The 55811-nt window shown below is 69.7% G+C and carries 57 protein-coding genes and 5 pseudogenes; 33 read left to right on the top strand and 29 right to left on the bottom strand.

What is annotated here, in order from left to right; genetic code table 11:
- Nucleotides 1–334: 334 nt before the first annotated feature.
- Together ACP4J0_RS32625 and ACP4J0_RS32620 are read right to left on the bottom strand one after the other, a co-directional pair.
- Nucleotides 335–873, bottom strand: a pseudogene (locus ACP4J0_RS32625) (PP2C family protein-serine/threonine phosphatase); the annotation flags it as partial.
- A gap of 477 nt (nt 874–1350) precedes the next feature.
- A complete protein-coding gene (locus ACP4J0_RS32620; RefSeq protein ID WP_426602329.1) occupies nt 1351–1536 on the bottom strand; it encodes a hypothetical protein in 186 nt (61 codons plus the stop codon).
- A gap of 613 nt (nt 1537–2149) precedes the next feature.
- Between ACP4J0_RS32620 and ACP4J0_RS32615 the strand changes: the two are divergent.
- A pseudogene (locus ACP4J0_RS32615) lies at nt 2150–2577 on the top strand (lamin tail domain-containing protein).
- Nucleotides 2578–2855: 278 nt separating this feature from the next.
- Here the strand turns inward: ACP4J0_RS32615 and ACP4J0_RS32610 are convergent.
- From ACP4J0_RS32610 to ACP4J0_RS32600, 3 genes are all read right to left on the bottom strand, one after another.
- Complete coding sequence (locus ACP4J0_RS32610; RefSeq protein ID WP_426602328.1) at nt 2856–3227, bottom strand: hypothetical protein; 372 nt, start codon at nt 3225–3227, stop codon at nt 2856–2858.
- Between the two features lie 28 nt (nt 3228–3255).
- Nucleotides 3256–3927 carry an HNH endonuclease family protein gene (locus ACP4J0_RS32605; protein ID WP_426602327.1) on the bottom strand — a complete coding sequence of 224 codons (672 nt, stop codon included), beginning with the start codon at nt 3925–3927 and terminating at the stop codon, nt 3256–3258.
- A gap of 278 nt (nt 3928–4205) precedes the next feature.
- The gene (locus ACP4J0_RS32600; protein ID WP_426602326.1) at nt 4206–4901 is read right to left on the bottom strand and encodes a transferase; all 696 of its coding nucleotides are present in this window, start codon (nt 4899–4901) and stop codon (nt 4206–4208) included.
- Nucleotides 4902–4986: 85 nt separating this feature from the next.
- Here ACP4J0_RS32600 and ACP4J0_RS32595 point away from each other — a divergent pair, with 85 nt between their 5' ends.
- Nucleotides 4987–5862, top strand: a complete 876-nt coding sequence (locus ACP4J0_RS32595; RefSeq protein ID WP_426602325.1) for a glycosyltransferase family 2 protein — start codon at nt 4987–4989, stop codon at nt 5860–5862.
- Here the strand turns inward: ACP4J0_RS32595 and ACP4J0_RS32590 are convergent.
- Nucleotides 5859–6977: an NAD-dependent epimerase/dehydratase family protein gene (locus ACP4J0_RS32590; protein WP_426602324.1), complete on the bottom strand. Its 1119-nt coding sequence runs from the start codon at nt 6975–6977 to the stop codon at nt 5859–5861. The two genes, ACP4J0_RS32595 and ACP4J0_RS32590, sit on opposite strands and share 4 nt — an antisense overlap.
- Before the next feature lie 157 nt (nt 6978–7134).
- Here ACP4J0_RS32590 and ACP4J0_RS32585 point away from each other — a divergent pair, with 157 nt between their 5' ends.
- Complete coding sequence (locus tag ACP4J0_RS32585) at nt 7135–8457, top strand: helix-turn-helix domain-containing protein (protein WP_426602323.1); 1323 nt, start codon at nt 7135–7137, stop codon at nt 8455–8457.
- A 131-nt stretch (nt 8458–8588) separates the two neighbouring features.
- On the opposite strand, the gene ACP4J0_RS32580 is transcribed toward ACP4J0_RS32585, so the two are convergent.
- On the bottom strand, nt 8589–8978 hold the full coding sequence (locus tag ACP4J0_RS32580) for a DUF6009 family protein (protein WP_426602322.1): 390 nt from the start codon (nt 8976–8978) through the stop codon (nt 8589–8591).
- Between the two features lie 148 nt (nt 8979–9126).
- Nucleotides 9127–9951, bottom strand: a pseudogene (locus ACP4J0_RS32575) (DNA primase family protein); the annotation flags it as partial.
- Between ACP4J0_RS32575 and ACP4J0_RS32570 the strand changes: the two are divergent.
- Nucleotides 9947–10198, top strand: a complete 252-nt coding sequence (locus ACP4J0_RS32570; protein WP_426602321.1) for a DUF7660 family protein — start codon at nt 9947–9949, stop codon at nt 10196–10198. The pseudogene ACP4J0_RS32575 and the gene ACP4J0_RS32570 overlap by 5 nt on opposite strands.
- A 54-nt stretch (nt 10199–10252) precedes the next feature.
- Here the strand turns inward: ACP4J0_RS32570 and ACP4J0_RS32565 are convergent, their stop codons facing one another.
- From ACP4J0_RS32565 to tpg (ACP4J0_RS32545), 5 genes are all read right to left on the bottom strand, one after another.
- Nucleotides 10253–10552 (bottom strand): hypothetical protein, encoded by a 300-nt coding sequence (locus ACP4J0_RS32565; protein ID WP_426602320.1) that lies wholly within the window; start codon nt 10550–10552, stop codon nt 10253–10255.
- Nucleotides 10552–10785 (bottom strand): hypothetical protein, encoded by a 234-nt coding sequence (locus ACP4J0_RS32560; RefSeq protein WP_426602319.1) that lies wholly within the window; start codon nt 10783–10785, stop codon nt 10552–10554. The genes ACP4J0_RS32565 and ACP4J0_RS32560 overlap by 1 nt, the downstream gene beginning before the upstream one ends.
- A 280-nt stretch (nt 10786–11065) precedes the next feature.
- The gene (locus tag ACP4J0_RS32555) at nt 11066–11623 is read right to left on the bottom strand and encodes a hypothetical protein (RefSeq protein WP_426602318.1); all 558 of its coding nucleotides are present in this window, start codon (nt 11621–11623) and stop codon (nt 11066–11068) included.
- A gap of 86 nt (nt 11624–11709) precedes the next feature.
- A complete protein-coding gene (locus ACP4J0_RS32550) occupies nt 11710–12471 on the bottom strand; it encodes a hypothetical protein (RefSeq protein WP_426602317.1) in 762 nt (253 codons plus the stop codon).
- Between the two features lie 94 nt (nt 12472–12565).
- On the bottom strand, nt 12566–13165 hold the full coding sequence (gene tpg / locus ACP4J0_RS32545; protein ID WP_426602316.1) for a telomere-protecting terminal protein Tpg: 600 nt from the start codon (nt 13163–13165) through the stop codon (nt 12566–12568).
- Between the two features lie 109 nt (nt 13166–13274).
- Between tpg (ACP4J0_RS32545) and ACP4J0_RS32540 the strand changes: the two are divergent.
- Nucleotides 13275–13428, top strand: a pseudogene (locus ACP4J0_RS32540) (IS5 family transposase); the annotation flags it as partial.
- On the opposite strand, the gene ACP4J0_RS32535 reads toward ACP4J0_RS32540, so the two are convergent.
- From ACP4J0_RS32535 to ectA, 3 genes are all read right to left on the bottom strand, one after another.
- Nucleotides 13403–13873, bottom strand: a complete 471-nt coding sequence (locus ACP4J0_RS32535; RefSeq protein WP_426602315.1) for a hypothetical protein — start codon at nt 13871–13873, stop codon at nt 13403–13405. The pseudogene ACP4J0_RS32540 and the gene ACP4J0_RS32535 sit on opposite strands and share 26 nt — an antisense overlap.
- Nucleotides 13874–13957: 84 nt before the next feature.
- Entirely contained in the window at nt 13958–14788 is an 831-nt protein-coding gene (locus ACP4J0_RS32530) for an enoyl-CoA hydratase-related protein (protein WP_426602314.1), read from the bottom strand.
- The gene (gene ectA / locus ACP4J0_RS32525; RefSeq protein ID WP_426602313.1) at nt 14785–15345 is read right to left on the bottom strand and encodes a diaminobutyrate acetyltransferase; all 561 of its coding nucleotides are present in this window, start codon (nt 15343–15345) and stop codon (nt 14785–14787) included. The genes ACP4J0_RS32530 and ectA overlap by 4 nt, the downstream gene beginning before the upstream one ends.
- A 928-nt stretch (nt 15346–16273) precedes the next feature.
- Here ectA and ACP4J0_RS32520 point away from each other — a divergent pair.
- The 13 genes from ACP4J0_RS32520 (at nt 16274) to ACP4J0_RS32460 (ending at nt 28817) form a co-directional block, all read left to right on the top strand.
- Nucleotides 16274–16543, top strand: a complete 270-nt coding sequence (locus tag ACP4J0_RS32520) for an acyl carrier protein (RefSeq protein ID WP_426602312.1) — start codon at nt 16274–16276, stop codon at nt 16541–16543.
- Nucleotides 16540–17802, top strand: coding sequence for an acyl carrier protein (locus ACP4J0_RS32515; protein ID WP_426602311.1), 1263 nt, complete (start codon nt 16540–16542; stop codon nt 17800–17802). Before ACP4J0_RS32520 ends, ACP4J0_RS32515 begins: the two co-directional genes overlap by 4 nt.
- The gene (locus ACP4J0_RS32510) at nt 17799–19325 is read left to right on the top strand and encodes a class I adenylate-forming enzyme family protein (protein ID WP_426602310.1); all 1527 of its coding nucleotides are present in this window, start codon (nt 17799–17801) and stop codon (nt 19323–19325) included. The genes ACP4J0_RS32515 and ACP4J0_RS32510 overlap by 4 nt, the downstream gene beginning before the upstream one ends.
- Complete coding sequence (locus tag ACP4J0_RS32505) at nt 19318–20619, top strand: type III PLP-dependent enzyme (protein ID WP_426602309.1); 1302 nt, start codon at nt 19318–19320, stop codon at nt 20617–20619. The genes ACP4J0_RS32510 and ACP4J0_RS32505 overlap by 8 nt, the downstream gene beginning before the upstream one ends.
- 80 nt (nt 20620–20699) lie before the next feature.
- Entirely contained in the window at nt 20700–20957 is a 258-nt protein-coding gene (locus tag ACP4J0_RS32500; protein WP_426602308.1) for an acyl carrier protein, read from the top strand.
- Entirely contained in the window at nt 20954–22123 is a 1170-nt protein-coding gene (locus ACP4J0_RS32495; RefSeq protein ID WP_426602307.1) for an acyl-CoA dehydrogenase family protein, read from the top strand. The genes ACP4J0_RS32500 and ACP4J0_RS32495 overlap by 4 nt, the downstream gene beginning before the upstream one ends.
- A gap of 130 nt (nt 22124–22253) precedes the next feature.
- A complete protein-coding gene (locus ACP4J0_RS32490) occupies nt 22254–22904 on the top strand; it encodes a 4'-phosphopantetheinyl transferase family protein (RefSeq protein ID WP_426602306.1) in 651 nt (216 codons plus the stop codon).
- A 28-nt stretch (nt 22905–22932) separates the two neighbouring features.
- Nucleotides 22933–23946, top strand: a complete 1014-nt coding sequence (locus ACP4J0_RS32485) for a hypothetical protein (protein ID WP_426602305.1) — start codon at nt 22933–22935, stop codon at nt 23944–23946.
- A 5-nt stretch (nt 23947–23951) separates the two neighbouring features.
- The gene (locus tag ACP4J0_RS32480; RefSeq protein WP_426602304.1) at nt 23952–25574 is read left to right on the top strand and encodes an amino acid adenylation domain-containing protein; all 1623 of its coding nucleotides are present in this window, start codon (nt 23952–23954) and stop codon (nt 25572–25574) included.
- A gap of 1 nt (nt 25575) precedes the next feature.
- Nucleotides 25576–26076, top strand: a complete 501-nt coding sequence (locus tag ACP4J0_RS32475; RefSeq protein ID WP_426602303.1) for a flavin reductase family protein — start codon at nt 25576–25578, stop codon at nt 26074–26076.
- A 54-nt stretch (nt 26077–26130) separates the two neighbouring features.
- On the top strand, nt 26131–27384 hold the full coding sequence (gene ectB, locus ACP4J0_RS32470; protein WP_426602302.1) for a diaminobutyrate--2-oxoglutarate transaminase: 1254 nt from the start codon (nt 26131–26133) through the stop codon (nt 27382–27384).
- A gap of 61 nt (nt 27385–27445) precedes the next feature.
- A complete protein-coding gene (gene thpD, locus ACP4J0_RS32465) occupies nt 27446–28366 on the top strand; it encodes an ectoine hydroxylase (RefSeq protein ID WP_426602301.1) in 921 nt (306 codons plus the stop codon).
- Between the two features lie 40 nt (nt 28367–28406).
- Complete coding sequence (locus tag ACP4J0_RS32460) at nt 28407–28817, top strand: ectoine synthase (protein WP_426602300.1); 411 nt, start codon at nt 28407–28409, stop codon at nt 28815–28817.
- A 7-nt stretch (nt 28818–28824) separates the two neighbouring features.
- Here the strand turns inward: ACP4J0_RS32460 and ACP4J0_RS32455 are convergent, their stop codons facing one another.
- A complete protein-coding gene (locus ACP4J0_RS32455) occupies nt 28825–29817 on the bottom strand; it encodes a LysR family transcriptional regulator (protein ID WP_426602299.1) in 993 nt (330 codons plus the stop codon).
- 249 nt (nt 29818–30066) lie between these two features.
- On the opposite strand from ACP4J0_RS32455, the gene ACP4J0_RS32450 reads away from it, so the two are divergent.
- Together ACP4J0_RS32450 and ACP4J0_RS32445 are read left to right on the top strand one after the other, a co-directional pair.
- Nucleotides 30067–31059, top strand: a complete 993-nt coding sequence (locus ACP4J0_RS32450; RefSeq protein ID WP_426602298.1) for an EamA family transporter — start codon at nt 30067–30069, stop codon at nt 31057–31059.
- A gap of 1 nt (nt 31060) precedes the next feature.
- Entirely contained in the window at nt 31061–31297 is a 237-nt protein-coding gene (locus ACP4J0_RS32445; RefSeq protein WP_426602297.1) for a hypothetical protein, read from the top strand.
- Nucleotides 31298–31299: 2 nt separating this feature from the next.
- Here ACP4J0_RS32445 and ACP4J0_RS32440 read toward each other — a convergent pair whose 3' ends face one another.
- A complete protein-coding gene (locus tag ACP4J0_RS32440) occupies nt 31300–31860 on the bottom strand; it encodes a hypothetical protein (protein ID WP_426602296.1) in 561 nt (186 codons plus the stop codon).
- Nucleotides 31861–32049: 189 nt separating this feature from the next.
- Here ACP4J0_RS32440 and ACP4J0_RS32435 point away from each other — a divergent pair, with 189 nt between their 5' ends.
- Both ACP4J0_RS32435 and ACP4J0_RS32430 read left to right on the top strand, forming a co-directional pair.
- On the top strand, nt 32050–32283 hold the full coding sequence (locus tag ACP4J0_RS32435; protein WP_426602295.1) for a DUF5133 domain-containing protein: 234 nt from the start codon (nt 32050–32052) through the stop codon (nt 32281–32283).
- Between the two features lie 51 nt (nt 32284–32334).
- On the top strand, nt 32335–32508 hold the full coding sequence (locus tag ACP4J0_RS32430) for a hypothetical protein (RefSeq protein WP_426602294.1): 174 nt from the start codon (nt 32335–32337) through the stop codon (nt 32506–32508).
- A 19-nt stretch (nt 32509–32527) separates the two neighbouring features.
- On the opposite strand, the gene ACP4J0_RS32425 is transcribed toward ACP4J0_RS32430, so the two are convergent.
- The 6 genes and pseudogenes from ACP4J0_RS32425 to ACP4J0_RS32400 all read right to left on the bottom strand — a co-directional run bounded on the left by ACP4J0_RS32425 (nt 32528) and on the right by ACP4J0_RS32400 (nt 39294).
- Nucleotides 32528–32869, bottom strand: a complete 342-nt coding sequence (locus ACP4J0_RS32425) for an ANTAR domain-containing protein (RefSeq protein WP_426602293.1) — start codon at nt 32867–32869, stop codon at nt 32528–32530.
- 139 nt (nt 32870–33008) lie between these two features.
- Nucleotides 33009–33212 (bottom strand): cold-shock protein, encoded by a 204-nt coding sequence (locus tag ACP4J0_RS32420; RefSeq protein ID WP_426602292.1) that lies wholly within the window; start codon nt 33210–33212, stop codon nt 33009–33011.
- Nucleotides 33213–34318: 1106 nt separating this feature from the next.
- Entirely contained in the window at nt 34319–34876 is a 558-nt protein-coding gene (gene tpg, locus ACP4J0_RS32415; RefSeq protein WP_426602291.1) for a telomere-protecting terminal protein Tpg, read from the bottom strand.
- 12 nt (nt 34877–34888) lie between these two features.
- Nucleotides 34889–37119: pseudogene (tap, locus tag ACP4J0_RS32410) on the bottom strand (telomere-associated protein Tap).
- A 52-nt stretch (nt 37120–37171) separates the two neighbouring features.
- Nucleotides 37172–38686, bottom strand: coding sequence for a hypothetical protein (locus tag ACP4J0_RS32405; RefSeq protein WP_426602290.1), 1515 nt, complete (start codon nt 38684–38686; stop codon nt 37172–37174).
- 197 nt (nt 38687–38883) lie between these two features.
- On the bottom strand, nt 38884–39294 hold the full coding sequence (locus ACP4J0_RS32400) for a TIGR02391 family protein (RefSeq protein ID WP_426602331.1): 411 nt from the start codon (nt 39292–39294) through the stop codon (nt 38884–38886).
- Between the two features lie 526 nt (nt 39295–39820).
- Between ACP4J0_RS32400 and ACP4J0_RS32395 the strand changes: the two genes are divergently transcribed.
- Nucleotides 39821–41413: a hypothetical protein gene (locus ACP4J0_RS32395; RefSeq protein ID WP_426602289.1), complete on the top strand. Its 1593-nt coding sequence runs from the start codon at nt 39821–39823 to the stop codon at nt 41411–41413.
- A 216-nt stretch (nt 41414–41629) separates the two neighbouring features.
- Here the strand turns inward: ACP4J0_RS32395 and ACP4J0_RS32390 are convergent, their stop codons facing one another.
- Genes ACP4J0_RS32390 through ACP4J0_RS32380 form a run of 3 tightly spaced genes read right to left on the bottom strand, consistent with a single transcriptional unit; the run spans nt 41630 to nt 44176 of the window.
- Nucleotides 41630–42241 carry a C39 family peptidase gene (locus tag ACP4J0_RS32390; RefSeq protein ID WP_426602288.1) on the bottom strand — a complete coding sequence of 204 codons (612 nt, stop codon included), beginning with the start codon at nt 42239–42241 and terminating at the stop codon, nt 41630–41632.
- On the bottom strand, nt 42234–43226 hold the full coding sequence (locus tag ACP4J0_RS32385; protein WP_426602287.1) for a threonine/serine dehydratase: 993 nt from the start codon (nt 43224–43226) through the stop codon (nt 42234–42236). The genes ACP4J0_RS32390 and ACP4J0_RS32385 overlap by 8 nt, the downstream gene beginning before the upstream one ends.
- Nucleotides 43223–44176, bottom strand: a complete 954-nt coding sequence (locus ACP4J0_RS32380; protein WP_426602286.1) for a D-alanine--D-alanine ligase family protein — start codon at nt 44174–44176, stop codon at nt 43223–43225. Before ACP4J0_RS32380 ends, ACP4J0_RS32385 begins: the two co-directional genes overlap by 4 nt.
- Before the next feature lie 134 nt (nt 44177–44310).
- Here ACP4J0_RS32380 and ACP4J0_RS32375 point away from each other — a divergent pair, with 134 nt between their 5' ends.
- Complete coding sequence (locus ACP4J0_RS32375; protein WP_426602285.1) at nt 44311–45708, top strand: UDP-N-acetylmuramoyl-tripeptide--D-alanyl-D-alanine ligase; 1398 nt, start codon at nt 44311–44313, stop codon at nt 45706–45708.
- Nucleotides 45709–45851: 143 nt separating this feature from the next.
- Here ACP4J0_RS32375 and ACP4J0_RS32370 read toward each other — a convergent pair whose 3' ends face one another.
- Nucleotides 45852–46265 (bottom strand): hypothetical protein, encoded by a 414-nt coding sequence (locus ACP4J0_RS32370; protein ID WP_426602284.1) that lies wholly within the window; start codon nt 46263–46265, stop codon nt 45852–45854.
- A gap of 199 nt (nt 46266–46464) precedes the next feature.
- On the opposite strand from ACP4J0_RS32370, the gene ACP4J0_RS32365 reads away from it, so the two are divergent.
- From ACP4J0_RS32365 to ACP4J0_RS32325, 9 genes are all read left to right on the top strand, one after another.
- Nucleotides 46465–47751, top strand: a complete 1287-nt coding sequence (locus ACP4J0_RS32365; protein WP_426602283.1) for an XRE family transcriptional regulator — start codon at nt 46465–46467, stop codon at nt 47749–47751.
- Entirely contained in the window at nt 47736–48284 is a 549-nt protein-coding gene (locus ACP4J0_RS32360) for an N-acetyltransferase family protein (protein WP_426602282.1), read from the top strand. The genes ACP4J0_RS32365 and ACP4J0_RS32360 overlap by 16 nt, the downstream gene beginning before the upstream one ends.
- 404 nt (nt 48285–48688) lie before the next feature.
- Nucleotides 48689–49261, top strand: coding sequence for an RNA polymerase sigma factor (locus ACP4J0_RS32355; RefSeq protein WP_426602281.1), 573 nt, complete (start codon nt 48689–48691; stop codon nt 49259–49261).
- The gene (locus ACP4J0_RS32350) at nt 49258–49968 is read left to right on the top strand and encodes a hypothetical protein (RefSeq protein WP_426602280.1); all 711 of its coding nucleotides are present in this window, start codon (nt 49258–49260) and stop codon (nt 49966–49968) included. The genes ACP4J0_RS32355 and ACP4J0_RS32350 overlap by 4 nt, the downstream gene beginning before the upstream one ends.
- A gap of 740 nt (nt 49969–50708) precedes the next feature.
- The gene (locus ACP4J0_RS32345; RefSeq protein ID WP_426602279.1) at nt 50709–50981 is read left to right on the top strand and encodes a hypothetical protein; all 273 of its coding nucleotides are present in this window, start codon (nt 50709–50711) and stop codon (nt 50979–50981) included.
- Nucleotides 50982–51137: 156 nt separating this feature from the next.
- Nucleotides 51138–52019, top strand: coding sequence for a recombinase family protein (locus ACP4J0_RS32340; protein ID WP_426602278.1), 882 nt, complete (start codon nt 51138–51140; stop codon nt 52017–52019).
- Between the two features lie 371 nt (nt 52020–52390).
- A complete protein-coding gene (locus ACP4J0_RS32335; protein WP_426602277.1) occupies nt 52391–53023 on the top strand; it encodes a hypothetical protein in 633 nt (210 codons plus the stop codon).
- Between the two features lie 151 nt (nt 53024–53174).
- Nucleotides 53175–53525 (top strand): hypothetical protein, encoded by a 351-nt coding sequence (locus tag ACP4J0_RS32330; protein WP_426602276.1) that lies wholly within the window; start codon nt 53175–53177, stop codon nt 53523–53525.
- Nucleotides 53526–53787: 262 nt separating this feature from the next.
- Complete coding sequence (locus ACP4J0_RS32325) at nt 53788–54060, top strand: hypothetical protein (RefSeq protein WP_426602275.1); 273 nt, start codon at nt 53788–53790, stop codon at nt 54058–54060.
- A gap of 350 nt (nt 54061–54410) precedes the next feature.
- Here the strand turns inward: ACP4J0_RS32325 and ACP4J0_RS32320 are convergent, their stop codons facing one another.
- Nucleotides 54411–55646, bottom strand: a complete 1236-nt coding sequence (locus ACP4J0_RS32320) for an IS701 family transposase (protein ID WP_426602274.1) — start codon at nt 55644–55646, stop codon at nt 54411–54413.
- Nucleotides 55647–55811 lie beyond the last annotated feature (165 nt).

The raw sequence follows: 55811 nt of genomic DNA, 5'->3' as shown, positions 1-55811 counted from the left end.
CCACTGTTCGGCTCCGCCGTGCGCCGCGAAGTACTCCTTCAAGTGCTCGTTCTTCATTTGGGTCCCCTGCTGAATCTTCGTGGAACACGCGATGGTCTCCACAGTGAGGTCTCCGTCCGTAGTGAACAGCTTGGACGCCGCTGCCGCATCTGCCTCGTACTCCAGTTGCTTCCCGAGACGGGCCCCGTTGGCGGCGTTAGCGGCACCGCCGTACGCGGAGCCGGATGGCATGCTTCCGCCCGCGGCGCCGCCCGTCCCGATCTCTGCCACGACCTCGGCGCAGCCCGCGGGGTTGGCCAGACAGGCCGTGGTGATCTCCGGTCCGACGGCCGCAGTCGCGAGGCTCGAGCATGTCCAGCACCTCGTCGCACAGGGCTTCCAGGGGCGACGTACGGTCCGGGCCGGTGAGCCGCGCGGTCGCGGCCAGACGCTCCCGCAGCTGCTCTACGCCGGCCCACACATCCCGCAGGCGGGACTCGACCAGGCCGTCCATGTAGAGCAGCAGGGTCGCGCCGGCCGGAGCGTCCAGCTCCCCGGCCTCAAAGTCCACGCCGCCCACGCCGATCGGGCCGCCGGCTGGCACCTGCAGCACTTCCGCCCGCCCGCCCAGGTACAGCAGGCCGGACGGCGGGGGCCGGGGCTGCTCGTCCAGGTGTTGTATCACCTCCTGAGGGGCAGGTCGAGCCCGGCCAGGTTGTGCGCGACGGTTCGCAGCAGGCCCATGAGAGCTGCCGACGCCATGGAGTGGCTCATGACCTCCCCGACCGGCAGGCTGCGGGCGCGGGATAACCGGCTCGGCGCGGCTTCGTTAAACACGGCATCGCGTGCATGCACATCTGGCCCGCGGAGCAGCCTCACAGGCGGTCGCAGCCCTGGGGCGTAGAGCAGCACGAAGAGGGTCGTCATGGCGGCCCCGGTGAAGGCGGCAGCGGTCAGGGCGGCAAGGCCCCGACGGCGGCCCTTGGCAGGCGTGCGGAAGGTCTGCCAGGCGCCGTGGGCGAGGAAGCAGCTGAGCAGTCCGGCCCCCGCGAGGGTGAAGCGTGGACTCGCGGACCAGCTCAGGTAGGCGATCAGAACCAGACAGCCCAGCAGTACGCAGGCGAGCAGACTGAGGACCACCTCGGCGACTGCTTCTCCCACCATGTCGATCAGGAAGTCGCCGACGCCTTTCGCTGCCCTGCGTACCCCCACGGCGCTCCTTGGCCCTCGTCTCCGTTGGCCAAGGAGCGGGGCCCCGACAGGGATGACTCCTGCCGAGCCGAAACGATTGCCGAGGCGCCGCTCAGCGAGCCTTTGTCGACTGCGTGGTGGTCTTTGCCGCTGCCGGAGGCGCGGACGCCTGCGCGACGATCACGGGGCGCCGGGAGGGGTCTTGGGCTCGAAGACGTTCCGTGATGCCTTCGGCAGGGAGGTGGATGTCTGGCGCAATACCTGGGCCAGGTCGCGGTGGATCCGGTCGGCTTCACTGCGGACCTGGACAGGGACGTCGCCGCGTTCGGCGACGATGCGGTCGTAGACGGGGGTCTGCTGGAACACCGGGGGGCGGTTCCCCTCAACCCTGTCGTCCGATGTGCGCGGGGGTGCGGGTTGCCCTTATAGTTGATCTTGTGAGGCAGGTCGCTTCGGCGGCCGTCTGCTGTGCGTTGGTCGTCTAAGGAAAGACGCCCCGCTTCCTGCGGGGAAATGCAGGTGCAAGGCCTGCCCGGCGCTCCACCCAGTCCCGCCCCGGCAACGTCCGGGGCGGGACTTCTTCACATCCGCCGCCAGTAGAGGCCCGAGACTCCGTTACTCACGATCGGGTGAACGCTGCCCAGCGACTGGGGTGGCGTGACCTGGCGCTCCGGGCCGCGAGGCCCGTACTGGAGCGGGCTCCGATCGTGAGGACGCATCAATCTGGTGCATTCGGTGCATAGATGGGTGTCACAGGCGAGCGTCACGGCAGGATGGGGAATCGGTAACAGCGCTCACGCCGCCTCCACGTACCGGTCACGGCGTGGGCAGGGTGTGGTTGCGCCGCCGACCGTCAGCGCACACCCCACGCACCACCCGGATCCTGCGGCCTTCGTGCCGCGCCGTCGGTGATGCCCGCACCCAGCAGGGGGAACCTGTGCCGAAGCCCTTCACCACCCGCCGCCTGACCGCCGCCGCCCTGACCGTCGGCGCACTGACCGCGACCCTCGCGGTGCCAGCCACCGCAGCCGACCACCACCGGGCACCCCGCCCGAACGTGGAGATCAGCGACGTCCAGTACAACTCCCCGGGCCGCGACGACCGAACCGCTCCCTCAACCGCGAGTGGGTGGAAATCACCAACAACACCCGCCGCGCCGTCAACCTCGACGGCTGGACCCTCCGGGACTAGGACGGCCACCGCTACACCTTCCACGACTACCGCCTCGCCGGACGCTCCACCGTCCGCGTCCACACCGGCCAGGGCCGCGACACCCGCACCGACGTCTACCAGGACCGCCGCAACTACGTCTGGGACAACCGCTCCGACACCGCCACCCTCCGCAACGACCACGGCCGCTTCATCGACGACACCTCCTGGGGCCACCGCCGCGGCGGCCGCCACTGACACCCCCTGGCCGTGCCGGTGGACCCTACCGACACGGCCACCGCATCGTGCGGCACGCCCTCCCCCGCGGTCGAGGGAAGGCGTGCTGCACGGCTGCGAGTGGCTTCCTTCAAAGGCAGCTCGGGCTATCGCCGGGATGCTGGAGGTGCAGTAGTGCCTGCGAAACGCCGCGCCTCGTGACTTCGTTGGACGGGGGCAACTCCATACAGCGGGCCCCGGGGACGTCATGGCAGATCCCCCAGGGCCCGTGGTGGTGAGACGAGCGGCCCGCAGGGGTTTCAGGGGATCATCACACAGTGGTTCTCGATGACCCGGCCACCGCGATCCAGGCCGCCGCAGACGGCCAGCCTCGGGTAAGCCCTGATGTCCCGGTTGACGACGAACCGCCACCGCGAGACGTTCGCCTTGCTCCCCCGGTAGTCGCCGACGAACGCCCGCAGCGTCCCCGGCAGACCGTCCCGCGTGGTGACGGTGACGTCCTGGACGTAGTCGCGGCCCTGGTAAGCGGTGGCGACACAGATATAGGTGCCGCAGGTCGACTTCACTTCCGCACTCGCAGGCGCCGCGGTCGCCAGCAGCAGCCCGCCGGCGGCCGTGAGCGCGGCCGTGACCGTGGCAATCCGCAGTCGTGTCCGTCGTGCTTCGGCCATGAGCCTCTCCTTGTTCGCGTGCACTGCCTCACCCCACCGATGACGGGACCGGCTCGTACGTCACACTCTGGTCCGGGCAGCCGGCCGCCACCTCATGCAGGGCGGCCACCTCGGCCGCGTCGGCCGTCAGCGTCCAGCGGAGTTTCGTGCCCACCCACTCGGCGACGTACCGGCAGTGCACCTCGGCGGCCGGCGGCAGCCACTGGGCCGGGTCCTGGTCGGCCTTCGACCGGTTCGAACGCGCGGTGACCGCCACCAGGCTGGCCTCGGAGCCCTGGTCGTTGCCGTACGCCTCACGACGCTGCGCCGACCACGCCGACGCCCCGCTGTCCCAACTCTCAGCAAGGGGCACCATGTGATCAATGTCGAGGCCGGAGGCGGACGTCACCCAGACCTGGTCGTAGTACGACCACCACTGCCCGCCCGACAGACGGCAACCGGGTCCGACGGCTGGCGGTTCAACGGCTTCGGAGATCAGGACTTCGGCGCGCGTGTTGCAGCCGTCGGAGGGGTTGGCGCCGGCGTTCCAGTGGCGGAAGGCATCCCGGGTGTAGCCGTCGCGGGACTCTTTCCCCAGCGGCAGGGCGGCGACGGCATCGGCCAGCGGGAGGGTCTCCGCCGCCTGGGCAGGCGGGGAGACGGTGAGGGACAGAACAGCGAGAGAGGCGGCGGCCAGGCCACGCAACGCAGCTTTGAGCATGAGCCGTTGATAGCGGCCCAGGTCGGGGCGCGATCAGCGGTTTCCCGAGTGCGCCGCCCGTGTGGGTGCAATGGTCATACCGGAACCGGCGCGGCGCACCGTTCCTGCACGTGTCGCGGTTGAGTGTGATCCCTGGATGACGGCATGCGGGGTCACGCCTCGTCCAGCCACACGAGCACCGTTGGGTCCCACTGTTCGGCCCGTCTCGAAGCCGTGCATCGCATTCTTCCTCACGGTGGCCGGCTCAACGAGCCTGTCGTCATGCCGTATTCGGCCGGTCAGGTGCGGCGCGGGCGGGCGTGGTGGGTGGGGCGGTCGGTGGGGGTGATGGTGTGGTGGTCGGGAACGACTGTGGTCGGTGCGATCGCGGTGTGGGAGTGGATGTGGCAGTCGCGGCCGATGGCGGTCCCCGGTCCGAGGGTGATGCGGCTGCCGGTCTGGACGCGGTCGCCGATGAGGGCTCCGAAGCGGGGGGTGCGGCAGGGGTAGAGGCCGTCGGGCAGCCGGAGGAACGTGTCGCGGTCGGGGCGGGTCATGTCGGCGGTGAGGTGGATGGCTGCGGCCATGACGTCGGCGGAGAGGTGGGCGTGGTCGCCCACGAGGGTGCGGTTGAGGCCGATGCGGTGGCCCAGGACGGTGCCGGCGCCGAGGTAGGTGTTGGTGATCTCGCAGTTGAATCCGACGCTCACTCCGGGGGCGAGGAGGGTGTGGCCGCGGACGGTGGTGAATTCCCAGACGTGTGCACCGGCGCCGATGATGACGTCTTCGCCGATGATCGCGGTGGGGTGGATCCGGGCGGTCGGGTGGATGCGGCGGGCGAGGTTCTTCAGGGCCTGCGCGTGGAGGTCGGGCCATTGGGTGAGCCATGCGGCGAGATCGCAGGCGGCGAGACGGGCGTATGGGGTGTCGGCGAGGGCGGGGTCGGCCGGGTTGGTGAGGTAGTCCCCGAGCTGGAGGAAGGGGGGCGTGGTCACGGCGGCGGTCTCCTGTCCGTGTGGTCCTGAGCGGGTGGGCGGGCCGATAGGCTGCGGCGGTCGGGAAGTCGATCGGAGTTCATCTGTGAGTCATCCACGCTTGGGGATCGCAATCCTGACCATGGGCAACCGGCCCGCCGCATTGCGGTCGCTGCTGGAGTCGGTGGCCGGGCAGACGCTGCCGGCGGCACGGATCGTGGTGGTCGGTAACGGCTGTGTGCTGCCGGCGCTGCCCGCGGGCGTGGACGGGGTGGAGCTGGAGGAGAACCTGGGGGTGTCCGGCGGCCGGAATGTGGCCATCGAGCACCTGCGGGCGTGCGGGGACGTGGACGTCGTCGTCGACCTGGACGACGACGGACTGCTCGTGGACACCGGCGTGTTCGCGAAGCTGGCCTCGATGTACGGGGCCGACGATCGGCTGGGGGTCGTGTCGTTCCGGATCGCCGACGAGCGCGGCCGCACTCAGCGCCGGCATGTGCCGCGGCTGCGGTCGAAGGACCCGCTGCGCGGCGGTGAGGTGACGACATTCCTGGGGGGTGGGCATGCGCTGTCGATGCGGATGTTGGACCGGATCGGCGGCTGGCCGGACGCGTTCTTCTTCGCGCACGAGGAGACCGATCTCGCCTGGCGGGCACTGGATGACGGATGGCGGGTGGTGTACGAGCCGTCGCTGCTGCTGCAGCACCCCTGGACGTCACCGGCCCGTCATGCGGTCTACTACCGGATGACGGCCCGCAACCGGGTGTGGCTGGCCAAGCGGCATCTGCCAGCCCTGCTGGTCCCGGCCTACCTCGGGGTGTGGACCGTGCTGACGGTGGTGCGGACGCGGTCGTGGGGCGGGCTGCGGGCGTGGGCGGCAGGGTTTGCCGAGGGGGTCCGGGCGTCGGGCGGGCCGCGTAGGCCGATGCGGTGGGCGACCGTGGCCCGGATGACGCGGCTGGGCCGCCCACCGGTCATCTAGGCGCTCTGCCTGGCTTCCTGGTGCAGCCAGCCGGGCAGGGCGGCGGGTGTGGACGTCAGCCAGCGCACATACTGCGCGACCCCGTCGTCGATGCTGATCCTGGGCTGCCAGCCTAGGACCCGTTGCATCAGGGCGGTGCCGGCGCAGCCGCCCAGCGGATCGCCCGGCGGCATCGAGGTCTCGACCACGCGGGTGCCGGGGAAGTGCCCGGTGACCAGGTCGGCGACCATGCGGATCGTGGTGGGGCGTCCGGTGCCGATGTTCACGGTCTTCCTGTGCGCGGCGCGCGCGGTCAGGGCGTGCAGGGTGCCCTCCGCGATGTCGTCGACGTGGACGAAGTCGCGGACCTGGTGGCCGCCGCCGTTGAGGTGCAGCGGGAGCCCGGCCGCGGCGCGGGCCGCGAACCAGGCCACCACCCACGAGTGGCTGCCGGGCTTGATGACCTGTGGCTGGCCGTAGACGGAGAAGTAGCGCACCACGCTGTAGGAGATCCCGGCGGGGCACAGGACCAGTTCGGTCTGCCTCTCGCCGAAGGCCTTGGTGTTGGCGTACACCGACAGCGGCCGCAGCGCCCGCTCCTCCCCGAAGCGGGGCGGCATGCGCCCGTAGACGCTGGCCAGCAGTTCCCGCGTGCTGCGGTGCTCGTCGTCGGGGCCGGCCCAGTCGTCGGGGTTGCCGTTGCCGTACACCGACGCCGACGACACGAACACCAGCCGCTTCAGGCGGCGGGAGGCGGCGGCCGCGGACAGGACGGTCTGGGTCCCGCTCACGTTGTGGTCGATGGCGTCCTGGGGCAGCCGCGTGCAGGCAGCCACGTCGGCGAGCGCGGCGGCGTGCACGACGAAGTCGGCCTCGCGCATCAGCCGGGTCACGAGCGCGGCATCGCGGATGTCGCCGGTCACGACGTGGCCGGGATCGATGCGGAACAGCTCCCGGTAGACCTCGGGTGGGTAGGCGTCCATCGTGCACAGGGCGAGCGGGCGGGCCCCGAGCTCGACCAGGCGGCGTACGATCCGGGAACCGATCAGCCCCGCGCCGCCCGTCACCAGGACCGTCGCCCCTTCCAGACCTTCCGGCCCCCCGCCCGTGGTCGAGCTGTCGTGATGTTCCGTCATGGCATGTCGCCCTTCTGCCGGTTCACCTCAGGCGCGGACCGACCGGCCCGCCACCTTGAGCATGGACACCCCTGCCCGTCGGCACAGGGAGTCCCGGGGGAGTCCCGCTCAGCCCAAACCGTCACCACCCGTGCGGGTCCGGTGACACCCTGAACAGGTGGACGACAGGGATCCTCACCCGCTGACCGCCGCCCGCCGCGCCCGCGGCCTCTCCCAGACGGCCCTGGCCGCCCGGGTCCGCCAAGCCGCCGCCCGCCGCGGGCTGCGCTCCGGATGCGACCGTCCCCGGATACGCAAGTGGGAGCGGGGCACCACCCCCGATGCCGACTCCCAGTGCTACCTCGCCGAAGCCCTCGGCCTGTCGCCCGAGGCTCTCGTCCTGCCCTGGCCGCACTGGCTCCCCCGCACCCCCGACGGAGTCGTCCCGCTCACCCCGCACAGCGCCGTGCCCGCCCTGCGAGAGGCCCTCACCCCCGTGGAACGCCGCACCTTCCTCACCATCACGAGTGCCGGGCTGACCGGCCTCGCCGGGCAATGGGCCTCGGCCCGCCCCGTGCCGTCCCTCGCCGGAAGCGCTGGCCAACCCGACGCCGGCGAGGACCTCGTCGGCCTGCTACGCGCTTCCGCCGATCGCCTGTCCGCCGCCGGACCAGCCCACACACGGCACACCACCGGGCTGCTCACCGCCCACCTCACCACCGTCACCGACATGCTGGAAGCCGGCGGCCACCGCCCCGCCACCCTCCGACGGCTGCACAGCCTGGCCGCCGACCTCGCCCACACCCTCGCCTGGCGCCACTTCGACCACGGCGCCCACCCCCGCGCGGCCCGGCACTGGATAGCGGCCCTCCACAACACCCACGCCCTCGGCGACACCGACCGCAGCGCCGGACTCATATCCGACCTCGCCTACCAAGCCGCCTGGCGCCAAGACCACACCCTCGCCCAAGACCTCCTCACCCACGCCCTGACCAGGTCCCGTCACCCCGCCGCCCGCAGCCTGCTGAACCTGCGCCTCGCCCGCAGCCTCGCCGCCTCACCCACCCCAGCCCGCCGGGCAGCACTCCGCGCCCTGCACGCAGCCGAACACGACCTCAACCGGGCCGGGACCGACCGGCCCGCCTGGTGCACGTGGATGTCCGAGGCCGACCTCGCCGTCGACACCGGCCAGACACTACTCGACCTCGGCGACACCCGCCCCGCCCAGCAACTCCTCACCCAAGGGGAACACCTGCTGCCCGCCACCCGGGACAAAACCCGCGGCATCTTCCTCGCCTACCAGGCCGCCAGCCACCTCGCCCACCGAGACGTCGAACCCGCCGCGCACGCCGCCACCGCCGCACTGGAACTCGCCCGCCGCACCCACGCACCCCGCTGCGAACAGCTCGTCCAGCGCCTGGCCCCGGCCTTCCGCCCCTACGAGCACCACGACGCCGTCGGCCGCCTCCTGCACCTCACGGACAATCCCTCCACGCCATGACCTTCTCGCGCCGAGTCCAGAGAGATCTCAAGTACTCCTGACCTACCCTGGTCCGGCCTACGGTCGGGGCAGCCGAAGCCGTGCCGGCGCCCTGAGCGAAAGCAGTCTGCCCGCCGTCGCATTGAGCCGGGTCAGGAAGCAGTCGGGACGGTCTGTGCTGTGGCCTGGGACCGTGTGGTCTTCTCTCCGACTTTGCCGGGTCGGAGAGTGCGGGGATCGACGGCCTCGAGCGGGGAGCCGACGTTGTAGGGGCCGTCGGGGTCATCTGGCTGGTTGGGGCGGTCGTGCGGCAGCAGGTAGAAGGTACGGCGGGTGAACAGGCCGCTGTCGGCGCTGCGTGGAGCGTTGGCGTTGAGGTTGGAGTAGCCGATGAGTCGGCCGTCGCGCTCGTAGCGGGGCTTGCCCTTGCGGGTGTTGACCTTGTCGAGGGCTTGGCGGACGTAGTCGAGGTCCGTGGGGTCTTCGAGCCACACGATCTCGGCCTCCTGGGCGAGATCGCCTTCCTTCGGCATCGCGCTCATGAGACCTCCTGTGTGTGGGCGGCCGGGCGGTGGCCTGCTTTTGTGGCTTTCGTGTGGTGCTCTTCGCCGCGGCGACGGTGGGGTCGCACGGGCGAGCGGGTTCCATCGTACGGGCGGACGGTGAAGGCTCCGAGGTGGCCGGCGAGCGTCATGGGGTGTCCTGTCCGTCGTCGGGCTGCAGGGCGAGCCCCGGGTACAGCTTGGTCCCGTTGTTTTTGATCATTTCCGAGGGTGAGGACAGGCCTAGTTCCTGACGGATGCGGCTGGCGAAAGCTCGGGGGGTGCCGGCGCGGATGCCTTCGTCCGCGCACCAGCGTCCGTAGGCCTCATACAGAAGTTTCTGCTCCGCGCGCTGGTCGGGGCCTGTGGTGCAGCGTTCGGTGAGGAAGCGTCCGACGTGGTCTTCGGTGGCTTCGTATGCTGCCGTCGCGATGCGCACGGAGGTGGGTCCGGTGAGCGGGTCTCGGCGTTCGAGGTAATGCTGGGCTCCTTCGATAAGCCACTGGAGGATGCCGGGGCTTTCTTGCGCGACGAGTTCTTCAGCTAGGTTGTCGATCTTGCGTTCGTCGGGGACGCGGCGTTCGAAGGGGATGAGGCGCATGCGGCGCCAGAACGCGTGGCCTCCGGTGCCGACCTCGGGTCGGTGGTTGCCGAGCAGCCAAAGTTTGTGGGTGGGGGCGAAGGTGAAGAAGTCCTGGCGCATGCGGCGGGCTGTGATGGTGTCTCCGCCTGTGAGCAGCTTGACTCGGGCCTCGTTGAACTTGTCGTTCGGCTTGAGTTCGGAGCAGACGACAATGCGTCGTCCGTGCAGTTCCGTCAGCTCAGTGCTGTGCTCGGCGAACTTGCCCTTCTCCATCAGGAATCCGGGAGGTGCGGCGGTCGCGTAGTCGCCGAGGAGGTCGGTCATCACCTCCAGGAGGACGGACTTGCCGTTGGCTCCCGAGCCGTACAGGAAGGGCAGGACCTGCATGTCCCTTACTCCAGATGATGAGATCCGCAGCCGCGAGGAGCTGGCCGCTTTCGTCCGTCAGCTGCACCAGGACTTCCTGCAGCAAGGCGATGCGTGGGAGAACAACACACTCGCCACATTCCTGGAAGCCCTAGCCGCGTGGGTGCACGACTCTCCAGGCTTCTATCAGAACTTCGGCAAAGAGCTTCCGGCAGGCGGTGACTGGACCTTCATCGCCCGCGCGCTCCAAGCAGCCACCGTCTATGAGTAACCAGAGCCCGACTTCCATGGGCTCACCTCGCACCACCTACATGCCTTACGTCCCTCACGCAGACACGGGGCTCTGAACTGCAGTAAAGGCGTCCGAACCCAAGATAATGATCTTCCGCAGAGCCGTCACCCAGTACAGGAGTCGGACGCGCTCGACTTCGTCGGCGTACTCGCGCAGCTGGGGGCCGGCGGCGCTGCCGGGGATCGGCTCGCCGACGTCGGGGTCGACGGAGACGACGACCAGGGCGCGGTCCAGGGCGTGGATCTCCGCCTCGCTGGTCAGGTTCTCCAGCTGCTTGGCGGCGGAGTCGGAGAACGCGATCCGGGCGCGGCGGGGGCCGTGCTGCGGGGCCATCAGGCGACGGCCGGGCGCTGCCGGGCGAGGCGGGCGAGGTGGGCCTCGCGCAGCTCCTCCCACGGGGTGCACTGCTCGGGGTCGGGCAGGCCGTTGGTGGCGATGTCCTCCAGGACGGCGGCGAACCGGTCGGCGTCGGCGCGGGTCTTGGCCGCGTACGCGCGGACCGCGTCGGCGGCCGCGGGCTCCAACTGCTGCCGGGCGGTGTCGCCGGAAGCCGGCTGTTCGCTCATCGAGGGCTCCAGAGGGCAGAACTGGCGTTGCTCACCACGGTATCGCCGGGCAACCAGGCCGGGGAGCAGTCCGGAAGAACCCGGCCCGCGACTACTTTCCGTGCTGCCCCCGTGCGTGCGTGAGCCCGATCCGGCTGTCACGCTCCCCGGCTCGAAAATCAGCCTGGAGGCCCCTACAAGCTTTCAGACAAGGACAAATAGGGGCATTTTTGCGGCGGCGTGACACCGGGCGTGACACTTTTCGGGGTGAGCGTGACACTCCTGTCATGCTCACCCTGCGTCAACGTGACGCGCATTCCGGGCGCGCGGGCGGTCGGCCGGTGGGGTCGGCCTGCTTCTCCCAGGCCGCACGCCAGATCGTCAGTTCGTCCTCGGTGTACCGGACGGTCTGCCCCTCCAGCTTGCCTTCGGGCACCGGGGTGCCGCGCTCCGGGGAGCGCCTTCGCATGTAGGTGCGCGCCGTGGGCGCCTTCCACGGCAGGATGCCCTTCTCCCACGCCTCCTCCAGCGAGTACCGGACCGGCAGGGAGTCACCGAAGGCGTCGTTCGCCGACAGCGGCTGGCGGATCACCGGGGCCGCGCCCACGGGCTGCTGCGGCAGCGCCGGGCGGCCCGGCGGGACGACGGGGCTCTGTCCGCACACATGCGGCCGCTCGTGTTCGACCAGCGGTTCCATCCCGGCCAGGATCCGGCGCAGGGGCGACCCCGGGGCGCCGGCCGCGAGGGCCTGCGCCGTCAGTTCAGCCACGGTGGAACCGGCGGCACGCAGGCTTGCCACCCTGCAGTTGCGCACCTCCACCGCGATGGCGAGGTCCTTGAGCAGCTGCGTCCAGTCCATGTCCGGCACAACGCCGGTCGCGGACGAGGGTGACGGCCGGTCGTCGTGCTCTTCCCGAACCACGGCACCCGGCCCCTGGCTGCGACTCATTCCTGTGCGGCTCCCCCGACGCGGGCGAGAACGCGGCGAGGGCTCCGGCGGCGTCGGGCTCGCTGGTGGAGAGCCGGGCCGGGAACGCCAGCTCGTCGACGTCGGCGTTGGGGACCAGGCGGGCGAGTTCGGCGAGCAGCGCGGCGTGCGCGAGGACCAGCGGCGGCCTCGCGGGCGGCGGAGCCGCGGTAGTGCCCGAGGTGCGTGGCCAGGGAGCGGGCGAGCCAGGCGTCGACGTCGGCCTGGACGTACCCGCCGGCTCGCCGGGTCAGTTCGTCGCGTGCGGCTTCGTCGCCGTCGCGGGGCTCGGACTGCTCCAGGGTGCCGGCCTCGCGCAGCGCCTGGAGCTCGTCGGCACGTGCCGCGACCCGGGCAGCTTCGCGCAGCTCGGCTTCCTGGGCAGCGGCGGCCGCGGCTTCGGCGGCGAGCTCGGCACGGACGACGTCGTCGGTGTCCGGGTCGTAGTCGGTGCCCGACGGCGCGGCGGCGAGCAGCTGATCGATCCGCTCCCACTCCGCCAGCTCCACCCGGCCGCGGACATTGTCGGCCAGATCCTCGAATCGGGAGTCCTGCCGCGCGTCGAACCGCGCGTCCTCGAGGGCCGCCGCGACGGCGCCGGCGTCCATCGCCTTCGCCCGGCGCCGTACGACGCGGCGGCCGATGCGGGCCGGGTCGACCGGCTCGCGGGGCGCGGCGACGCGCGGGGCGACCGGATCCGGATGGCGAGCGGTGCGCCGGGGCGGCCAGGGCGTGGTCATCGTCGGCCTCAATTCGTGGTGCGGATTTGGGAGCGGGCCGCCGCCAGAGCGCTGTACGGCGGCCCGCCGGAAACGTTTCTAGCAGGTCTTGAATTCAGCCGGGTAAGAACCGGAACTCTATTTTCGAGACGTGCGTGAAATCCGCGCGCAGGCCAGCGGCACGGGTGCCCCAATCCGTGAAATACGACTCCGTGATCGCCTCAGCGACGATCGGATGCAGGTCTTCCTCCGTCGCACCGGCATCCTGGAGTTCGAGTATCTGCTTCGCGTAGGTGGGTGAGATCGCCGTGGTGATGCTGCGCTCCCGGCCGTCATCCGAGCTGTCCTTGCAGGTGAATCCGAAGTAGGCCGTCACGTCCACCATCATGCCGGTGGAGGTGGCCGCCTGCTGTCGCGCCTGTGCTCTGACCTGCGGTTGCCACTCGGATTCTGTCTCCTCCACTAGGGCAGCCTGGAGGCGCTTCTGCGGGGTTGTCAGCTTCCCGGCGCGGTAGCGCTCCACCGTGCGGCGCGAGGCGCCCAGGCGCTCCGCTAGGGCCTTGGTGGATCCCTTCGCCCGCGTGAGGAGGAATTTCATCTGTGCCTTTGCGGATTTCGGCGCGGGCCGGGTGAAGACCTTCCGCTCCGCCCGTGCGAGGGCCTCCAAAACCTTGCCGCGGCGCGGGGCCGACTGCTGCTGCTCGTGATCGCTCATGCCATTCAGTCGGCCATGGGGAGCCTGTGGACAGAGGCCGGTGCCCGCACAGGTCACACCGTTCGTCGGTGTCCCGGCGTGCGTCCGTACGGTGGGGGCATGACGACGGCGGACCTCCGGCTGGCTGATGCACCCACCGCCGGCTCGCCCGCCACTACGAGACCCACCCTCACAGATCCGAAGCCATGATCCGCGTCGCGATGATCGACCTCATAAGCCGACGACTCACCAGTGAATTCACTCCGAACTGGCGCAACACCTGAACCTCGAACCAAACAACCCCGCGGTCCGGACGGGCTGGTGGCGTAGGGAGTGGTCGGGCCGAAGGACGCGGGTGGCGAGCCGGACACGAGTGGCGGTGGCCGCGCACCGGAAGGCGTAGATCCGGCGCAGGACAGCTTCGCGCTGCGCGGAGGACCCGGTCGGGCCGTCGAGCACGAGGTCCATACGGTGGCACTCCTCGGGCGAGCCGTCGGGGGCAAGGTGGGTGACACGGAAGGAACACAACAGGAGACCGCGGGCTGGCAGCCGCAGCAGGTGGCAGTTGATGTAGCTCTCGGGGTAGTGCGTCTCGATCGTGTCCTCTACGCAGGACATGCGCAGAGCAGGGGCGACGCGCGGATCGCACATCATGAGTGCGAAGCGCGGGGCTAGTCCGCTGACTAGGACGGGGTACGGCCGCGGTCGCACCGCGGCGGATTCGTTCATGTGCCTCCCTCCTTGAGATCGATGCCGTGAGGGCTACCTGCCGAGGGACACCGGGCGCCGGGCTGGCCGGCGGGACCGCGCGTTTCAGGGGGTGGCCGTGCTCTGGAGGTGGTCCTCGTCGCCGATCGCGGCCGGGCGCCGTAGCCGGGCGGCCATGGCCTGACCCAGGCCGTCGGGTCCCGTGTGGACGGTGTTCCAGCGGGCGCAGTAGTCGAGACCGCGTCGCGTGCCCTCCTGGTGGGCGAGATCGAGGGTGCGCTTGATGCCCTCCATAACGTGGGCGGGATGCCGGCACAGGTCATCGGTCAGTTCACGGACCGCCCGGCGCAGGGCCGCCGCGTCCAGGTACAGGTCGTTGACCAAGCCAATGCGCAGCGCCCGGGCCGCGTCAATGGTGCGGCCGGTGAACGCCAGCTCCCGTAGGTGTCCTTGGTTAATCAGCCGAGGCAGCCGTTGCAGCCCGCCGAGGTCGGCGACGACGCCCAGCTCGGCCTCCGGCAAGGCGAACCGGGCGGTGCCGGTGGCGTAGCGGATGTCGCAGGCGCCGGCCAGTTCAAGGGCGGCCCCGGTGCACTCGCCCTCGATGAGCGCGACGACGGGTTTGGGGCAGTCGGCGACGGCGCTCACCGCCCGCTGGAGGAGGCGCACGTCCGCGTCCATGAAGGATAGGTCCCCCGAGCGCTGGGCCCGCCGCAAACGTACGACATACCAGCGCAGGTCCATGCCCACGGAGAACGTCCCGTCCGCGCCGGTGAGGGCGATGGCGCGGATATCGGCGCGTCGGCGGACGCCTTCCATGAAGGCGTACAGCTCCTCCCAGAAGGAGCCGCCGAGCGCGTTCCCTGTGCCGCTGCCGACTACGGTGACGAGGGCGAGTCCGTCCTCCACCGCGACGTGGAAGGGCGCATCGCTCATCGCGCGTGCGCCGCGACCGCGGGGACGGCCGGGATCCGGGCCGGTACGGCGGGAGTCATGCGGTACAGCACCTCCGAGGGATGGGCGTGGTGTCCCTCGTCACCGGCGAAGTCCTCAGCAGCGAAGAGAACTTCGGTGTAGATGTCGAGGCCGCGTTCGTGGGCGAACCTGCGCAGCATCAAGGCGACCGCGCGGTTGCCGGGGTTGACCGTGGCCTCCACGCAGGTGACCCCATAGCCGGCGGCCCGGTCGGCCAGCTCGTGCATCATTCGCACAGCCAGGCCCGGAGCGCGGTGACCGGGATCGACAGCCGACTGCCAGGCCATCAGAGTATCGGGGCACGAAGGACGGATATAGGCGGTGACGAAGCCAATGATCCGGCCGTCACTGGACTCGGCGACCACAGACGTCCCGGCGAAGTCCCGGAACCAGAGGTGGTAGTAGTACAAGCTATTCGTGTCGAGGATGTCAGAGTCGCGCACCATTCGCCAGACCGCAGGAGCGTCCGCCGGGCGAGGGGCGCGCAGAGTGACGTGCGGCATGGGGGTGTCGTTCATGACGACCTTTCGGTTATTCGGTGGGGCCTTTGAAAGAAATAGGGCGTGGTGTTCTGCAGAGACGCGCCACGTCTTCCAGGACTTTGCCGCTGCTTCGAATAGGGCGCAGCCGGCGGCGGTGGAGCACCCGCGTGAACGTGCTCCAGAGGGGGCTATGCGTAATCTGCCACGGCGCGATGATTACGGGGTGCGCCAGAACTCTCAAGACACTTGCACAGTCCAGCTTGTTGGCGCAAGGCCTCAAAGGGGAACCTCGGCTTCCTGGCTTAATCTTCGCTGCGGGAGGCGCTCTTCGGCTCCTTCCACCCAGTACTTCGCGACATGGCTCGGTGGTGTGCAGCATGGCTGATCAAGCTTTGATCAGCAGCCCGCCAGGAATGTGGCAGGCGTTTTTCGATGATCTTCACCAGTCGGTCAGAAGGCGAAGACGTCCCTCCGGTGCCGAATTTCAGACACTCCGCGATTCGTTCGCATAGAGCAAGGCAAGCTGGCTAGTCGTACGTCGCTGACGCAATCTCCCTGCACGACCCGCCTCGCGGGAACGACGACGGAACGGGAGCAATAAGCAGTGCACTTCGCGGTACCGGACCCCCAGCGCCGAGGACGTTTCTTCCGTATGGCCTTGTCGCGGCACCCCCGCTTCCTCAATAGCTCGCGGCAGATTGCCTCCCGAGCCGGAGGAAGACCCACCGGCCCGTAACCGGTCGTCCGATCGTCGGCTGGCATTCGGACAGCGCCCCGGTCCCCGTATCAGGCGGTCCGCACCGCCGTCCGCACTCCGGCACCCACGTCCTTCCCGGTGCCCGCGAGCCCTACCGCCCCGCCCCTCACCCGAGCCGGCCCGTCGCCTGTACCCCGACCGGCGGCGCTCCCTCGCTCCACCTGCCCACCCCCTTTCCGCTGCCTTACGCAGAGGAGACCCCCACTGATGACCACGAACGACGTCCTGCGCGTCCTGACGCCCCTGATTCACGCCCACACCGACCACATCCGTGCCGCTCCGCCCGCGCTGACCACCGACACACGGCTGGAACAGGATCTACGGATGGACTCGATGGCGATCGTGCACGTCCTTGAAGACATCGAGGACACCTTCGGCCTTACCATCCCCGACGAGTTGCTCGCCGGCGTATACACGGTCGGCGACCTGATGGACATCGTCCGGACTACCTCCGAGACTCCGGAGCGGGTCGCGTGAGCGCCTCGGCGGACCCCTGCACGAAGGCCTCCGACGCTGTGGCCGATCCGCTCGTCGAGGCCATTCGGGGTATCGACACCACGGCGCTGGACTGCATCCAGGTCAACGCCGCCGTCCTGGCCGACGCACGGCACGGACCGGGCACCCACCTCGAACTCGGCGGCCGACTGGTCTTCGCACCGCGCGCCGGAGCCCACGGGCCTCTGCCCACCGTCGAGGAGCCCGCAGCCGACCGGATCGAGCCGATGGGCGACCTGCTCGGCCTGGTCCTAAAGATCGGGCGGCCCGTGACGGATGGACGGGCGCTGCTGGACCTGCTGCCCGAGGACGGCGGCCCACTGTACGTCGTCGGCGACGCGTTCCGCATGCCGTGGCTGCCCTACCACGCCCACCAGCACATGGACCACAGCGTGCTGCTGCGGGCCGTGGACGGGGGCGCACGCGTCGAGGCGGTGGACGCCTATGACAACGAGACGCCCTACGGCCGGGCGGAGCCGGTGGTGTGCTCCTACGACCTCGCGGAGGCGGCCGCGCTGTTCGACGGCTCACCCGCCCTGCCGGTGCCGGTGCGCACCGTGCCGCCCGCCCGCCCGTCGGTGTCCGAGACCCTGGCCCGCAACGCCGAGGCCGGTCGCCGACTGTTGGCCGGTGACGCCCCTGAGTGTTATGCCGCCACCTTCCGCGACCACGCGGACCAGCAGGAGGCGTGCGCGGCCCTGCTGCTGGAGACCTGGCTGTTGAGCCGGTCACGGCGGCTGCACGCGGCCTGGGTCGCTCACCACCTGCCGGGGTCTCCCCTCGCGAGCGTCGCCGCCGACCGGGCCGCCGCCTGGGACACGCTGGCCGGCCAGTGTTACCTGGCCGCGCGCCGCGTGCAGCGCGGCCGTCCCGTACCCCCGCAAATCCACCCCGCCCTCGCCGAACTGTTGCGGGCGGACGCCGAGTCCGCTGTGCGCGCAGCCAACGAGCACCCAGGAGAGGCTATGCCTCACATGCCCGCACAGGTGCGTCAGACGGTGGTGCACACCGTCGCCGACGTCCTGGGCGCCGCCCCCGAGGCGGTCGCCACCACCGACGACCTGAGCCGACTTGAAGGCTTCGCCTCCTTTCAGATGGTGGAGACAGTGGAACGTCTGGAGGATGCCTACGGCGTGGAGTTCGCGGCCGAAGACCTCGACGTGGCCGTCCTGCGCAACGTCGAAGGCCTGGTCGGCCTCGTCCTGCGCACCACGGCCGGAGCGGAGGTGGCGCACGCGTGAAAGCCCGTCCGTACGCCACTGTGCTGCACGAACTGCTTAGCCTTCCCGGTGCTGGCCCCGACGCCCCAGCGGTCACCTGCGGTGAGGTGACCCTCAGCCGCACCGAGCTGCTCCGGGCCGCCCACCGCTGCGCGGCAGCGCTGCGTGCCCGCGGGCTACGGCGCGGCGACCGGCTGGTGGTGACGAGCGACAGCGGTCCCGTCCTGGTACCGCTGCTGTTCGGGGCATCCCGGCTCGGCGTCGTCTTCTCCGTCCTGCACGAGCAGACCCGCGGTGATGTCCTGCGTCACGTGCTCGCTGATTGCGAGCCGGCCATCGCCGTCGCCGGGTCACCCGCCACTCGAGACGCCATGCGCGAGGCGGGCGTCGCCGTGGCGGCTCCCGAGGACATCGACGACCTGTCGCTGGCCGGACCGGCCGCCGGCAACACGAGTCCGGCCGAGGTCGCCGACGGCCCGCTGCCCGTCGACCCGGTGTGCCTCATTTACACCTCGGGCACCACCGCGATGCCCAAGGCCGTGGTCTCTACCCACCAGCAGATGATGTTCGCGGTGCACGCTATCGCCGAGCGGCTGGCATACCGCGCCGACGACGTCGTCTACTGCCCGCTGCCGCTCTCCTTCGACTATGGCCTGTACCAGGTCTTCCTCTCCGCGCTCGCAGGCAGCCACATATGGCTCGGATCAGCGACTGAGTCCGGCCCCGCGCTTCTGGCCAACCTTGTGCGTAGCCAGGCGACCGTGCTACCGGCGGTACCGCCGGTCTCCGCCGCGCTGGTCCGTCTGCTTCGCCGCCGACGCGAAGCAGAACGCCCGCCACTGCGGCTGCTCACCAACACCGGCGCCGCGCTGCCCGCCGACGTCCCGCCTGCGCTGCGCGAGGAACTGCCCGGGTTGCGCGTGCAGCTGATGTTCGGCCTCACTGAGTGCAAGCGGCTCACCATCTCTGAACCGGACGAGGACGCGATCCGCCCCGGCAGCTGCGGGCTGCCGTTGACCGGCACCGAGGTGTTCGTGGTGGACGAGGCGGGACAGCGGCTCCCGGCTGGCGAGGTAGGCGAGATCACCGTCCGCGGACCGAACGTGATGGCCGGCTACTGGCGTCGCCCCGAACTCACTGCCACCCGCTTCCCCCGGCGCGATGGGCTCTTCCCCGAATTGCGCACCGGCGACTACGGCTGGACCGACGAGGTCGGGCGGCTGTACTTCGCCGGCCGGCGCGACGACATCTACAAGCAGGACGGCTTCCGGGTGAGCGCCATCGAGGTCGAGGCCGCCGCCCGCCGGCTGCCAGACGTGGACACCGCGGCCGTCCTGCCGCCCGACGGCAGTCGCCCCGAGGCGATCCTGGTCGTCACCGGCACCGCCGACCCCGCCACCGTCCCGTCCCGACTGCGCGAGCACTTGGAGGACTACAAGGTGCCCCGGATCTGCCGCGCGGTCGACGTGCTGCCCGTCAACGCCAACGGCAAAACCGCGAAGGCCGTCCTGGCCGGGCGACTCGCGGAGGCCGGCCGTGACTGACCTCACGCTGCACTGCGGACCCGTGACCGGAGACACCCCAGCGTCACGCCCGCCCGACGCTCCCATCCCGCCCGAGACTACGACCCCGGCGTACCACTACGACCTGTCCGCGGTGCGCTCCGCCCACGCCCGGCTGCGGACTTGGCTGCCGCGGCCGAGCGAGCTGTACTACTCACTCAAGGCCAATCCGCACCCGGCCGTGGTGTCCGCACTATACGGTCTGGGCTGCCGGGCCGAGGTCAGCTCGCCCGGCGAGCTGGACGCCGCCCTGGAGGCCGGGGTGCCGCCCCGCGACATCCTCTACACCGGCCCCGGCAAGCGCGACGAGGACCTGGACAAGGCGCTGGCCGCGGGGGTCCGCGACTTTGCCGTGGACTCCGAGCACGGCATCGCTCAGCTGGGCCAAGCCGCCGCCCGGCACGGCGCGCACGTCACATACCTGTTGCGCGTCAACCCCGGCGGTGGCAGCCGCGGAGCCGGACTGCGGATGACCGGGAGCCCGTCGGCGTTCGGCGCCGACGCCGAGGACATTGCCGCCCATCCCCAGCGGTACATGGGCGGGGGGCGCGCTCGCATCGACGGCCTCCACCTTTACCTGGCTACTAACATCGCCGACGAGGAGGCGCTCGCCAACTCCTTCAGCGAGGCGATCGGCGTGGCCCGCGCACTGCGCGAGGCCCTCCCAGTGCCGCTGCGCACCATCGATCTCGGCGGCGGATTCGCCGCGCCCTACGCGCGCGCCGGCGACCTGCCCGCCTACCCTCAGCTCGCCGACCGCCTGACTAGCGAGCTGGACGCGAACCTGCCCGGCTGGCGGCAGAACGCGCCCGCCGTCGCCTTCGAGTCGGGCCGCTACCTAGCGGCCACCTGCGGGCGGCTGCTGACCCGGGTGCTGGACGTGAAGAACTCCCACGGACAGCGGGTTGTGGTGCTGGACGCTGGCATCAACCACCTCGGCGGCATGGCTGGACTGCGCCGGGTGCCACCGCTGCACCCCGATGTGGTCCGGCCGGACGGCACCCCGGCAGCCGGTGGCGCCACCGGCCACTCGGACCCGGAAGGCCCCGCCATGATTTGCGGCCCGCTGTGCACCCCGCTCGACACCTGGGCGCGCTCGCACCCGCTGCCCGCCGTCGCCCCCGGCGACCTGCTGGCCGTACCCAATACCGGCGCTTATGGCCTGCACGCCAGCCTCGCGCTCTTCCTTGGCCATCCGGCCCCGCTGGAGGTCGTCACCGAGAACGGCGTGGTGCTGCGCAGCGGTCGGCTGGCCTTCGTCCGCCGCGACGACTGACGACCAGCGGCCGACTACCTGGAATCAGCCTAAGACTGCACTCTCCGCACATATATCCCCCCAGCCCTCAGGAGACCACCGTGGACCAGGCTTTCGTCGACACCCTCCGCCCCCACCTGCGCTACCTCACTCCCGAACAGGAGCTGCGGCCCGAGGACCGGCTACGCGACCTGGGGCTCAACTCCATGCAGGCCATCGATCTTGTCTTCGACCTGGAGGACAACTGCGGGGTAACCCTCCCCGATGACCAGCTCACGGACGCCAACTTCGAGACCGCCGGCAGCCTGTGGGCCGCCGTGGAGAGCGTGCGCTCCGGCCCCCTCCAGGACGCCCGGTGAAAGCGCTCGACCCGGCACTCGCCGAGCGGCTGACGCCCGTGCTGCGCGCGGTCGAGCGGCACGCCGCCGAGAACGACGAGAAGGCGGCCTTCCCGCTGGAAGCGCTGACCGCGATGCGCACCTCCGGATTCCTTGGGCTGCTGATCCCAGCCTCCTACGGCGGCCTGGACGGCACGGTGTCCGACTTGTTGGCCGCATCCCAGCTGATCGCCCGCTATGACATGTCGGCTGCCATGGTGTTCGCCATGCACGGCCAGCAGGTTGCGGCGCTGGTCCACCACGCCTCCGAGGAATTGCGCGAGCGGGTCCTGCCCGACATTGCCCGAGGCGATGTGTACCTGGGGTCGGTGACCACCGAGGCTGGCAAGGGCGGCCACCTGCTCAGCTCTGGCACGGGCACCCGGCATGTGGGCGACCTTGTCGAACTGGACCGGATGGCACCGATCGTCACCGGCGGCACCCACGCCGACGCCTACTTGATCACCGTCCTCGCGCCCGGCGCCACTTCTGACAGCCAGGTGTCCCTGGTCTACGCGGAACGGAAACAACTGGATGTGCAGGTCCTCGGCGGCTGGGACCCGCTCGGCATGCGCGGAACGCATAGCGTGCCGATGCGCTTCACCGGAGCGGTGCCGCACGACCAGGTCGTAGGCGGGCACGGCGACTTCCGCCGGGTCATGGTCGACGTCTTTGCGCCCCTGGCCCACCTCGGCTGGAGCGCCTGCTGGCTGGGCACCGCGGCCGGCGCGCTTTGCCGCACCCTGCGGCTGCTGCGCAGCCCCGAGGAACGCCGCCGCCGCGACCTTAAGAGCGAGCTGCTGTTAACCCGGCTGGCCCGGGCCCGCCAACGCATCGACACCGTGCAGGCCATGCTCAGCCACGCCGCCGACGTGTACGTATCGCTGCCCAAGCGGGAAAGGGGCGGCGCTCCCTGGCAGTTGCTCGTCAACGCCCTGAAGGTGACGGCATCCGAGCAGTGCCCGGCCGCCGTGGACGAGCTGATCGAGCTGGTCGGGCTGCGCCACGGCTACCTGCGCCATCAGCCGCTCGGCCTGGAGCGCGCTCTGCGCGATCTACGGTCCGCCTCACTGAACTACGGCAACGACCGGCTGCACCTGGCCAACGGCTCCCTCAGCCTCCTGGACCAGGAGACCACCCTTGCCTAACACCCTCCTCCCGTCGGCCTCCGCAGCCCTCGCCTGGCCCGCCCGCGCGGACGGACTATCCGGTGCGCCCGGGGCACGCCTGTGGACACCGGCTCCCGGCGTCTTCGTTGCGCTGGCACTCGCGGACACTGTGCTGGCGACGCCCCGGGCCGTGAAGCGGCTGCGCCCCGAGGAATGCCGCTCGGCCGCCAGCATGGCCGCCTGGCGGGCCCGCGAGCACCTGGCTGGCCGGGCGCTGCTGCGGCTGCTGCTCGCCGAGGTGGCCGGCGAGGAGGACGCCCGTGCCCCGGTAGTCCCCGAGCCGAACGGCCGCCCCCGGCTGCCCGATTGCCAGAACACCGGGGTGAGCATCTCGCATAGCGGTCCCTACGCGGCCGCCGCCGTGGCCACTGGACTGGACGTCGGCGTCGACGCCCAGGTGCCCCGACCGCCCTCTGCCGCCCTACTGCGCCGCTGTTGCGCACCCGGGACGGCGGCGCGCCTCGCGAACCTTCCATCCGAACGGGCCGCCCTCGCCTTCGCCCAAGTCTGGACCGTCCAGGAGGCCTGCGTGAAGGCGCGCGGCACTGGCCTGTCCGGCGCGCCCTGGCGAGTGCGTGCCGACCCGGACGGCCAAGCCGGCACCTGGGGGGCACTGCACTGGCGACGCCCTCCCTGGCATGACGCGGTCGGCGCCGAACCGGTCGCCCTGGCCTGCGCCTTCGGACCGCCCGAGGCACACCCCGCGCACCTGGTGGCCGCCTCCCACGGCCGCCCAGACCCGGAATCCCGAGCATCCTGACCACCACGCCCGTCCTGCGGAGGAGCCGATGCGTACCGATGCCACCCGCCCCCCTAGCCGGGGACTGAGCTGCTACACGGAGAACCTCGCTGGCTACTTGGCCGCGCGGGCACCCGCCCGGGTCGATCTGACCGCCCGCTCGGTGCGGCTCGCGATCGACCCGGCTACCGGCTGCTTCTCGCACCACGACCGCGCTCTGAACAACCTGCCCGGCGGGCGCAGGCTCGCGTACCGTGGCGCCTCCGACGCCGAGGCAGCCCTCACCGGCATCGCCAGCGAACTGGCGGAGCACGGCCGGGCGCTGGTGGTCGCCGACAGCGGCGCGCTGCCCTGGCTGTCCGGCGCGGCGCATGCCCACGCGCCCCACCTGATCCTTGTGGACGGCTGTACGCACGACGGGGGGTGGCACGTGGTGGACGGCTTCACCGCCCTGTTCAGCGGTGGCGGGCACCAGGAGCCGTTCGCCGGAGAGCTGTCCGGGGCCGAGCTGACGGCCCTGCTGGCCTTCCCCGGGGGCCTGTCGGAGGTGCACCGCGCGCGCAACGCCCTGGCCTTCGGTTTTCCTGTGCCCGCCCCGGCGCACGAGACGTACCAGTGGCTGGCCGAGGAACCGGGGACGACTGCAGAGCACCTGCCCGGCGGGCACTGGTTGACCGGGCCCGCGGCCCTGGAGGAGATTGCGCGGCTGGTGCTTGCGGACCTGCGGTGCGACGGCGAACGGGGCGTGCTGGAGGACGTCTGGGCGGCGGCGCAGCACCACATGTTCCGCGACGCGCATCTGCTGGCGGCGGACGGGGTGCTGTCCCCCGAGGACCGTCGGACCGTCGACGCCACCACCGCCAAGTGGCGCGAACTGCCCCGCCTGCTCCGCTTCGCCGCCAACTCGTCCCGCCGGGGCCGCCCCCGACCTTCCCTGGTCACGGGCGCATTCACCGTCCTCGCGGAACTCGAGGCGGCGGCCTCGCCGCTGCACGCCGCCCACGGCTACGACGTTCCCACGACGCTCACCAACGTCTCGTCACACGCCGGGCAGGGGAGCTGATCGCGGTGCCGACGTCCACGCTCACTCTGTGGGACCGCTTCGCCCGCACGGCCGGCCGCCACCCGGACCGCCCGGCGCTCGTCGCCGGGTCCACCACACTCACCTACGCGCGGCTGCGTGACCACGCCGAATCCCTGGCCGCCCGGCTCACCGCCGACGCGCCCCCGCCCCGCCGCATCGCCCTGCTGGCGGCACGGACACCCGTCACCTACGCGGCCTACCTGGCGGTGCAACGGCTCGGTAGCGCGGTGGTGCCGCTCAACCCGGCAGTTCCACCCGGCCGCAATGAAACCGTCGTACGACAGGTCGACGCGGCACTGGTCCTGGCCGATGCGACCGTTGACACCGCACCGGCGGGACGAGCCGCGCCCCTCCTTCCGGTCGCCCTGACGGCCCCGACCGACGCACCGGACCTGCGCAGCCTGCCCGGCCCTGGCCCGCACGATACCGCCTACATCCTGTTCACCTCGGGCTCCACTGGCCGACCCAAAGGAGTGGTGATCCGGCACGCCAACACCCACGCCTACCTCGACCACGCGGTCGAACGCAGCGGTGCCGAGCCGGACAGCCGTCTCTCGCAGACCTTCGGTCTCACCTTCGACCCCTCCGTGTTCGACATGTTCGTGGCCTGGAGTACCGGCGCGTCCCTCGTCGTGCCCAGCGCAGACGACCTGATGGACCCGGCCGGATTCGTCCAGCGGCACCGGCTGACCCACTGGTTCTCCGTGCCGTCAGTCGTCTCGCTCGCGGCCCGGCTGCGCCGGCTGCGGCCGAGCTCCATGCCGACACTGCGCTACGCGGCCTTCGCCGGCGAACCGCTCACCGTCCGGCAGGCCCGCGCTTTCGCCGAGGCCGCGCCCGCGGCCCGCCTGGAGAACCTGTACGGCCCGACCGAGCTGACCGTCACCTGCACCGGCTACCGCCTGTCCGCCGACCCGGCCACCTGGCCGCACACCGTCAACGGCACCGTGCCCATTGGCACCGCCCACCCCGGCGCCGAGACCCTTGTCGTCGACGAGCGGATGCGTCCCGCCGAACAGGGCGAACTCCTGGTTCGCGGACCGCAGCGGTTTCCCGGCTACCTGGACCCGGCGGACGACTCGGGACGGTTCGCCACCGGCGAGCCGGGCACAGGACTCACTCCCTACCAAGGCGGTCCGCTGACCGGCTCCCACTGGTACCGGACCGGGGACCGGGTGGCCCGCGACGGCGACGTCCTCGTTCACCTCGGCCGCCTCGACAACCAGGTCAAGATCAGCGGCTATCGCGTCGAACTGGGCGAGGTCGAGGAGGCCCTGCGCTCGTGCCCCGGCGTCGCCGACGCCGTGGTCGTAGCCCGCACCGAACGGTCCACCCCCGCTCTGGAGGCCGTCTACACCGGAGACGCCCCCGACCCCGGCCCGCTGCTCGCGGCCCTGCAAGAGCGGCTGCCCGCCTACATGGTGCCCCGAACCCTGCTGCGCCTACCGGAACTGCCGCTCAACCTCAACGGCAAGACGGATCGCGCTGCTGTACTCACTGCCCTGGACACGGCCCGCCCGACCGTTCCCGCTGGACCTCGCTCTCTCCCTGGGGACCGGGCCGCCGGCGGCGCCCGCCCCACACCCCTACCGGAAGGAACCCGGTGACGTGACCGCCACCCCTACCCGCACCGCGCTGCCCGACCGTGAGGAGTTTTGCTCCGCCATGGCACAGCTCGCCACCGGCGTTGCCGTCGTCACCACCGGCAGTCCCGACGGCCCGGTCGGCTGTACCGCCAACGCGGTGCTCTCACTGTCCACCGAGCCACCTTCAGTGCTTGTTTCGCTCGCTAGCAACGGCCGCACCGTGCAGCGCGCCTCTGCCCACGGCGGCTTCGCAGTCAACATCCTCGGCTGGCACCAGCGGGACCTGATGCACCGCTTCGCCCAGCTGCCGGCGGCGGAGCGTTTCCAAGGCGTTCCCTACCGGGACGAGGCGGGCTGCCCAGCTCTGGAGGATACGGCCGCCACCGTGGTGTGCCGACTCGATCAGGCGCCCGTCGCACTCGACCACACCCTGCTGATCGGCCGGGTCCTGTGGACCGCGCAGGACCCGGCCGCCCGGGCCCTTGTGCTCTACCAGCGTCGCCAGCACGCCGTCGCGCTCTGACCGGCCCACGCCCATCCCGCCCGTGCCGATCCACGGGCTCCTCCAGGGGGCAGCATGCTCATTTTCGAGACCATGGAATCCGAAGTCCGCAGCTACAGCCGGGCTTGGCCGACTGTCTTCACCACCGCACGCGGCGCGCACCTGCACGACGAGAACGGCCGCACCTGGCTCGACTTCTTCGCCGGTGCAGGAGCCCTCAACTACGGACACAACCACCCTGAGCTGAAGGAGGCGCTGCTCGACTACCTAGGCCGAGACGGCATTACCCACGGCCTGGACATGCACACCGCCGCCAAAGGTGCCTTCCTAGAGCGGTTTCGCGAACTGGTTCTGCTTCCACGCGGCCTCGACTACCGGGTGCAGTTCCCGGGCCCCAGCGGCACCAATGCCGTCGAGGCTGCGCTGAAACTCGCCCGCAAGGTCACCGGCCGCCGTACCGTGGGCTACTTCGATCGAGCCTTCCACGGGATGACACTCGGTTCGCTGGCCATTACCGCGAACCCGACCAAGCGCGCTGGCGCGGGCGTGCCGCTCCCTCATACCGCGCCGCTGCCCTATGACGACCCACGGGACGACGATGCCTCCGCAGTAGCCCGCCTCGCACAAGCCCTCGACGCGCAAGGCGAGACTCTGGCGGCCGTCGTCGTGGAAACCGTTCAGGGGGAGGGCGGGGTGAACGTAGCCCGGCCCGTATGGCTGCGCGAACTGGCCCGGTGGACCTCACAACACGACGTCCTGCTCGTGGTCGACGATGTGCAGATGGGCTGCGGACGCACCGGCCCCTTCTTCTCCTTCGAAGAGGCAGGGATCCTTCCGGACATCATCTGCCTGTCCAAGTCGATCAGCGGGTACGGGCTTCCCATGGCTCTCACTCTGATGAAGCCCACATTGGACGCCTGGAAGCCGGGCGAACACAACGGGACGTTCCGTGGCCACAACCCGGCCTTCGTCACGGCAGCCCGCGCGCTGGAACTCTTCTGGTCAGATCAAAGCCAGGCCTCGCAAACCACACAAAGGGCCCAGTGGGTCGGCCGAGGTCTGCGGGAGATCGCCCGTACGTACGGCCTGCGAGAGCCCCGGGGCAGAGGCCTGGTGTGGGCCCTGCCCTTCGATGAGCCGGCGATGGCGCGCCGGGTGTGCGCGACCGCTTACCAACTCGGTTTGTTGGTGGAGACCGCGGGCTTGCACGACGAGGCCGTCAAACTCCTTCCTCCGCTGACGATTGCCGATGACGAACTCGCGAGGGGGCTGACGCTCCTCGACACAGCGGTCGACGCGACTCTCAACCACGAGGGCTTGGCCGCCTAACGCGGGACAGACACCGCACCCGACGACACCGAAATATCGGAATCCCAATCAGGAGGACAACATGAACCCGATCCAGACCCCTGCCGTGGACACGTACCTCACTCGAGTACCGGAGAAGATTCCCGCACGGCAGCGTGAGGAACCCGTCGTCTGGGGCACTCAGGAAGGGCCTCTCAGCAGCGAGAACATTGCCTTCTACGAGCAGAACGGCTTCCTCCAGGTCGACTCGCTCCTCACCCCGGACCAGGTACGACGCTGCCACGAAGAACTGGATCGCCTCAAGCACGCCCAGGACCTGCTCGCCCCCGAGTTGGTGATCAGGGAGCCGAATTCACAGGACATCCGGTCCGTGTTTCGGGCCCACCAGGTCAGTGAGGTATTCTCGGATATCATCCACTCACCTCGCCTGGCCGATATGGCACGTCAAATCCTGGGATCGGACGTTTACATTCACCAGAGCCGAGTCAATTACAAGCCAGCGTTCGGAGGGGCGGAGTTCGACTGGCATTCCGACTTCGAGACTTGGCACGCGGAGGATGGGATGCCGCTGCCCCGGGCTTTCAGCATCTCTCTCTCGCTCACCGAAAACTACGAGTTCAACGGACCCCTGATGGTAATCCCCGGGTCCCACAAGACGTTCGTTCCATCGATCGGTGAGACGCCCGCAGAAAATCACCGAACGTCCCTGAAGACCGCGCGCCTCACCATCGGAACGGTCGACCACGAGGTACTGACGGACATCGCCCGGGAGAAGGGTATAAGGCAGGTGACCGGACCTGCCGGATCGGGCGTTCTGTTCGACTGCAACATACTGCACGGGTCAAATGGGAACATAACACCTTTCCCGCGCTCCAACATATTCATCGTCTACAACAGCATCGAGAACAAGCTCAGGGCGCCCTATTACGCCCCGAAAGAGCGGCCTCGCTATCTGGCCGACCGGGAGTTCCGCATCGTCCCGCGGCACGTACCGTCCCAGTGACCAGCCTCTGCCGTCAGCAGCATAAGGAGAAACAGTGATAGTGACATCACTCGAAAACGTTAACGGAACCGACCGGGACGTCAACGGGCCGGGGTGGCGCAGCCGACGCCTCCTCCTGGCCGCCGACGGCGTCGGCTACTCCCTCCATGACACCGTCATGGAGGCGGGCACCGAGACGTACATGCACTATGCGCACCACGTCGAAGCCGTCTATTGCATCTCCGGTCAAGCCGAGTTGATCAACGAGGAGACGAAGGAGGTGCATCAGCTGGGCCCCGGGACCCTCTACGTCCTCGACCGCCATGACCCGCACACCTTCCGGGCGCTCACGGAAGTACGCAACGTATGCGTCTTCACACCAGCCCTCACAGGACAGGAGACGCACGACGCGAGCGGTGCGTACCCCTCAGCGGACGACATGGCGAGTATGAGCAACCCCGCCGCCCAGTAGCCCTGGCTCAACGCGGGCGTGCCAGGGCCTCCTGCGCCGCCCGCGCCCTGAGCGCCCTCAATCCGTCCGCAATTAAGCTCTGGCTGGAACTCCCCCGGCGCACGCACGCGAGGATGCGCCGGGAGGGAGGCGGCGTCCCGTTCACAGGCAGTCGGACCAGCTGCGGGTATGCGGCAAGGGAGATCAGGCGCGGCACCAGGCACACGCCGAGTCCGTGATTGATAAGGGCAAGCACAGCCTGCCATTCGTCGGCATGGTGCACGATGCGCGGGGCGAAGCCGGCGACGGCGCACAGAGCGTGCATGAGACGGTTCTGATCATGATGGGGCGAGATCCAGTTCTCCCCCTCCGCCGCCAGCAAGCTGATGGCCCTCTGCGTCGCCAGTCGGTGGTGTGCGGGCACGACCAGGTCCAGCACATCGTCTAGCAAAGGCTCTTGGTGGAATCGAGCGTCATCGCTCGGCGGGCTGTCGGACAAGGGTGTCAGCACGGCGATGTCGATCTGGTCCGCGAGCAGTTGCCGGTATCCGTCACGCGTATCCGCCTCCGTGATGGTGACCTGCGTAGACGGAACGGCTTTCAGCAAGTCCTCAGCAGTCGGCGCGAGAAGTGGTCCGATACTCGTGGCGAAGCCCGTGAGGCGCAGCGTCCGATGCGCGTGGGCGCCGTGCAGCGCCAGCTCGGCACGCGCCTTCTCCCACTGAGCGCACAAAGTATCCGCGTGGCCGAGCAACACCCGCCCTGCGGCCGTGAGGCGCAGACGTCGACCATCCGGTTCGAGAAGTTCCGCCCCAGTTTGACGTGAAAGTTGCCTGAGCTGTTGCGAAACGGCGGACGGCGACAGATTCAGGGCTTGAGCTGCCGCTGTCACCGTCCCCTCCGCCTGGAGCACACGGAACGTCTGTAGAAGAATGAGATCGACCATGCAGTCATGCAACATGATTCCATGCTGAATTTTGCGATGGACGTGCATGATCCGGCCGCCGAACATGGAGACCATGGCTGAGCATCTCCGGCAAGCAGAATCGGCGTGCCCCGCATGCGGCTGGCCTGCGGGGCCGTCCGAGAACGTCATATCCCGCCATTCCGTCTCAGACGGCACCATCGTGTACGCGCGCTGCGTCTGCGGCCTGCTGCGGGTATGGCACCAGCCCACCCGGGCACCCATGCCACGGTTGGTCGTTGCGGGATCCGATCAGACATCACGCACAGATCGTGGCGTGTTCGCTGACGCGAAGGAGCATCAGGTGTGAGCAGGACACGCTCCCTACCTGGGAAACCGACTGCTGAGCACCAGATCACTGCAGCAGGCCACCGACGCCGTCCTGTCCTCCCGGCACCATTCCTGGTACTGGGCAGCGTCATTAGTGTTCAAACCGGCCAGGCGCTCGGCAAGCAACTGATCGGCACCGTCGGGAGCCCTATGGGAGCTGTCGGACTGCGACTGGTGCTCGCTGCTGGTCTCCTCCTGCTGCTGTGGCGCCCGCGCCATCTTCCTGCTGACCGGCACAGTCGCCTGCTGGTCCTCGCCTTCGGTACAGCGATCGCGGGTATGAACCTCGTCTACCTGGCACTGGAGCGCATGCCACTGGGCGTAGCCATGACGATTCAGCTGACAGGCCCGCTGGCAGTATCCCTGGTGACCTCTCGCCGTGCGCGTGACGCCGTCTGGGGACTGCTCGCGGCGGCGGGGATCGCATTCTTCATGCTCCCCGGGTCCTCTTCTGCTCCCCTGTCCATGACAGGCCTGGCCTTCGCACTAGCATCGGCGGTGTCTATGGGCGGATACCTATTACTCAGTCAGGGAGCCGGCGCACGCATGTCCGGTGGCCAACCATTGGCGCTGGCTGTGCTCTGGGCAGCGCTTCTGACACTGCCCTTCGGCTTGGTCCAGAGCGGCGATCGAATGGTCCAGCCCGACGCCCTGAAGGTCGGGCTTCTGGTAGCCCTCTTGTCAGCGGCGTTGCCCTACTCCCTGGAGCTGACCGCACTTCGCCAGTTGCCGGTTCGAGTGGTAGGCGTCTTGCAAAGTCTGGAACCCGTCGCAGCTGGCCTTGCTGGCCTCTTGCTCCTCCATGAACAGCTCTCAACGCTCCAGTGGCTGGCCATCGGCCTCATAACCGCGGCATCGGCGGGTGCTGTCGCGTTCACACGAACCTCATCAAGCACAATCTCCCGGCCTGACCGGTTGCGGTCCCGACTCCAGAAACACCGAAATGGCTCGCCTTCCGAACCTGACTGACGTGATACCCGACCTTTACAACGGCTCGCACCAGGCCGGGAAGCTGGGCGCGGCCATCCTGTACGCCACGCACGAGCCGGAGCTCCCCACCCCGGCCGGGCTCACCTGCCACGGCCCGATCACGGGCTTCCGCTTCTCGGTGAAGCCGCTGCGCACCGGCATCCAGAGGGAACCCATGGCCGCCTCGTACGGACGGCAGCTGATCGTCCGTGACGTCCTGCCCGTCCCTGCGCGCTGACGTCAGCGGCGGGTGACGGCGTAGCCCGCGTCGTTGACGGCGCGGGTCCACACGTCGCGGTCGAACCACTTGGTGATGTTCGGCTGCATCTCGGTGATGGTGCGCATCCGGGCTTCCCAGTCGTGTCCGGCCGGGCCGCGGCTGCCGTCGCAACTGGTGCAGCCGTCCTCGCCATGGATGTGGCCGGCCATCCAGGCGTTGACGGCCACGTTGATGATGACCGCGTACAGGTCGCCGCCGCTCTGTGCCAGGGAGTCCGGCACCCCGGCGAGGACCAGGGCCAGCTCCGGGTTGTCGATCGGCGGCATCGGAGCCTGCCCGACACCCTTCTCGCTGCTGCTCTCCTCGTAGGAGGACTGGCTCTGCGCGAGGCGGTCGGCGAGGGCGGCGGCGTCGAAGTACCGCCAGGCGGAGCGCGCCTGAATCCCGAGCCGTTCGGACACGGTGCTGATGTTCTTCTCGATCGTGTCCTCAACCGTCGACGGCGCGAGCGTCACCCCCCGGTGAGCCAGCTCCGCGAGCGTCTGGGCAACGGCTTCCTTGAAGGCTTTCGTGTTCCGCACCACCGCATCGTAGGCGGAGCGGGAGCAGCCACTAGGCGGCTTCACCTGAACTGGGCTGCCCGCGGAGCCAGCCCCTTGGACGGTGCTGAATGCCTTGCGTGGCGGGTGGGGAGTGCGGGGCGGAGAATCGGGTAACCGGGCGCACGGCCCTTGAGCCAGTAGGTGTCGGTGCGGAAGGACGGTTCTGTGATGCTGATGGCCCACCCCGCGGTGTTGCGGGATCTGATCGAACAGTACGAGGCCCTCGCAGCCGTGGACGCCTCCAACGCGGACAGTGCGCGAGTACGCCAGCGCATGGACGATGTCGCCTACACGCTGTGCGTGTCCACCGGCACTCGGGATATCGACGCGGCCTTGATCGCCGCCCGTCACCAGCTGTCCGGCGCCCGGCCCCTGGACGACTCAGTCCTGAACGCCGGCTGATCCGCTAGCCTTCCCCGCCGGCCCCGACCTCAAAGGAAACGGACACCCTACGTGGACGCCACCGCCACCAGCGCAGCGCCGATCTACGACCTGCTCATAGCTGAACGGGGCGACGTCGTCGCCGACGCGGCACGCGTCGCGGAACAGGCCCTCCTCGATACCGCCGGCACCCTCGACTTTGGTCTCCCGGTCAGCGACGAGGACGCGGACGGCGACACCGACTAGACGGGGCCAGGCTGAACTGTCATCCGCGATGGCGGCCGCGCAGGAGCTGCCGGAGGGCGCGGCGTATCGGTGGTGGCAGCGGGTGGCCGGCGGTTGTGGCGACCAGCTGCTCGGCCACGGCGCGCAGCTTGACGTTGTTGTGCTGGGAGACGGTCACCAAGACCTCCCACGCCTCGCCGGGCGTGCAGTGCCCGAGCGCCATGATCATGCCGCGGGCCTGGTCTATCACCGGCCGGTACGTCAGCGCCTCACGCAGCTGTGCCACTTCTTCGCGCAGCTGCTGAAGCTCCGTGGGCCTCTCCTCTTCCGCTTCCGGATCGGTCGGCCACGGCGCGTCTTGCTTGCGCGGCTGGGTCGTCACAGTGCCAACGAATCTACCCACGGTGAGCGTCTTATGCGCGTTACGGTCCTTCGTCCGTACGCACGTCCATCCAGCGGGCAGGACAGCGCGAGGCGGCTGCCGGACCGGCAGCCGCCTTCGTGGGTATCGCTCCGCCCGGTCAGCCCCGGATGATGTTCTGTGCCTGCGGCCCCTTCTGGCCCTGCCCGATGTCGAAGGTGACGTGCTCGCCCTCCGTCAGCTCGCGGTAGCCGTTGCCCTGGATTTCGGAGTAGTGCGCGAAGACGTCCGGGCCCCCGCCGTCCTGTTGGATGAAGCCGAAGCCCTTTTCGGAGTTGAACCACTTCACGGTGCCGCTGGCCATACTGGTCGATCCTTCGTTCATGCCTGGGAACAGCCCAGCCATCCGGGCATGCTCCGGCTCCTGGCAGCAGGAGCCGCCATCGTTGTACCCCGTACCGTCCTGCTTATCCGACGGACGACACACCCCCGCCCGAGGCGGGGGGACCACCGCCCGCATCTCTGACTCCCGCGGGCCCTCGCACCCGCAGAGCCGCCGGCCGGGACACTGACGGCCCCAACGCCGGGCGCGGAGTCGGGGCCGTCACACGGCGAGAGTCCCGTCGTGGGGCGACCAGGAACCGCGCGTGTTCCCTGCCCAACGCCTCCGAACGCCAGGCGTCACGCCGCCGACCGGGCGAAACGCCACTCACCGCGGCGCTGCTGCCCGCCTCGCCGCCAGCGACCGCTCCCTGTGCGGGATCTTCGCTTCTGCAGTCGTCCCGTCGCTGTAGCGGACGACGCACCGCTGTCCCGGCTGGGCCGGGCATTGCGTACACGCCAGGCCGATCCAGGCCGTGGCCGGGTTGACTCCTGGGGCCAGGCGACCACGCGGTGGTGGAGGCATCAGGTCCTGCTTGCGTTGCCGGGGCGGGCGCTTGGGCCTCTCCTTCCGGGCCGTCGGGGCGCACGAGGCATGGACCGGCTTTCCCCGTGTACCGCCCGCCCTGCTGTACACGGTCGGGGACTCAGTCGTCGGATCACCGCACATCGCGCAGACCAGTGGCCCCCGCTTGGGCCGCTGCTTCTGCGTGGCCTGCGGCTTTCGTGCGGGCACAACCTCCGTGCTCCCGTCCGTACGGGTCACCCTCACCTCGGAGGCCGGCGGAACGCTGTACGAACGGAGCTTCGGGGCAGCGCTGTGTGTCTGCCCCTTGCGCCCGCCCCGGCCGATACGACGAGTCATGAGCCAGAGCGTAGAGCCACGCAGCACGCTGCCACCCGCGCCACGTCCCGGCTCACGGCACGGAATGAACTGCCCGCTGCAAGCGGGTAACCGACGCCCGGCGACATCGTTGAGTACGGCAACGCGTGCATGAACATCCCACCCCTCCCCGTGCGGATCACGCGAACGAGCCCCGGACCACGCCACGTCGGTCCGGGGCTCGCGCGCTGTTCGGGGCGCGGTTGCTAGAGGTCGAACTTGAGGTGCTCGATGTCCGTGAACCGGACCTCCTCCAGGGAGCCGGCGCGGCGGCCGCCGTCCTGGAAATACACCTCCTTGAGCGCTTCGGCCGCGATCTCCTGGAGCTGCTGGTCGGTGGCGCCGGCCTCCTGGGCGTCGAAGAGGCGGGCGGCGTAGACGGGCGGCAGGGCGACGGTCAGGTGCCGGATGCGGTCCTGGTCCGTCGACCCGATCGGCGCCGTGTAGCCCATGCGGGCGCGGGTGTCGATGACGATGCCGCCCGTGCTGGCCGCCTTCTGCCGGGCCTTCGCGCGGATCTGCGGCTGCCACCGCTTCTTCACCTCACGCTCCAGGCGCGCGGCGAGTTCGGGCCGGGGCTTCTTGATCTGGTCCTTCACGTACCGCTCGACGGTGCGCTGGGAGACCCGCAGCATCTGGGCGACCGCCTTCGTGCCCTTGAGCTGCTTGACCAGGTACCGCATCTGCGCACCCGCGCTCTTGGGTGCCGGGCGGGTGAACGCCTTCTGCACCGCGGCCTCCAGGCCGTCCCCGAACAGGCTCATCGTGGCCTACTCCTACTCTCCGTTGTCGACGTCGGTGACGGTGCCGTCCTTGATGTACCGGGCGAGGTTGAGCTCCGGCGCGTTGAACCGCTCCCGGACTTCCTCGCCCCACAGGACGTCCTGCGTGCCCTCGTGCTTGACCAGGCCGGGGTTGATGCCGAGCTTGAAGCCGCCGGGCAGCGGCTTGCCCTCCCGGTAGGGCAGGAAGTCCAGCGGCGAGGGCCCGACTGCGGCGTAGACGACGCAGGCGGACAGGATCGCGATGGGGTACTGCCCGGTGAAGGCGGCGTGCTTGACGATCTTGCGGTGCAGGTTGATCCGGGTGCGGGAGATGACCGCCGCCCGGATGTCCGGCCGCCACGTCGGGCGGGACAGCGCGCGCCACGGCTCGCCCGGCCGCCAGCCCTCGCCGCGGGGCCGCTCGCGGAGCTTGCCCAGGCCGCCCTGACCGTCGCCTTGATCCCCGTGGTGACGATCGCCAGTTCCGGGTCGCGGTCCTTGTAGCCGTCCATCGCCGCGAGGAAGTCCGCCGGGGCGAGGTCGGCGTCGACGCCGAGGTCGGCCATCGTGGCGAGGTAGGCGCCGCGCAGCCGGTTGTACCAGCCGTCCAGGTAGCGTCCGTTCTCGTAGCGCACCCACGCCTCGATCGGGCGCACCTCGTAGCCGAGCTCCACCGCGTACGCCACGGTGGGCGTCGCGTACCAGGCCGGGCCGGTCGGGCGCTCGCCCTTCGGCGTGAACGGAGAGGGCAGCAGCGAGCCGTCCAGCTCCACCCACTCCTTGCCGACCTTCACGCGAGACAGATCGACGTGGGACAGGTCGACCAGCCACGAGCCGGGCAGCTTCGGGTCGAACGCGGGGGCCTTGACGTGCGTCGCCTCGCCCAGGCCGACGTTCAGACCGTTGGCGCCGGCCGCGAAGGCCATGTTGACGTCGATGCCGACCAGGTGCCGCAGGGTGCACTCCCCGTCGGTCATCGGCCGTGCCCAGTCGTACGCCTCCTCGAACAGCTTCTCCGCCGGGCCGCGCACGTGGAAGCGGGGCAGGTCCTTGAGGATGGGGTGCCCGTCGGGGGCCTCGCAGGGCGGGAAGTTCATCGGGTCGATGGCGTCCTTGCCGAGCGAGCCGGGGTTGTGCTCGGAGTGCCGCTTGCCGTCAGCGTCCGGCTCGGAGGCCCGGGTCGGCGGGTGCAGCGCGGTCATCAGCTCGAGGCCGGTCACAGCGGTGGAGCCGCGCGGCGTCATCACTCGAGAGGCGTACACGCCCAGGACGCGGGCGAGTTCGGCTGGCGGGAGCTGCTCGGCCTCGCCCCAGTGCCGGGTATCCAGCGCGTTCCACGACGGGATGCACAGCTGCACGCAGGCCCGCTCCGGCCCGGTCGCGGGGCGGTAGATCCGCGCCCACGGGCCGAAGCCCCTCTTCGTCAGCTTCCAGTCCGCGCGCACGAGCTGCTTGATGACCTTGTGGCCCTCGGGCAGGCGCCCGGCGAGGCGCTCCTCCTCCGTGAGCGCGGTGGGCAGGCCGTAGCGCTCCAGCGCGGCCTCGGTGAGGACGATGAGCGGGTCGGCGTCCTTGCCCGGCCCGGACAGCTTCGGCTGACCGAGCTTGGCCTCGCGCAGCGTCCAGTCGACCAGGGCCGGGATGCTCTTGGCGGGCACGTCCAGGACCAGGCCGCCGGTGCAGTACGCCAGCACCGTGCCGTCGTCCTCGACGTCGACGACCGCGAGCGGGCCGTTCTCGAAGCGCGGGTCGGTGCCGCCCGCCGGGGTACCGGCCGGGGCCGCCTTCTTCGCACCCGGGCGGCGCGACGTCGACGACGGCCTGGTGGTGCGCGCCGGACGGGACGCGGCCGCCGGAGCAGCAGCGACCGGGGCAGGGGTCTGGGTGTTCTCGGTTGCAGTCATGTCCGCAGCCTCGGACGCCTGGCCTGTGGACAGAGTCCGCGCTTCCGCCGGGTCGGCGAAACTCGCCGGGACGGGCGCGCCGGGAGAGGGGTAGAGGGATGCGGCGAGTTCGTCGAGTACAGCGGCCGACACGATGCCTGCCGGGTCGACAGCGCCGCCGAAGGTGGCGGGCACCGGGGCCGCTGGCTTCTCCGGCGTTGCGGGTGCGGGGTAGAGCTCCGCGAGCTGCCGCAGCAGGCGCGCGTAGGCCTCACGCTCGGGGCCGCGCGGCTCGGTCGGCTTCTTCGTCGATTCACCGTATGAATACCGTACGAAGCGTGTTCGGGGCGCGTGCGGCACATAGCTGAAGGGGGCGGCCCCGTATGGGACCGCCCCCTTCAGCGCGCGCACCTCAACGAGCGCGCGGTGGAGTCATCCGTGCGTGCAGCAGGGTGCTGCGGGTGAGTTCGGTGCCCTGCTTGTGGTCCTCGTTGAGCAGGGCGGTCAGGCCCTTGGGCGCGTTCCAGTGCTCGCGCAGGTTGGGGGTGGCTCCAAGGTCGTCCAGGAGCAGGTTGATGACGGTGGCGGCCTCGCTGGGGCGGTCGCCGTATCCGTTGCCCCACCACAGGTGCTCGGACGGTGTGCAGGGGGCAGGGTGGAGGTGGCCATCGCTGGTGGTGACCCACACGGTGTGGTGCAGGACGACCGAGGCGAGTTCGGCGTCGCCGGCCGGGAGGGACAGCGGGGCGTAGAACCGCCAGACCTGCTTGCCGTCGTGGTCGGCGGTGCGCATGACGGGCATGTCGGTGAGCGGGTCGATGAAGAAGGCCTCCGCCTTCTTGCCCTGGGCGAGGACGACGTGGGCGGCGGTCGGGTCGCACATGGTGAGCCGGCGGGCCCACCGTTCGCTGATCGCGCCGGGGCGCACCGGCACCTCGGTGAGCGCGCCGAAGGGGAGCAGGTCCGGTTGGCGGCCGACGGCGACCTCGATCGCCGCGACGGCGTCGGGGTGGGTGCTGAGGGCGAGCCCCAGCCAGCCGGCCTCGAGGACCTGGCGGTCGCCGTCGGAGCGCAGGGGGTGGTGGCTGGTGTCAGGTTCGGCCGCGATGGCCACGGGGTTGCGCCGGTCGCCGTGGCCCTCCTTGCCGAAGACCTGGATGTCGTGCAGGGTGCCGTCGATCCGGTTGTTGCGGATGTCGTTGGCCATGTCCGTCGCGGCCAGGTGCGAGGTGACGTCGAAGGCGTCGCTGACTACGACGCGGCGCAGGATCTTCTCGTTGTTGTTGGCCGGCACCTCCACGACGGCCGCGGGAGTGCCGGGCTTCCACCCGCGGATCAGGTGCGGCAGGCGCAGCAGGTCGGGCCACCAGGGCAGGTCCTGCCCAGCGAGGGCGGCGACGTCGCCCCAGTCGGCTTCGTACTCGATGCCCGGGTGCGCGGTGTCGGCCGCGACCAGCGCCGGCCCGCGGAAGCTCATGTCCCCGTACAGGGCGCACACGGTGACGACACCGTCCGGGTTGCCGCCGCCGGCGACCTCGGTGGCAACGTCGGTGGCGACCCTGCGGTCGTCGCAGTGCACGATCCTGATCGTCCCCAGGGCGGTGTGCCAGTCCTGCGCCGGTCCGCGCACCGTGTCCTTGTAGCCGGCCCACCGGCCGGGCGGCAGTTCCTCGGGGAGCGGGCGCAGCAGCACGGCGCCGCGACGGGCGAACTCCGGGGTGTGGGCCGCCCACCGGTAGACCTGGAAGCCGTCCCAGACCTCCTCGGGCTCCTTCTTCCCGCCGAACCCCGCGAGCGGATCGTGCGGCGGCTCGGTCGGCTGCGGGAAGTCGTCATACTTCCTCACCAGCCGCCACAGCCCGAAGGAGTTGATGCCCAGCAGCTGCTGGATTTCCGTCCTGGACAGGTAGCTGTCGCTCACGCCCATACCGCTGCTCCTCACCGTTCCGGGGGCGCTTCGTCCCCAGTCCAGATCACGGAGCGGACCGGGCAGGCGGCACGTCCAGAGCGGCCTTTCCTGCCTGATTCCTCATGGGCATTGGCCGAGAAGACGCCCTTGCCCCTGGCCGCCGGTCCGGCCTGATTCCTGCCCTGGTCAGGCCAGGTAGGTCGAGGCCCGTAGTTCTAGGTTGTCGTGGCCGCCTGGCGGCGCTTGGCGCGTTCGACCTGCCGCAGCAGAAGGTCGGCGAACTGGATGATCTCTGCTGCCTCGATGGGATCGTCGAAGTCGACGGTGCGGTGGCTGGCGGGGTTCTTATACGCGCCCATGGCGCCGGCGAAGAGCGAGGAGGCGGCGTCTTGCTCACCGCCTTCGGCTCCGGCGTCGGCGAGCGGGCCGCCGACCTTGCCGTTCTGGTGCGCTTGGAACGCCTTGCGCATCAGCGGTACGCCGACCAGGGAGTTGTCGAGGCCGGACGCGTCCCGGACGGCAACTTCGACCGCCTTCATCGCGGCGAAACACGCGGTCTCGTAGTCGCCCAGGTCGAAGTTGGTGCGCACTGTGTCTTCCAGGGCCGGATGGAGGTGGCCGGACAGCCGCTGGCGGGCTTGGAACCGCGTGACGCCCTCGGGATCCTCCGCCAGATTCCTGCCGTCGCGGGACAGTTGACGGAAACCTTCCGACTGACTGGGTACCCGGGACAGCAGCGCGTGTGCTTCCAGCCAGGCCCAGGCATCGGAGAGGCGGTCGACGAGGTTCTCAGTATCCGGTTCGTCCTGGAACGCCTGGCGGGCAGAACCTATCGTTCCTGCGTACTGCAGGAAGCCTGTTCCGCCGGCGAGGTGCTGCAGGAGAAGGATCGCAACGTCCCGGGTGGGCAGCTGCCGGATCTATTCCGCCGGAACCGGCGGCGTGAACGTATACCTCATGGGCGCACGCTACGGCGTGGCACCGACAACCGAGTGCCGTACCTCGACAGGAGGACACTGACGGGCCGAACGCCATGCTTAGCGGCTCCAGCGTTGTCAGTGGCGGGAGGTACCGTCAATCAGTTGGGCGCCCGGCAGCGTGGCCGGGTGCCGACCGGAGGCGGATCTCGTCTCCAGTACGGCTGGAGGTTGCATGGCCCTGGACAAACGCCGCGTGCAGACCGCAGTGATCGGCAACGCCGATTCCGAGCTCCCTGTGGTCCTTCCGATGGAAGCGATAGAGCTCGACGACTTCCGGACCCGCCACACTGGCCAGACCTACTGGTGCGGGACGTGGCTGGGCGGGTGTGGCCACCAGCTCTTCACCAAGCTGTACACCGACCGTGCCTGCCACTTCGCGCACGGGCCCGATCCCGAGCACACCTCCACCTGCGCCCGCAAGGCATCCGGGGTTTCCAGCGCGGACCACCTGTACATCAAGCACGGACTGTTGGACTGGCTGACGAGCCAGGACATCACCGCCACCGCCACCATCTCGCGCGATGGAGACGGCGCGATCGGTCGGGACGTGCTCTTCGCTCCTGCCGGTCGCGACGCCCTTCGGGTGCTCCTCTCCGATTTGCCCGGCTCTCCCGCATCGGGGGAAGAAGACCCTTCCCGGCTGGTGCTCGGCCCGGAGATGACGCCGGACCCGGACGTGCTGCTGCGGCAGGGCTACGTCAACCGCATCCAACTCGTCCCCGACGGCACCCGCCGCAGGATCCAGGTCGGCACCGAACGCCACGGCGGAACCACCGACTGGTTCGACCTGGACGAGGTAGAGCTCACCGACTCAGGGCTCACCACCCCAGCGGTCGCAGAGATCCGCCGGCTGCGCACCACGCGGCGGCCCATCGGCGTACGGACGCAAAAGGCCCCGCCGCCCCAGAGCCGGCCGACCGCGGGAGCCGTCAGCGACGAGACACACGGCATCCCGTCGCAGGACCGTGACTCCGTCATGGCGGCCCTCCAGCAGGCCGTCAGTGTCGGGCGTAGCCGCACGGAGATCCGCCACTGGCTGAACCAAGCGGAGGAGGTGACGCGCGGCGGAGCCACCGCCGAAGAAAACGACCTGATCAGGGCGGCTGCCGACGCGCTGCTGAGGCTGGAACGCGGAGTCGGCGTGTCGACTCCGCGGAAACCGACCTTCCAGGAGCGGCGCGCCCTGCAGAAGGTCGAGGGGCTGCTGCTCGTTCTCGCGCAGCACAGAACGCATGGCATGGGGGTGACGTTCCGCCAGCGCAACCAGCTCGTGCAGGCCGCGGAGAAGGCTTCGGCCTGGCTCACCGACGAACAACGCTTCCAGGTGGAGGAGTGGCAGAAGGATCCGGAGCCCGCACCAGTGCCTCGCGCCCCTCAGCCGCCGCGTGGCCGCCCGCAGCGCCGCCCGGAGCACTTCGACGGGGCCGGCCTCGCCGATGCCGTACGCGACGTTCTGGAGCACGCGGCCCGGATGGGCGAGACCGTACCGCTCACCGACTTGTGTGCCCAGGTCAAGGGCCTGGGCGAGCTGACGGAATCCGATCAGGTGCAGGTGCTGCGCCGGGTCGGGCCCACTGCGCGCCCCCGCAGTGCGAAACCCCAGCGTCCGGCCCTGCTCACGGCGCTGATCACCACGGACACGGGGACCATGCACCCGGTCTACCAGCAGCTCGCTGACCACGCTGGCCACCACCTGCCCTCGCAGGCCGACAGTGCGTGGACCGATACGGTCAAGATCCTCCACGACCGCTACCGGACCCCATAGCAGCACGACCGCCACCCCAAGGCCGATACCGCACGAAGGCCGCCCGGGTTGTCCGGGCGGCCCTCGTCGTGCGCGGCATGCGGTCAGACGACCAAAGCTGATCTACGAGGCAGCCGGTGCGGTGTGCTGAAACGGCGTGACGTGCGATAGCGCTCACCCCGGGCAGCAGGTGGGGTGAGCGCCATTCTCGTTCGACGGTGGAGTCCTCGTAAGTGGTCAAGTCAGGGATACTCCCCGGCCACCGAAGAACTCGGCGAACGTCGCGACGGGCAGGCTCGCGGTACGGGCGTGGTCCGTGTGGCCGGATGGGTTGCGGAAGTGCACTGTGTCGCCCTGGCGGCCGGTGACGAGCACGAGGTGGCCGCCCTTGCCGGGGGCGGGGTTCTCGGGGCGGCGGATTTCCTTGTGTACCGAGGCCATCGCGAGGCGCCCGCTGTCGAGCAGGGCGAGGAGGTCGGGCACGGTCAGGGTCCGGTACACCTCGGCGTCCAGGGCGTGGACGTCGCGCACGTACTGGACGAAGGGGGCGTAGATCAGGCCACGGATGGCTCCGGTGTTCGGGTCCTCGGTGTACGCCCCGTACTTTCTGGCGCCCTCGAGGAGTTCGAACATGGTTGGTGCCTCTCCGGTGCGGGCGAGGAGAGCCATGCGCAGGCAGGCGATGCCGCACGCGTGGCCGGCCCATCGGCCGTAGGTGGCGAGGTCGGGGGCGCCGAACTCTTCCCATCTCGGGTCGTCGTCGTGGGCGCGGCCCTCGTAGGCGAAGGCGTGGATCAGGTCCGGGCTGGCGTACTGCGTGATCGTGGGGAACGGGTGGTCGTCAGGCACGGGCGGGTTCCTTCCGGCGGGTGGCCTGGCTGATCAGCCGGTGGAAGGTGGGCAGGTCCACGCCGCCGCCGGAGATCACCACCCCGATCATCCCCGACTCATGGGGGATGAGGCCGCCGAGGACGGCGGCCAGGGCGCAGGCGCCGCTGGGTTCGGCGACGACTTTCAGGTGCCGGAAGGCGAAGGCCATGGCGTCTGTGATGTCCTTCTCGGTCACGGTCACGACGGCGTCGAGGAGACGTGAGTTGACGGCCCAGGTCAGGGGCGAGGGGCTGGTGTGCCCGAGGCCGTCGGCGATGGTGGCGGGGACGTCGGGCAGGGCGATGCGCTGGCCGCAGCGCATCGAGAGCAGGGTGTCGGCTCCTTCCTGGGGTTCCACGCCGATGACTTTGATGCCGGGGTTCAGGTGCTTGGCGATGGTGGCGGTTCCGGCGGCGAGGCCGCCGCCGCCGACGGGGACCACGAGGGTCTCGATTTCGGGGTGGTCGGTGAGGAGTTCCAGGGTGGCGGTCCCGGCGCCGGCCATGATGTGCCGGGAGTTCGCCGAGGGGACGACGGCCAGGCCGTCCCGGGCGGCGATCTCGGCCACGAGGGCGTCGCGGTTGTCGGAGTCCCGCCGGTAGGTGACGACCCTGCCGCCCAGGGCGCGGATGCCTTCGACCTTCGGGGTCGGGGCGTCGGCGGGGATGACGACCGTGGCCGGTACTTCGAGGAGCCTGCCGGTCAGGGCCAGGGCCTGGGCGTGGTTGCCGGAGGATGCGCCGATCAGACCGTGGGCACGTGCTGTGGTGGGGAGGGATGAGGCGTGATGGTAGGCGCCGCGGAACTTGAAGGAGCCGGTGCGCTGGAGGCTCTCCGCCTTGCACACCACCGGCCAGCCTGCGGCCTGGTCGAGGGAGAGCGCGGACAGGGACGGGGTGCGGGCGACGACCGGCTGGAGGTTGGCGGCGGCTTCCTCGATGTCGCAGGCGGTCAGCTCGGTCACGGCTGGTACCCCTCTCGGGTGGTGGCGGTGGCGAGGATCGTGCGGATGAGCTGGTCGTAGTCGATGCCGGCCGCGGCCGCCGTGGTGGCGAGGTTCCCGGTGTGGGAGAGGCCGGGCAGGGTGTTGATCTCCAGCCAGTACGGGCTGCCGTCGGCAGTGACGATGAAATCGGAGCGGGAGTATCCGGTGCAGGCCAGGGCGCTGTGCGCGGTGAGTGCAGCGGTGGTGATCGCGTCGAGTGTGGCGCTGGGGAGTTCGGCCGGGCACCGGTAGCGGTACTTGGTCTTGTCGCGCTTGGTGGCGTAGTCGTAGAACTCGGCGTCGGTGGGCAGTGTCTCCAGCGGTGGCAGAGCCACGGGCGAGCCGTCTACCTCCAGGATTGCGCAGGTCACCGGTGTGCCCGTGGTGAAGGGCTCCGCGAACCAGCCGTCGCTGGCGTTCACCGTGGACAGGGCCGCGGTGAGTTCGGCGGTGTCGTGGCAGACGCTCATACCGATCGAGCCGCCTTCGGACAGCGGCTTGAGGATCAGTGGGAAGGCGATGGCGTCGGTGAGGGCCCGGGTGATCGTGTCGCGGTCGCGGGCCGGGACGTGGGCGGAGGGCAGGACCGCCACTCCGGCGGCGGCCACGACGGTCTTGGCGAGGGTCTTGTGCATGCCGATGGCGGACGCGGTGACGCCTGACCCGGTGTAGGGGATGGTCAGGGTCTCCAGTAAGCCCTGGAGCTTGCCGTCCTCGGCGTACTGCCCGGCGATGGCCAGAAACGCAACATCGGAGCTGCGGACCTGGTCGGAGAAGTCTTTGCTCGCGGCGTCGAGGAACACCGTGGTGTACCCCTGCCGGTCGAGGGACTCCAAGGCAGCGCGGCCCGACATCAGGGACCGCTCCCGCTCGGTGGACCTGCCGCCGGAGACGACAGCGATCCGGCCGGGGCGAAGAGACTGCGTCATCAGATGGTGCTCCTGTTCGTGGGTCTTCTGGCCGGTCGCGGAGGCGCCGGCCCGTCAAGGCGCTACGGTCGAGGAACCGAACCGGCGGGCTGTTGGCCGTGCCGGGCAAGCCCTGCTGATGCGGAGTTCGTTTCGTGATCCCCCTGTCTCTCGAAGCCGTCGCGTCCGCTGTCGGCGGCCGCCTGTGCGACGTGGCGGACCCGTCCGCGCTGATGACCGCGCCCGCGGTCGTCGACTCGCGCGAGGTCGAACCCGGCGGCCTGTTCGCGGCGCTGCCCGGTGAGCACACCGATGGGCACGCTTTCGCGGCGAACGCGGTGAAAGCCGGTGCGGTGGCCGTCCTGGCCACCCATCCGGTCGGTGTCCCGGCCGTCGTCGTCGAGGACGTACTGGACGCGCTCGCCGCACTGGCCCGCACCGTGCTGGCCGCCGTCCCCGACGTCACGGTCATCGGGCTGACCGGCTCGGCGGGCAAGACCAGCACGAAGGACCTGATCGCCCAGGTGCTGCCCGAGCGCGGGGAGACGGTCGCCACCGTGAAGTCGTTCAACGGCGAGATCGGCATGCCGCTGACGGTGACCCACCTGGACAACGGGGTCCGCCACCTCGTGCTGGAGATGGGCGCCCGCGGGATCGGCCACATCACCCACCTGACGCGGATCGCCCCGCCCACGGTCGGCCTGGTGCTCAACGTGGGCACCGCCCACGTCGGCGAGTTCGGCGGGCGCGAGCAGATCGCGAAGGCCAAGGGCGAACTCGTCGAGGCACTCCCCGCGGACGGACTGGCGGTCCTCAACGCCGATAACCCGCTGGTCGCCGCCATGGCGTCGCGGACCCGGGCCCGGGTGCTGACCTTCGGTACCGGCAACGGTGCCGACGTGAGGGCCGTGAACGTCGCCCTCGACACCTCGGGACGGGCCTCGTTCACCCTGACGGCCGCTGATGCCCACGCGCGGGTCGACCTGGCCCTTCACGGCGCGCACCACGTCTCGAACGCGCTGGCCGCGGCCGCCGTCGCGATCGGGCTGGGCGTCGGCGTGGAGAAGACGGCCGCCGCCCTGTCCCGCGCGGTCCTGGTGGCGTCGGGGCGCATGGAAGTCACCGACCGGGGTGACGGAGTGCGGATTGTCAACGATGCGTTCAATGCGAACCCCGACTCGATGAAGGCAGCGTTCGCGGCCATTGAGGCCATGGCAGACGGGCACCGGACCGTTGCTGTCCTGGGCGAGATGAAGGAACTGGGCGCCGACAGCAGCGACGAACACCGCCAGGTCGGTCGGCTCGCCGCCGCCTACATCGATGTGCTGATCGCCGTCGGCGACGAGGACGCGCGGACGATGGCCTCCGCCGCCCAGGAGGGCAACCCGCAGATGCACGTGGTCAACGCCGGCGACCGGGACCATGCCCTGGCTCTGGCCCGCGGCCTGATCCAGCCGGGGGACGTCGTCCTGGTCAAGGGCTCCCACAGCGTGGGGCTGGAGCACACGGCGGTATGTCTGGCGCAGCCCGACACCCTGGCCGGCGACCGCTAGAAGCGCGGCCGGCGGCTTCAGCCGGGCCGCCGGGCGCGGAGTGTCGTCGGGGGCGATGGCACGCAGGGTTCCGCGGTGGCCGGTTGGGGTGTCCATGACGTCCCGGCCGATCCGAGGGTGATCGCGATGGAGCATGCGGCGGCTCACCGGGTTTCACCGTTCGACGAGGCCAGCGGCGCCCAGGTGTAGCGCACGCGCACGCCGAGCTCCTGGAGCCAGGCGATCTCACGGTGCCGGAGCTCGTGCGCGCCCTCCGGGGCGATGCCGGCGGGCCAGCGGACGAGCACGGTGGCGATGGCGCCGGCCTCCGCCAGGTCGCGTACCCGCTGCCACCCAGCGCGGCGGCCGGGATCGGGCTCGCCGAACTCGTCGGTGACCACTTCGGTGATCGTCAGGCCGCGGCGCCGCGCGAAGGCATGACCTTCCTCATTCGCGCGTTCGGCGGCCAGGCCGGGCATCAGGGTGCCGCGGTCGGCACAGACGTACAGCACGGCTGCGGCGGGGCCCGGGACGGCCGGGACGGTGGCCTTCTCCTGGGGGATTCCTGCGCTGGTCATCGCTGCCTCAGCAGGGGGTCGGAAGTCGGTGCCCCGCCGTGCCCCACGGGGGAGGGCGCGGCGGGGCCGTACACGACAGCTAACCGCCCGTCACCGTGGGGCGTGCATGACGAAGTTGTCCGGGCCCGCCACAGGGTGGCTGACGAATTGACTCTCCCGTGACCTGCCGCCAGCCGGGCGCACGCCCTACCGTGCTGTCGTGGCCAAGACCAGAAACGAGGCGTTAGCCGCCTGGATGGCGGAACACAGGATGGCCAAGGGGGAGCTTGCCGACGCGGTCAACACAGCCATCGCCTCCTTCGCCGGCCGCCGCGGCACGACGTCGGAGCGCACGGTGTTCCGCTGGCTGTCCGGGGAGAACCGGTGGCCGCAAGACCGCCAGCGCCGGGGCCTGGAGATCGTCACCGGTCTGCCCGTGACGGCCCTGGGATTCGTGCCCCGGGGGAAGTCCACACCCGTTCCAGCACTACCGGAGGACCCTGACGTGCGCCGTCGCCAGTTCTTCGGCGCGGCCGCCGGCACCGCGGCCGCCGCCGCCATCCCCCTCGCCCCTGTCGCCTCCGCCCGGCCCTCCCGTGTCGGCACCTCCGACGTGATCCGGCTGCGCGACGAAGTTGAGCACCTGGTCGCCCTGGATGCCGAACGCGGCGGGCACGGCCTGGAGCAAGCCGCCCTCGACGGTGCCGCCGAGGCGCTGAGACTGCAGAAGCAGTCCGCCACCCAACGCGTCCGGCAACGCCTGTTCGCGCTCGCCTCCGACTTCACCGCGACGGCGGCGTGGTCCCTGATCGACGCCGGACAGCTCGACGGAGCCGGCCGCCACCTGGACCGGGCGCTCACGCTCGCGGGCCTGGCCCAGGACTCCGAGATGGCGATGCAGGTGTGGAACCTGCGGGCGATGCTTGCCCGTCAGCGCCGCAACTACCGCGAAGCGGTGGCCTCCGCGCAGGCCGCCCAGGCCACGGCCGTCGCCCGGCGCAGCCCGCTGCACGCCTCCCTCGCTCACGCCCGGACCGCTGTCGGCCTCGCACACAACGGTGAGGACCGCGCGGCGCTGGCCTGCCTCGCACGCGCCGAAGACGCCCTGGCAAAGGCGGACCTGGCCCAGCCGCGGGCCACCTGGATCGCCTTCTACAGTCCGGCGGAGCTGTACTGCCTGACCGCGATCGTGCAGGACGTCGTGGGACAGCCGGCGCAGGCGGAGGCCGCCTCCCACCGGGCGCTCGCCGCCCTGCCGGAGACCTACCGGCGCAACCGCGCATACACCACGGCCCGGCTCGCCCTCACGCAACTGCACCAGGACGACGTAGAGCAGGCGTGCGCGACCAGCGGCCAGGTCTTCGAGATCATGGCGGGCACGCCGCTGCCCGGACGGATGCGGCTGCTCCTCGGCGACTTCCAGCGTGACCTGATCGCCCGCGCTCCCTCCGCCCACATCGCGCACGAGTGGATGGACCGCTACCGGACCCTATGGAGCAGCTCTTGACCACCACAGCCGTTGACCTCCGCCGCTTCGGCCACGAGAACCTGCCGGTCATCCGGCAGACCCTCCTGGACGTGCACGCAGACGCCTACGCCGACGAGATGGACGACGAGTTCAACCAGCGCTTCTCCTGGTTCGTGGACCACTGGGGCGGCCATCCCGGATTCGCCTGCTTGATCGGCTACGACGACAACGAGCCGGTCGGGTTCGCGTACGGCGCCCCGGCGACCGCAGGTCGGGAGTGGTGGCGCGAGCACCTGAGCGAGCCGCCGGCGGACGAATCCACGTTCTCGGTGTCGGAGCTGATGGTACGCCCGGCCTGGCGGAAGACCGGGACCGCCGAGCGGCTGCACGCCGCCCTCCTCGAGGACCGGCCGGAGGCCCTGGCAGTGCTCCTGGTGGACCCTGACCACCCCAAGGTGGAGGCGCTCTACGAGACGTGGGGCTACCGGAAGATCGGCAACCGGCAGCCGTTCCCCGACTCCCCGAACTTCTCGGTGATGCTGCGCGACCTGCGCGTACCGACCGCTTCCTGAACCCGGGCACAACGAAGCTCCCGCAATGAGTTGTCAGGCCTTCCCTGACCTTCTCACCGGCGGGGTACGCCGCCAGCGCGTAGGTCCCGCAGGTCGGGGATGTGGTTGTAGAGGGTGCCCGGGGAGACGCCGAGGAGCTTGGCGATCGAGGTGATCGAGCGGCCTGGGTCGGGCAGCAGGTCGCGGGCGGCCCGGATGACTTCCTCGGTGGCGACGGTGGGGCGTCCGCCGACGCGGCCGCGGGCGCGGGCGGGCTGTTCGCGGCAGGTCTCGTCAAAAAAGATCGAGGAGTGGTGTCACGAAGTGCCCTCGGGCTCCCAAGTAGGGGTGTCGAGCGCGGGGCCAGCAGGGCCTCGGGCATGAACGGGAGAGGCGCTGATGATCAGTGCAGAGGGCGAGGGCTCGTGACGAACCCAGCCGTCGAGCCACGTTCAGGTCAGGATCCGGAATCAGATCAGGAGATGGAGTTCAGGAAATTTGCAGACGCTTGGACTGGTAATGCTGTGGGGTACTGCATGAGACGCTACAGACTGGATAAGCAAGACGCTTTGGAAGTAACGAATGATGCGTTGGCGCTTGTGTGGGCTATGTGGAGAAAGTACGAAAGCAAGGATCATATGCGTCGATCCTTCTTTGGCTGCCTCCAACGCCTTTGCCTTGACGTGAATAAAAAAGCAGAACGAAGGCGTAGGTTGCGCGAGAGGATCGCGCGTGAACCTAATTTCTTCCTGATGTATGACCGCTTGTTTGCCCAAGACCCTGAACGAGCGTACGAGCTGAAAGAGTACGCGGAGATTGTTCACCAGCTTCCAGAGCAACACAGCCGGAGTCTTCAGATGGCGATGCAGGATATTCCGACTTGCGAACGAGCAGAGATCAAAGGGATCGATGTAGGGACCGAAAGGACTCATACTAGTCGAGGCCGAGCAAAAGCCCGCAAGATTCGAGAGCAGATGGAGAAGGGGGTAGGGGAATGACCCACGAAACCCCAAGGGACCAGCAGCTGGATGAGGAGATCTCACTTGAAAGCGACTCCTTTTGCGTGCCGGAACTCGGTCCCGTCGTTCATCTTCAAATCAGCGACGAGGGCACTGGGGACTTCGATGAGCCCTGGTCCGAATCAGAAGAGGATGATTTCAAGGAGTTCTTCGCCACTCCGACTCCCTATGAGGAGAGCCAAGAGGAGCGCAACCGTCGCTTGGACTTGATCATCAGGGAGGGGAGTGAGCTCCGCAGGATCATTGAGGCGGAGAAACCCAGTCGTATCGTTACTGAGGCAGAGTCAGCGACTTCTCGGTTGTCGGGCGGTAGGGGCATTGCTAGGCCGAGGTCCGCCGATAGGCAATCCACTGTTTCACCAGCAGGGAAGTTCAATTCTGGGGCGTCAGTCTCAATTAAGCTGTCCGGCGTCCGCCGCAGTCGGAAGCGGAGTTCGGGACTGACGGTCAGCAACGTTGTGGCCTCCAGTGCAGTCAGCATGGCCACTGCGTTCGCCACAGGAATCCTCTCTGGAGCTATGGAACTCAGTGCTGTGCTTCTACCCACAGTGGTCATCGCCTTGGCGACCATGGTTGGCATGACAACTCTCCTGGACCACGCCGGGCTGGGACGCACCGATGGACGGCCCATCGGCTTCCAGACCGTGAAAGACAACCGGGGTGAACAAGAGGACAGGGTGCTGTAACGAAAGTGGCCCGCCGCCCCAAGTAGCTACGAGACCACAGGGGTAACGACGGGCCAGCACCCCCCTGACACCCAGCAGTGCCGAGGAGAGCACGTGAAGTTCCAGCATCGCACGGACCAGCAGCAGAGTAGCGAGCCACATGAGGAAAGGAGCCAGAAGAATGGGAGTGCTGAAGGCAACCGCCGACGTCGCATCAACCTGTCCCTGACCGTACCCAGCATGAGCGGAACGACCGCAGTAGTGGGAAGTAGTGCCGTTGCCGCCTCTATAGGAGCAGGCCACGCACCCACTGACCCGGTCCAAGTGGTCTCGCTCGTAGTGCTCAGCATTGCGGTCATGGCGTACGACATCGCCCGCAGGATGATCTCCCTGCGTCGCTGATCAGACACGGACATCGGGGCTGGCCCCATCCCCGCGCTGGCTGGCCCCGGCCGGGCACCTCCCGGCGGGCGCTGCCGCGCGGTGGCGGGTGGTAGGCGGCCCGGCAGATCCTGCAGCTCCGTTCCGTCCGGAACGATATGAAGGCCCGCGCTCACCTGCGCGGGCCCTTCGCCGTGCGTCGGTATCCGGCGGCGGCACGCGATCGTTTGGGTGGGACATGGAGCTGAGCCAGGAGCCGCGGCCGCGAGTCGAGGAACGGGCGGCGGCGGTCGCCGACGCGGTGTGTGAGCTGGTCGACATGGTGTCGCCTGGCTTTGTTCGGCAGTGGTGCCCCAGGAGATGAACGAAGCCAGTCGCCGATGCCATGGAGCGCGGGCGCGGTCGAGGACGTGGCCGACTCCATCGACATGCTCGCCGAGGCCCTGGCGGCGATCGACCCGGAGGCCGCGCGAGCCCTCGCGGCGGTCCCGGCCGCCACCGCCGCGCTGCGCCGCCGACTCGCCCCGGCCACCGCCGAGGACGTTGTTGAGGTGCCCGTACCGCGCTCCGGACGGCCGCGCCGGCGCGGGACTCGGACCCGGCTGGAAGGGCGTACGGGCCACCGACTGATCCGCCGGGAGGTCCACCGGTAGGTGGTGCCCGTGGGAGACGGTTTGTTCCCGCCAGGGCCTGTTTTCATAGGTGGTCGCCTATGAAACACCTGCCCCGTGGTCGATCAAGCTGGGGTGATTCTGTTTCATAAGTCGTTGCAAACGACCTATGAAACAGACACATGAAACAATGATTGCGTGAGCGACGACGACTACCAGCGCGTTGAGGCGCATGACTGTCCCATGTCCACCTGCGCCGTCCCGGCGGGCTCGCCCTGCCGCACCACCAAGGGACGGGTCGCCGTGCAGTACCACACCGCCCGCTTCCGGCTGGTGCCCTCACTGGCCAAGACACTGAACGTCCCCACCCCCGCCGTCCGCAAGCCGGGCACCGCCTGGGTGGAGCTCCCGCGCCCGGCGAGCGCCGGCGGCGAACCGGCCGGGCACGTCCGCATCGGCTACGCTCGCGCCTCCACCGCCCGCCAGTCGCTGGACACCCAGCTCGACTCCCTCGCCGCCAACGGCGTCAGCCGCGTCTTCTCGGAGAAGATCTCCACCCGCGCCACCCAGCGGCCGGAGCTGGAGAAGGCCGTCACCCTCGCCCGCGAACTTCGCGCCTCCGGCGTCCGCGTCACGCTCGTCGTCCACGAGCACAAGCGGCTCGGTCGCGGCATCGAGCTGGCGACGCTCGCCGAGGACCTCAAGGCCGGGGACGTCGGCCTGGAGTTCCTGACTGGCGAACTGAAGGGCTCGCACGACCCCTCGGGCATCGTCTTCACCGTGCTCGCAGCGCTGTCCGGCATGGAACGCGAGTACATCCGCGACCGCACCCTCGAAGGCCACGAGTCGGCCCGCCGGCGGGGCAAGTCGATCGGCGGGGCCAGCGTCACCGACGACGGGATGCTGTCCATGGCCCTGCACCTGCGTGAGCAGGAGATGAGCCTGCGCGAAATCGCGGCCCGGCTCGTCATCACCACCGGCAAGAAGAAGGGGCAGCACCCTTCCCCCGCGACCGTCCTGCGGATGCTGCGCGAGCACGACGATGCGACGGCCCCGGCCTCCGTGGCGGTGGGCGAATGAGCAGGCCCACAGCGGCCCTCCGCAGTGCCCAGGCGCAGACGGGCTGACCCGTCAGGTACCTGCGGTGATATCCCTCGCACAGTGCGAGAGGTACGAGACCGCCCCGGGGGCCAGCGATCACCCGTCACTGACGCCTTGGGGTCGGATTACTCGCCTTGCTCTCGTTCGGCGCGTGCCTCCGCTTCGCAGCGGGGGCAGTCCGCGCACCGGTCCGGCCAGCCCTCACGGGGGACGACGACGGCGTGCGCGCCGGGGTGGCGGCAGGTACCGCACCTCACCATGGTGATCACCTCCCTTCACCTATTGGGGGGCTTGCGCTCGAAGTTGGACAGGACCGGTCCGGCGGGAACCTGCCGGGCCGCTGCGGTGTCGTGATCGACGTGAACAGCGAACTACTCACCATGGCGGGCAGTGCCGTCGGCGCCGTCGCGTTGGTGTTCATCGGCGGATGGGACAACGGCCGGCGCACCAGGAAGGCAGAGGCCCGCAAGGATGCCGCGGCGGACCGTGCAACCCTTGAGGCCCAGGCGGACGAGCTGGTGGCGGCGGTGCTTGCGCTGAAGGTCGTGGGAGGCATGCACGATCGGCTCTTCGCGGGCTGGGGTGCCAGGGGCCGTCTCGCGCTGGATTGGCTGCAGCGGGGAATGCTGGCCGCGGCCCTGACGGACAGGGGCGGGGTCCCCAGGGGCCTGGCTTTCTTCAGTGCGGCGGATCGGGTTGTGGATCGTTGGGACCGGGATACCAAGGCATCGACGGCAGGTCTGGCCGCGCCCCTGAGCCGACTCGGGGCAGCTGTCGCACCCCTGCTCCGGCGTGAGGAGCCCGGGCTCGCGGCCGCGGCGGACGCGGTGTTCACGGCAGCGGTGGAGAGCCACGGGGACGACGACCGGATGACGCGGGCCCTGGACGCCTTTCACGCAGCGCTGCGGCCCGCGCTGGAGTCGGCCCCGGCTCCCCGCCGCAGATGGTCCCTGAGGCGGGGTAGGAGCCGGAGTGAACCGTAGAGCGGCTGACGGCTGGACATCGCACAGGTGCGAGAGGTGCGACGGGCCGGGCGGCCGGAAGAGAACGATCCTGAGGCGAGCATGTCTCGCACGGTCGTCCGGGGCGAGGAGTCATGGCCAGCCCCACCCAATCGAGTACTGAGGAGTCTTCGTGAGTGACTTACCTGCGGGTGTTACCGGAGCTATCCGCCATGCCCTGGCGCTCAACTTGCGTCACCACGGACAGCAGTTCGGCGTGGACAAGCTGCGCTGGACTGACCTGTACGTAGACGTGATCACGGCACTGAAGTGGGTTCACTCTGTGGACTCACAGACGGCCGTGTACGTCGCCCGGCACGCGCTCCAGGAGGCGGCGGACGAGGGCGACAAGCAGCCGGTGCCCCTGAAGGAAGCGGCGCTCTGTCTGCGGCACTCGCTGACGCAGGCCAGCGTGCCGTATGGGAAGTGGTCGGAGGAGCAGGCGGAGGCGTTTGTGACCGCCGTCCTCCTGGACGTCGACTGACGGGGGGCGCCCTCCTGGCCAACTGAAGGGCCCGCTCGCAGTGGTGGCTGGCGGGCCCTCTTCGTCGTGCCCGGGGGTGGGGGCCGTAGTGCTTCCTTGGTTCGCACTAGAAAGTGGCCGGGGTCTGAGTACCTGTGCTCATGTGTGGTGCCCGCCACAACAGCATGCTGAGGGGCATGCGAGCAACAGGCTGTCACCTGAGAACAGTTCGGTGGTCGTTATGAGGCCCGGGGGTGAACCGTCGATCGGCGAGCAGGTTGGGGTGAGCTTGGCCCTGCTCGTTATCGACCTGATGGTCATCGCCTGGCTAGTGATCATCCAATACGGGATGTCCAGCTGGGCCGACAACTACAACGGTGGCAATCCGCCCAGCGCACCCAAAGAAGCACTTCGAGGAATGTGGCTCCTGGCCGCCGGTGCTCTCGTCACTGGCGGTGGTCTCCTTGCCTTGGGATGGCGTGTTCCTGGCCTCGTGCAGCTGGTTGTCCTGGGAGTCGGAGCGGGGCTGCTCGCCTACTTCGCCGCCCGTGGATAGTGCACATCCGAATCCACCCCCGCCCACCACTCGCCCCGGCTCCCAGCCGTCCGCCTTCGACCTACACACCGTGGAGTGGTCGTGGTTCAGGGCGTCAAGGTGGAGCGCGCCACTCTACGAACGGCCTGGACGCTCTGGGACCCGACCGCGCGGCCTTGCCTGGGTGGTGGTCGGGATGGGAGCCCAATCCGACAGTCAATGATCCGCCGGACACGCCTTAGTAGTGCTTCGTTAGGTTCTTCGCTGTCTGCGGCGGCTTCGTCGGGCGGGCAGGGGGCGCCCGCAGGTGGTGCAGGCACCGGTCCAGCACCTCAGCAGGTCCTGTAGAGCGTCGAGGACCTGGTAGAGGGTCAGGCCGGTGTGCGGACTTTTGGGTCGAGCCTCCTGAAGGTGAGGAACGCCTGGGCGGCGGAGACGAGGGTGACGTGGTGGTGCCAGCCGCGCCAGGTGCGGCCCTCGAAGTGGTCCAGGCCCAGGCCGTGCTTGAGCTCGCGGTAGTCGTGCTCGATCCGCCAGCGCATCTTCGCCCACCGCACCAGGTCGGCGACCGGGGTCGAAGCGGGCAGGTTCGATATCCAGTAGCCCGTGGGAGCGTCGTGGCTGTCCGGCCGTTCGACCAGGAGCGTCTGGGTGGGCAGGACGCCGTCCCATCGGTTGCGGCCGCCGCCCGCCTCCTGGGCAGCGGCCACGGACTGCTTGCCCGCAGGCCGGATGGTCAGGACCGCGAACCGTGAGGTCATCGCGCCTTTGCTGCCCTGGCGCCAGGTCACCTCGGTGAACCGGGCCGCGTCGGACTCGGCCGCGAGGGTGGAGATGGCTCGTGGTGGGGTTCGATAGCGGGGCAGCGTGGGCGGACCGAGCCCGCCGTATGCCGGATGGTGCGGCTCGATGCCCTCGGGGTGGGCGACCTCCTTGCCGGTCAGCGCGACGACGTAGGACAGTCCTCGTTCCTCGAGGCCGATCCGAAACGGTGTGCTGACGCCGTAGCCGGCATCGGCGACCACGACCGGCGCCTTCAGCTGCCAGTCGGCGAGCGCGTCGAGAAGGCCGAGCGCAAGCCGCCACTTCTCCTGGTGGACGACGTCGTCGGGGACTCCTGCGCGGCGGCAGCGGTCCGGCTCGTCCGTCCACTCCCGCGGCAGATACAACTGCCACTCCAACGGGCACGAGGCAGTGTCGGTAGCGGCATGGACGCTGACCGCGACCTGGCAGTTCGCCCGCTTACCAACTGCGCCGCAGTACTGCCGGGCCACCCCGACCGACGCCCGCCCGCACTTGGGGAACGACACGTCGTCGACCACCCACACCTCGGGTGTGACCGCCTCGGTGAGACGCTCGGCGATCCGCTTCCTGACCGGCAGCGGATCCCACGGCGACTGGTTCACGAACTGCTGCAGGGCCTGCATGTTCCCGTCCGGCAGACCCTCGGCCATCGGCTGGACCGACTTCCGCCGGCCGTCGAGCATCAGGCCCCGCAGGTAACACTCGCCCCACCGCCGCTGATCCCGCCGCGGCAACGACCCGAACGCATCGGCAACGAACTCCGCCAACTCACCCCGGAGCCGCTCCACTTCCCCCAGCTTCACCCTGAAAGGCTGCCCATCACCAGCCGAGATCACTCAACGTAACGAAGCACTACTAGGGTCCGTCTTCAAAGATCATCAGGTTCGTGGATCATGGCGGCGTGATACGTCGCCATGAACTCACCGATCGGGAGTGGGAGTTACTCGCTCCACTCGTACCGCGGGCCG

Source organism: Streptomyces sp. WG7 (assembly GCF_049975785.1).
Classification (GTDB): Bacteria; Actinomycetota; Actinomycetes; order Streptomycetales; family Streptomycetaceae; genus Streptomyces.
The sequence above is the reverse complement of the archived record's forward strand: the minus strand, read 5'-3'. Positions and strand labels throughout refer to the sequence as shown.

Coding starts and splice junctions, on each gene's coding strand:
- ectB (WP_426602302.1), top strand. CDS start 26,131: ATGCTCATTTTCGAGACCATGGAATCCGAAGTCCGCAGCTACAGCCGG.
- ACP4J0_RS32550 (WP_426602317.1), bottom strand. CDS start 12,471: ATGACCACGCCCTGGCCGCCCCGGCGCACCGCTCGCCATCCGGATCCG.
- ACP4J0_RS32570 (WP_426602321.1), top strand. CDS start 9,947: ATGTCCCTTACTCCAGATGATGAGATCCGCAGCCGCGAGGAGCTGGCC.
- ACP4J0_RS32485 (WP_426602305.1), top strand. CDS start 22,933: ATGCGTACCGATGCCACCCGCCCCCCTAGCCGGGGACTGAGCTGCTAC.
- ACP4J0_RS32435 (WP_426602295.1), top strand. CDS start 32,050: ATGCTGATGGCCCACCCCGCGGTGTTGCGGGATCTGATCGAACAGTAC.
- ACP4J0_RS32455 (WP_426602299.1), bottom strand. CDS start 29,817: ATGGTCTCCATGTTCGGCGGCCGGATCATGCACGTCCATCGCAAAATT.
- ACP4J0_RS32360 (WP_426602282.1), top strand. CDS start 47,736: ATGGAGCAGCTCTTGACCACCACAGCCGTTGACCTCCGCCGCTTCGGC.
- ACP4J0_RS32580 (WP_426602322.1), bottom strand. CDS start 8,978: ATGAGCGCGATGCCGAAGGAAGGCGATCTCGCCCAGGAGGCCGAGATC.
- ACP4J0_RS32555 (WP_426602318.1), bottom strand. CDS start 11,623: ATGGACTGGACGCAGCTGCTCAAGGACCTCGCCATCGCGGTGGAGGTG.
- ectA (WP_426602313.1), bottom strand. CDS start 15,345: ATGAACGACACCCCCATGCCGCACGTCACTCTGCGCGCCCCTCGCCCG.
- ACP4J0_RS32605 (WP_426602327.1), bottom strand. CDS start 3,927: ATGCTCAAAGCTGCGTTGCGTGGCCTGGCCGCCGCCTCTCTCGCTGTT.
- ACP4J0_RS32405 (WP_426602290.1), bottom strand. CDS start 38,686: ATGGGCGTGAGCGACAGCTACCTGTCCAGGACGGAAATCCAGCAGCTG.
- ACP4J0_RS32590 (WP_426602324.1), bottom strand. CDS start 6,977: ATGACGGAACATCACGACAGCTCGACCACGGGCGGGGGGCCGGAAGGT.
- ACP4J0_RS32530 (WP_426602314.1), bottom strand. CDS start 14,788: ATGAGCGATGCGCCCTTCCACGTCGCGGTGGAGGACGGACTCGCCCTC.
- tpg (WP_426602291.1), bottom strand. CDS start 34,876: ATGAGCCTGTTCGGGGACGGCCTGGAGGCCGCGGTGCAGAAGGCGTTC.
- ACP4J0_RS32345 (WP_426602279.1), top strand. CDS start 50,709: ATGCCATGGAGCGCGGGCGCGGTCGAGGACGTGGCCGACTCCATCGAC.
- ACP4J0_RS32370 (WP_426602284.1), bottom strand. CDS start 46,265: ATGACCAGCGCAGGAATCCCCCAGGAGAAGGCCACCGTCCCGGCCGTC.
- ACP4J0_RS32350 (WP_426602280.1), top strand. CDS start 49,258: ATGACCCACGAAACCCCAAGGGACCAGCAGCTGGATGAGGAGATCTCA.
- ACP4J0_RS32610 (WP_426602328.1), bottom strand. CDS start 3,227: ATGGCCGAAGCACGACGGACACGACTGCGGATTGCCACGGTCACGGCC.
- tpg (WP_426602316.1), bottom strand. CDS start 13,165: ATGAGCGATCACGAGCAGCAGCAGTCGGCCCCGCGCCGCGGCAAGGTT.
- ACP4J0_RS32420 (WP_426602292.1), bottom strand. CDS start 33,212: ATGGCCAGCGGCACCGTGAAGTGGTTCAACTCCGAAAAGGGCTTCGGC.
- ACP4J0_RS32395 (WP_426602289.1), top strand. CDS start 39,821: ATGGCCCTGGACAAACGCCGCGTGCAGACCGCAGTGATCGGCAACGCC.
- thpD (WP_426602301.1), top strand. CDS start 27,446: ATGAACCCGATCCAGACCCCTGCCGTGGACACGTACCTCACTCGAGTA.
- ACP4J0_RS32520 (WP_426602312.1), top strand. CDS start 16,274: ATGACCACGAACGACGTCCTGCGCGTCCTGACGCCCCTGATTCACGCC.
- ACP4J0_RS32565 (WP_426602320.1), bottom strand. CDS start 10,552: ATGGCCCCGCAGCACGGCCCCCGCCGCGCCCGGATCGCGTTCTCCGAC.
- ACP4J0_RS32535 (WP_426602315.1), bottom strand. CDS start 13,873: ATGAACGAATCCGCCGCGGTGCGACCGCGGCCGTACCCCGTCCTAGTC.
- ACP4J0_RS32560 (WP_426602319.1), bottom strand. CDS start 10,785: ATGAGCGAACAGCCGGCTTCCGGCGACACCGCCCGGCAGCAGTTGGAG.
- ACP4J0_RS32380 (WP_426602286.1), bottom strand. CDS start 44,176: ATGACGCAGTCTCTTCGCCCCGGCCGGATCGCTGTCGTCTCCGGCGGC.